Here is a 57,127-nt window from a genome sequence, read left to right as displayed (position 1 = left end):
GGCTGGTCGAGCTGCTCGGCGTCGCGAGTCACCGGGACGCCGCCTCGCTCGGCCCCGAGGGATATCCGATCGACTGGCACGGGGTGCGTGCCTTCTACCGGGTGGTCGTGGACAAGCCGACCGAGGTGACCATCCACGACGTGGGCGGATCGACCGACGACGCGAGGTGGATGCCGCTCAAGGAGGTCGCCGAACTCGCCGCCGACCGGTTGACCGAGGTCACCGCCGACGCCCTTCGAGCGGCGCGACTGATCTAGCCGGGACTAACCTGGGCGAGTGAAGATCAGGAGAAGGGCTGCGGCGTACGGCGTGTGCCGCACCGCCGACGGCCCGGTGCTGCTGACCCGGGGATCGGACGCCAGTGCCTTCCCCGGAGTCTGGTCACTTCCCGGTGGTGGTATTGATCACGGTGAGCACCCGGACGGCGCTGTCGTCCGGGAGTTCGCCGAGGAGACCGGCCTCGACGTGCGGATCAGCGGCCTGCGGGCCGTGCTGGCCGATCTCGCCCGGCTGCCCGACGGCTCGATCGAGCACACCGACCGGATCGTGTACGACGTCGAGCCCGTCGGCGGCACGCTGCGCCCCGAGGTCTCCGGCACCACTGACCTGGCCGAATGGGCCGAACCGGCACAGGTCGCGGCGCGTCCGCTGCTCCCTTTCACGGCCCGCGTCCTCGGTGTCCGGTTCGACCCGGGTGATCCGACCGCCGGTGTGCCGAGCGGCGAGATCGAGCGGCCGCCCGGGCGGGTGCAGCGCTTCGGCGCCTACGCGCTGGCCACCGACCCGACCGGCCGGGTCCTGCTGACCCGGATCTCGGACGGATACCCAGGTGGCGGGCAGTGGCACCTCCCCGGCGGGGGCACCGACTTCGGCGAGACCCCCGAGCGTGCCCTGGACCGCGAACTCTACGAGGAGACGTCCCAGCGGGGCCGAATCGTCGGACTTCTCGGCGTCGGCCACCGGTACGATCCGGCCGCGATGGGTCCCGAGGGCGTACCCCTCGACTGGCACGTGATCCGCGCGTTGTACCAGGTCAGAGTCGATCAGCCGACCGTCGCGGCGGTCACCGAGGCGGCCGGCGGGTCGACCGCTGAGGCCGTCTGGTTCCGCCCGGAGGAGCTCGTAAACCTGCCACTCACCGAGCTGTCCCGAGAAGCGTTGGGCCGTACGGGCTAAAATCGGTATCCGGAAGGCTGAGTGAGCGTCCAACGATCACGCGGTGGATGAAACCGTCGGCTCTCGTTGTTGCACTCCAGGATCGTTCGCCCTCTCGCCAAGGCCGTCCGGCTGTGCGATGGTGTAACCCGCTATTTCGCCGGAATCTTGACAGTGACCGGCGGAACACACGAACTCCATGGAGGAAGCACGTGCCGAGAACCCCTTGGCGCCGGCGTCGAACGACTGATAGTCCCCGTCCCGCCGGACGTCGTTGGGCAGGCCGGCTCCGCCGCGGCGGAACTATCGCCCGGCAAGCCCTGTTGGTTCGGGTGGGCCGCCGCTCCGCCGAGAAGACCGGACGGGCTGCGACCGCCACCCGGGCTGAAGTGCTCTACACCGGGCCGGAACCGGCGCGGACCCTGATGATCCCCGCACCGGGAATCCCCATGGAGGTCCCGGTCACCGACAGCGAGACGGTTCCGGGCCCGATCCCCCTGCTTCCCGGTGAGCACACGATGTCCCGCCGTATCAGCTTCGCCCTGGTCAACGCGTGCACGCTGGCCAGCCTCGCCCTGGGCCTGATGGCGATCTTCCTCGCCATGGACGGGCAGCCGCAGATCGCCGCCGCCTTCCTGGTCGCCTGTGTGATCTTCGACGGTCTGGACGGCGCACTGGCGCGCAAGCTCGGCGTCTCGAGCCCGTTCGGCGCCCAGATGGACTCGCTCGCCGACATGTGCTCTTTCGGTCTCGCCACGCCCGTCGTGGTCTACGCCTCACTTGTCGACTCGGTCCCGCCGGCGGCCGCCGCCATCGCCTGTGCCCTGGTGGCCGGCTGTGCCGCGATCCGGCTGGCCCGGTTCAACGTGTCACCCAAGGACGGCCGCTTCTTCTGCGGCGTGCCCACCACGATGACCGCCGCGGTGCTGGCGCTGACCGTGCTGATCGGGCTGCCGCTGCCGGGCATGGCCCTGCTCGGCGGAGTGACCCTGCTGGCCTTCGCGATGGTTTCCAGCTTCCCGTACGCGAAACTCGCCCGCCTGCTGAGGCTGCCGCCGTGGCTGTTCCTGCTGCCGGTGGTCGGCGCTCTGCTCCAGCCCGAGATGACCTTCGTGATGATCGTCGCGACCTACCTGGTCAGCGGTCCGATCCTCTGGATGCGCGCCAAGCGCGCCTGATCCGGAACAGACAACGCGAAAGGCCGCCTCCTCCGGGAGACGGCCTTTCGGCTTTTCCAAGCACGCGTTCGCCCGACCGCGTGGGGGGTGTGAAGTTCGGGTGCGGTACGCACCCGAACTTCACGGTGTTTGCCACCCGCTTCAGCCCGGCGGTCGCTTGGACGGCCGTGACCAGGCAGCGAGATCGCGGCGTAGCCAGGGAACTCTTCGTGTCTCGTACGATGAAATGATCTTGATCTTGTCTTGCGGTAATCGACGGCCGTTTAGTTCTTCCAGCGGGCGATGACCGTGGATCCGCCGACGACGCGCTCACTCACGGTGACCGCGGCTTCGGCCCTGTCGGCGGGTAGGTAGATGTCGGTGCGGGAGCCGAAGCGGATCAGGCCGAAGCGCTCGCCCTTCGCGAGGAGCGTGCCCACCGGCGTGCGCTGCACGATGCGACGCGCGATCAGGCCGGTGCGCTGTGCCACCACGACGGTGCCCTGGTCGGTGTCGAGCACGGTGTAGGCAGCCACGTTGTGCTCCGCCGCGGCCGTCATCGCGTTCGCGTAGCCGCCCTCCTCGACGAAGTAGTCGGCGACGCGGCCGGCCACCGGCGAGCGGTTGACGTGCACGTCAAAAACGGACAGGAACACGGCGATGCGCAGGAACTCGCCGGGGCCGAAGCGCTCGTCGTGCATCCGCTCGACCGACAGGACCTTGCCGTCGGCGGAGGCGACCACGGCGGACGCGTCGCTCGGCACGTCGCGCTGCGGGTCGCGGAAGAACGCGGCGACCGGAGCAGCGGCGATGGCGGGCAGCAGCCAGAGCTTGGACTTCGGCCGGGCCCGGCGGGCGAGAGCGGCCAGGCCGAGCGCGATGCCGGCCGCGGCGACGCCGTTGGAGTCGATGTGCATGGTGCGGGTGACCGGGACGCTCGACGGCCGGTACGCCGGGGCGAGGGTCGCGGCGGTCGCCACGTCGGCGGGGCTGAAGCGCAGCTTGTGCACCCGCAGCGGCGGCTGGTTGCGGACCACCAGGTCGGAGCCGACGCCGAACAGCGCGCTCTGCCGGAACAGCTCCGCCGCGGCGCCACCGGTACGGCCGGGAGCTGCCGGGACGGCGACCGAGAGCACCGCTCCGTCGGCGAGGTACTTACCGAGCCGGTCCAGGTGGGTGCGGGTCTCGTCGGCGGTCCCGGTGAGCGGCTCACCGACGATCACCACGTCGGCGGGCTGCGCCTCGTCGAGCGACTCGACGACCTTCACCCGGTCGGCGACCCAGCTGCCCAGGCCGGCGATGTGACCGCGCAGCACGTCGGTGCTGCTGTGCTCGCCGGGAACGAGGGTCAGGGTGTCGCCGGGCAGCAGCGCCTCGACGGCGGCCGCCACCACGGTGGAGGCGTGGTCGGCACCGACGAGCAGCGCGGACGTTGCCGCGTTCTGCCGGGCGAACTCGGCGGTCAGGGCGCGGGCGGCCCGGGCACCCACGCCGGGTACGGGCGTGGTGGACACGGCGGGATACGGGGTCATTCAGCGAGCATATTGCCCCGCCCACAGGTCGCCGACCTGCGGGCGGGGCTTGGCACACGTTCAGTCCCGCCGGGGGCGGTGCGATTCGCTCTCCGGGTTGTCCTTGGTGAAGCGGGTCGCCGGGTCGTCGAGCAGTTCCTGGACGATCGAGGCGTGCATCTCCGGGGGCAGGTCGCCGGGGGTCTCGATGCGGGCCTCGGCCATGACCGGGGCGGGCACCTCGCGGCGACCGGAACGGATCGCTCCGAGCAGACCGATCATCCCGAAGAAGATCAGGCCGCCCGCGACCACCCAACCCACGGCCGGCAGGTGCAGCGTGACCACCCGGGAGATCGCCCACCAGAACGTGACCGCCAGGAAGAGCAGGCCGAAGCTGAGCGAGACGGCGTCCATGCGGTGCGGCTTCATCGGGCCACCTCCAGGTTTCCGGCCTCCATCTGGAGGTCGAGCAGTAGGGTTCCGCCGCCGGCGCCGTCCGTGCCCTGGTTGGTGACCTGCAGGAGGCCGCCGGGGTCGGAGAACTGCTCATCGAAGAGCACGGCACGGCCGCCGTCGACGCGTGCCTCGGCGGTGACGTCCACCTCCGGGGGCAGCAGCACACGGAGCTGACCCAGCTTCATGGTGACCGCGGTGGTCTGCTCCTTCTGGGAGAAGTCGACCTGGCGCAGGTCCAGCGTGACGTTGCCGAAGGTGAAGTCGTACCGGTCCGGCACCTCGGCGAGGCTGGCGGGACGGTAGACGCTCGGCGTGAAGTCCTGGCCGAAGCGCTCCACACCCGTCGAGACGGCCAGGCCGAACGTGATCAGAAGGGCCAGCGCGATGAGGCCGCGGGCACGGCCGAACCAGGTGCCGACGATCAGGCCGGACGCGACGGTGACCAGGGCCGCGGCGAAGTAGACGGAGACCGCGACGTTCACACCGGCCATGTCGAGCACCGCCAGCACACCCATCACGACCACGACCGCGAAGAAGGTCAGTCGGCCCAGGACCGAGCGCTCCTTCGGCGGCTTAGGAGCCTTCGGGGGCTTGGGCGCCGGCGGCTGCGGTGCGGCGGGGCCGGCCGAACTGGCGAACGGGCCGTGCGGCGCGAACGGCGGGCGGAATCCGCTGGTCGGCGGCTCGTAACGCGGCGGAGGCGGCGGGATCAGCGGGTCCGAGGGCGGTGCGGCTGCTGAAGGTGCGGCAGCTGACGGTGCGGCTGCGCCAGCGGGGGTTGCGGCCGGCGGCGCGGTGAAGGCCATGGTCGGCTCCTCGGTGCCGGGCGTGGGAGGCGTGAAGGGCGGTGCAGGCGGCGCTGCCGCCGGGAACCCGGCGCTGTCCCGGCCGGGCACACCACCCCGCTTGATCAGCAGGAAGGCGCCGAGAATCACGGCGGCGGCGAGCATGCTGGCCCGTGCCCCGCTGTTGACGATGAAGGCGAAGGTCAGCAGCGCGGCGCCGCCGAGCAGGACCACCGAGACCGGCTGCATCCCGGACTGCCCCTTGCCGAGCAGCGACTCGATCGGCGAGGCGGTGTCACCCTCGGACGGGATGATCAGCCAGCCGATCAGGTAGAGCAGCACGCCGGTGCCGCCGAGCAGGCCGAGGACGGCCAGCAGGACCCGCCAGAGCACCGGGTCGGTGTTGGTGGCCCGGGCCAGCGCGCCGCAGACTCCTGCCACGTAGCGGCCGTTGCGGGGGCGCACCAGCCGCTGGCGGGCGAAGGCGGCGCCGGCCGAGGCGAGCCACGGCGGCGTGTTCGGGGGGTATCCACCGGGCCCGGGTGGCGGCGTGCCGGTCGGGCCGGGCGTGGGGCCCGGCGTGGGGCCCGGCGTGGGGCCCGGCATGTCTGCCGGGCCGGGCGTGGGGCCCGAGGTGCCGGTGGGGCCCGGGGTGCTGATGGGGCCCGGCGTGTCGGCGCCGGTCGCCTGCCGCGGGTCGTCGGACCCGGCAGGGGCTGGATCGGGAGACGGTGCCGGCCCGCCCTGGGGACCGGCATCCGGCGTGGAAGGCCCGCGGGATTCGGCAGCTTCGTCGTTCATGCTTCGATCGTGCTGGTCGTACCACCCGAGCCGCTTCCGGCGGCGACCCTGAGCCCACCCTGAGATCCTGGCCCCGATTCCGGGGGGAGAACCCCGTGGCCCGGCGCGGCGGGAAGTGTGACGATCGAAGGGCAGGAAAGGGGACCGCGATCACTACCACCGCTGAAACTGAGCCGCGCCGGTTGTACCGGCCGCGCGACCACCGCATCGTTGCGGGCGTCGCCGTCGGTCTGGCCCGCCATCTCGGCGTGCCGGTCCTGGCGGTGCGCATCGCTCTCGTCGTCCTGCTCGGCTTCAACGCGCTGGGCCTTCTTCTCTACGCCGGCTACTGGGCGGTGCTGCCGCAGGAGGTGAGCGGCGACGAGAAGGAGGCTCCCCGCCGCGACTTCGCCGCGCTGATGCCCTTCGCCGCCATCGGTCTCGGCGTGATCCTGTTGCAGGCTCTGGTCTTCGACGACCAGGTGGCCACCACCGCCGGCTGGATGATCGCGGTCATCGCGGTCGGCGCCGGCGTGATCTGGCACCAGTCCGACCCGAGCCGGCGTGACCAGGGCGCCGACAGCAACCTCGCCGCGGCCCCGTGGTTCGCCGCGTTCGTGTCCGAGAACGATCGGCGTTCGTTTCTCTTTCGCTTCATCGGCGGCGGCATCCTCGTCGCGGTCGGGATCATCGGTGTGGTCGCGGTCTACGCGCCGAGCGAGTCACTCTCCGCCGTCTTCAACGGTGTGATCTTCGCCTTCGTCGGGCTGCTCGGTGTCGGCGTCGTGGTGGCACCGCTGGTCTGGCGCACGTTCGGCCAGTTGCGGGCCGAGCGCGAGGGCCGGATCCGGGAGCAGGAGCGGGCCGAGCTGGCGGCGATGATCCACGACCAGGTCCTGCACACGCTCGCGCTGATCCAGCGCAACTCCACCGACATCAAGGAGGTGCAGCGACTCGCTCGCGGGCAGGAGCGCAGCCTCCGCAACTGGCTGTACCGGCCCACCGGCTCGCCGACCGAGCGTTTCGCCGCCGCGCTGGAGCAGGTCGCCGCCGAGGTGGAGGACACCTACGCGATCACCGTGGAGACCGTCGTGGTGGGCGACACGCAGAGCGACGAGCGGGTCGCCGCGCTCGTCGCCGCGGCCCGCGAGGCCCTCGTCAACGCCGCCCGGCACGCGGGGGTGCAGACGGTTTCGCTCTATGCCGAGGTGGAGGAGGATGAGTTGAGTGTCTTCGTCCGGGATCGCGGCGCGGGCTTCGAGATCGGCGGCGTGGCGGAGACCCGGCACGGCGTCCGAGGCTCGATCATCGGGCGGATGCAACGCCATGGTGGGCGTGCCGAGATCCGCAGCGCTCCCGGCGACGGCACCGAAGTTCGCCTCATGCTCCCCGTCTCGCAATGGGAGAGCGTGACCGCCGGTAAGGAGACAGCACGATGACCGAGCCCGTTCCGGATGTGGAGCCTCGACGGCTCACCGTCTTCCTGGTCGACGACCACGCGATGTTCCGCGCCGGGGTCCGCGCCGAACTCGGCGCGCACGTCGACGTCGTGGGTGAGGCGAGCAGCGTCGCGGAGGCGATCAGCCGGATCTCCTCGGTGCAGCCCGACGTGGTCCTGCTCGACGTGCACATGCCGGACGGCGGTGGCCGTGCGGTGCTGGAGTCGATCCGGCGCAGCCATCCACAGGTCCTCTTCCTGGCGCTCTCCGTCTCGGACGCCGCGGAGGACGTGATCGGCCTGATCCGGGCCGGCGCCCGTGGGTACGTGACGAAGACGATCTCCCCGGACGAGCTGGCCGCCGCCGTGCGCCGGGTGGCCGACGGCGACGCGGTGTTCAGCCCGCGGCTCGCCGGCTTCGTGCTCGACGCCTTCGCCTCCCGGCCGGACGTGCCGGTCGCCGACCCGGAGCTCGACCAGCTCACCAACCGCGAGCGCGAGGTGCTGCGGCTGCTGGCGCGGGGTTATGCGTACAAGGAGATCGCGAAGGAGCTGTTCATCTCGATCAAGACAGTCGAGACGCACGTCTCCAACGTCCTGCGCAAGCTCCAGATGAGCAACCGCTACGAGCTGTCACGGTGGGCGGCTGACCGCAGGTTGGTCTAGGGATCCGTCAAGCGACTTCCCAGGTGGTACGTTCGGCTGCAATAAGTGGCTGAAGGGGCACGCGCTGGAGTACCCGCAGCTCAGGCCGGTCAGATTGGCCGAAAGAACGATCTTTGCGTCTGCGTCGGGACGTAAACGGCTAATATCGGCTTGATAACGGCGCTCATCGGTTTCCGTGCCCCTGTGTCACAGTGGCAGCTACTCACACAACCCCTCGTGAGCGCCCCTGAAGGAGGCACTCCCATGCCTGGGAAAAGCCCATGGAAGATGGCGGTCGGTGCGACCGCCATCGCCTTGTTGGCCGCCGGTTGCGGTAGTGGCGGGTCCGATGACGCGTCCGCTACTTCAAATACTGTGTCGATCGCGATCACTGAGCCTCAGCACCTGATTCCGGCGAACACGACGGAGTCGAACGGTGCGGAGGTGCTCGCCTCGCTGTTCTACCCGCTCGTCGACTTCGACGCCGAGAACAAGCCTGTTCCGGTCGCCGCTGAGTCGATCACGCCGGACGCTACGAACACCACCTGGACCGTGAAGCTGAAGCCCGGCTTCACCTTCCACAACGGCGAGCCGGTCGTCGCTCAGAACTACGTCGACGCCTGGAACCAGGGCGCTTACGGCCCGAACGGCAATGGTGGCTCGTACTTCTTCTCGCGGATCGACGGCTTCGAGGCCCTGCAGTCCGAGGACCCGGACGGTGAGGAAGGCCCGAAGAAGGCTCCCGAGCCCAAGGCCAAGAAGCTGACGGGTCTCGCGGTTGTCGACGACAGCACGTTCACCATCAAGCTGTCGGCGCCGTTCGCGTCCTTCGCGTCGCTGCTCGGCTACACCGTCTTCTACCCGCTGCCGAAGGCCGCCTTCTCCTCCGACGGCGTGCTCGCCGAGGGATTCGAAGAGGCCATCATCGGCAACGGCCCCTTCAAGTTGAAGGGCAAGTGGGAGCACGACTCGCAGGTCGTCGTCGAGAAGGTCGCCGACTTCAAGGGTCAGGTGCCGAAGGTCGACGGCATCACCTACAAGATCTACCAGGAGCAGTCGGCGGCGTACGCCGACCTGGTCGCCGGCAACCTGGACGTGCAGACCCAGATTCCGATCGAGAGCCTCGCGAAGGCCTCGGCCGACCTGGGTGACCGCTTCCAGAAGAGCCCGAACTCGGTCTTCCAGTTCGTCGGTTTCCCGACGTTCCTGAAGGAGTTCCAGAACGTCGACGTGCGTCGCGCGATCTCGATGGCGATCAACCGCCAGGAGATCACCGACCAGGTCTTCCTGGGCTCGCAGACCCCGGCCACCTCGTTCGTCTCCCCGGTGGTCGCGGGTTACCGCGAGAACACCTGTGGCGCGAACTGTGAGTACAACCCGACCGAGGCCAAGAAGCTCTACGACGCGGCCGGTGGCCCGTCCGAGCTGAAGATCACGTACAACGCCGATGGCCCGCACAAGGCGTGGGTCGACGCGACGTGCAACCAGATCAAGGCCTCGCTGGGCGTCAACTGCACCGGCGTGGGTGAGCCCAAGTTCGCCGACCTGCTGACCAAGGTCGAGAAGAAGCAGCCGGTCGGCCTGATCCGCCTCGGCTGGATCATGGACTACCCGCTGATGGAGAACTACCTCGGCCCGCTGTACGCGACCGGTGGTTCCTCCAACTACTACGGCTACAGCAACCCGGCCTTCGACAACCTGGTCAAGGAGGGTTCGGCGGCGAAGACTCCGGAGGAGTCGATCGCGAAGTGGCAGCAGGCCGAGGACATCCTCGCCAAGGACATGCCGGTGATCCCGCTGCGCGTCGGCCAGAACGTGTTCGGTTACTCCGAGAAGGTCTCGAACGTCAAGGTCGACCTCTTCCAGAAGGTCGATCTCTACGAGATCGAAGTAGTGAGCTGATCTAACCGCTCGAACGGTGGTGGCGTCACGGAGTTTGTGAAACCGTGGCGCCACCACTGTGTTAACCCCCACCCTCCTCGTCGCCGTGCTCACGAGGCCGGCGCTCTTCCGCGGAAGAGGCTAAACCCGAATGTTCCGCTACATCGTGCGGCGCTTACTACAAATGGTCCTCACGTTCTTCGGGGCCACCTTTGTAGTCTTCGCGCTGATGTTCGCCAACCAGGACGACCCCCTCCAGGCGTTGGCGGGCGAACGGCCCATCACTGAGAGTCAGCGCATTGCGCTGACCGAGCGCTACCACCTGGATGATCCCTTCCTCACCCAGTACTGGTACTACATGAAAGGCCTGCTGACCGGAGACTTCGGCACCTCGCTCAACGGGCGAAAGATCGCCGACCTGCTCGAGGCGGCATGGCCGATCACCCTCCGGCTCGCACTCATGGCAGTCGTGATCGCTGCGATCATCGCCATCGGTGCCGGCGTCTTCTCGGCCATCCGCCGTGGCGGTGCCTTCGACAACGTCACGCTCGTCGTCACCCTGGTCCTGCTGTCGATGCCGATCGTGGTCATCGCACCGCTGGCCCAGCTGCTCTTCGGCATCCAGCTCGGCTGGTTCCCGCCGACGGCCAACGCCAAGGCGACCTTCTATCAGCTACTGCTACCGGCGATGGTGCTGGCGAGCTCGGTCCTGGCCACTCAGCTACGGGTAACCCGTACCTCGGTCGCCGAGAACCTGCGCGCCGACTACGTGCGCACCGCACGGGCCAAGGGCCTGTCGGGCCGCCGGGTCATCTCGGTGCACGTGCTCCGCAACTCGCTGATCCCCGTCGTCACGCTGATCGGTGTGGACCTGGGCAACCTGATGTCCGGAGCGATCGTGACCGAGGGTGTCTTCAACATCCCCGGCGTCGGCTTCAACCTTGCGCGCGGCATCCGTAGCGAGGACGGTCCGCTGGTGGTCGGCTTCGTGAGCGCCCTGGTGATCGTCTTCCTGGTCGTGAACCTGCTCGTCGACCTGCTGTACGCCGCCCTTGACCCCAGGATCCGCTATGAGTGACATGAGCTCCATCACCGCCGCCGAGGCGCCCGAACCGATCAACCTGCAGCCTCGGCCCGGCAGTGGAAGGTCGGACAAGCCACGCAGCCTGGCCGGCGACGCCTGGAACGACCTCCGCCGCAGCAAGATCTTCTGGGTGGCCGTCGTCCTGGTGACGATCGTTCTGGTGATGGCCATCTGGCCGACGCTGTTCACCTCGGCGGACCCGCGGTCCTGTGCGCTGTCGAACCAGCACAAGGGCGCCAACGGCACCGCCTACTTCGGATACGACTTCCAGGGCTGCGACGTCTTCGCCAAGACCATCCACGGCGCTCGGAACTCGATCATCGTCGGCGTCGTCTCGACGATGATCGCCGGCGTCATCGGCATCATCATCGGCCTCTCCTCCGGCTTCTTCGGCGGCTGGGTCGACGCGGTGCTGTCCCGGTTCGTCGACGTGATGCTCGCCATCCCGTTCCTGCTCGCCGGCATCGTGCTCTCGTCGCGGCTGTCGGCCGACCCGAACGACAACGGGCTCATCGCGGTGATCCTGACCCTGGGTCTGCTGACCTGGACGTCCGGCGCCCGTGTCATGCGCTCGGCGGTGATCGCGGCCAAGAACCAGGACTATGTCGCCGCCGGCCGGATGCTCGGTGCCGGTCCGGGACGCCTCATGCTCCGGCACATCCTGCCGAACTCGATCGCGTCCTTCATCGTCGTGCTGACGATCCTGCTGGGCATCAACATCGGCGTCGAGGCGACCCTGTCGTTCCTCGGTGTCGGTCTCAAGGGCGACGCCATCAGCTGGGGTATCGCGATCTCCGAGGCCACTCCGTCGGCACGTGTCGCCGCGGCTCCGCTGGTCTGGCCCGCGGTCTTCCTGGGCGCGACGGTGCTGGCCTTCATCATGTTGGGCGACGCCATCCGCGACGCCTTCGACCCGAAGTTGCGGTGACCCCGGTGACTGATATCAAGGCGGAAATGGACGTCATACCCGGCGTCGACCCGCGCGCCCCCCTGCTCGAGGTCAACGACCTGCACGTCGAGTTCCGCACCCAGTACGGCGTCGCCAAAGCAGTCAACGGCGCCAACTTCTGGCTCTCCCCGGGCGAGACCCTCGCCATCCTGGGCGAGTCGGGGTGCGGTAAGTCGGTGACCGCTCAGGCGATCATGGGCATCCTGGACAGCCCTCCCGGCTTCATCACCAAGGGCCAGGTCCGTTACCGCGGTGTCGACCTGCTCACCCTCCCCGAGCAGCAGCGCCGCAAGGTCCGGGCCAACCGGATCGCGATGATCTTCCAGGACGCGCTGTCCGCACTGAACCCGGTCTACTCGGTCGGGTTCCAGCTGGGCGAGGTCTTCCGGATGCACCGGGGTATGTCCCGGGGCGACGCGAAGAAGCGGTCGATCGAACTGCTCGACCAGGTCAGGATCCCGGCCGCCAAGGAGCGGGTGAACGACTACCCGCACCAGTTCTCCGGCGGTATGCGCCAGCGCGTCATGATCGCCATGGCGCTGGCGCTCGACCCCGAGGTGCTGATCGCCGACGAGCCCACCACGGCGCTCGACGTCACCGTGCAGGCGCAGATCATGGGCCTGCTCGCGGAACTGCAGAAGCAGCGCAACATGGGCCTCATCCTGATCACGCACGACATGGGCGTGGTCGCCGACGTCGCCGACCGGATCTCCGTGATGTACGCGGGCAAGGTCGTCGAAGAGGCACCCGTCTACGACATCTACACGCGGCCGGCCCACCCGTACACGCGGGCGCTGCTCGAGTCGATCCCGCGTCTGGACATGAAGGGCCAGCAGCTCAACGTCATTCGTGGCCTGCCGCCGGCGCTGACCGACATCCCGCATGGATGCGCGTTCAACCCCCGCTGCCGGTATGCGAAAGACCCGTGCCGCCAGGACCCGCCGCCGCCGGCCTACGCCGTCGCGCCGCACCGTACCGCCCGTTGCCACTTCTTCCGGGAGGTCCTCGGTGAGTGACGTAGTCCTCGAGACCAAGGGTCTCGTCAAGCACTTCCCGATCAACCAGGGCATCGTCTTCAAGACCAAGGTCGGCGCTGTCCGGGCGGTCGACGGAGTCGACATCCAGCTGCGCCGGGGTGAGACCCTCGGCGTGGTCGGCGAGTCCGGCTGTGGCAAGTCCACGCTGGCCAAGCTCCTGGTCGGCCTGGAGAAGCCGACCGAAGGCTCGATCATGGTGCGCGGTCAGGACATGGTCCGGCTCCGGGGCGGCGACCTGCGCAGGGCACGCCGCAACATCCAGATGGTGCTGCAGGACCCGTACACCTCGCTCAACCCCCGGATGACGGTCGGCGACATCATCGGCGAGCCGTTCGAGATCCACCCGGAGGTCGTGCCCCGCAAGGGTCGCGAGCGGGCGGTGCAGGACCTGCTGGACACGGTGGGCCTCAACCCCGAGCACATCAACCGCTACCCCCACCAGTTCTCCGGCGGACAGCGCCAGCGCATCGGCATCGCCCGCGCACTGGCACTCAAGCCCGAGATCATCGTGTGCGACGAGCCGGTTTCGGCGCTCGACGTGTCGATCCAGGCGCAGGTCATCAACCTGCTGGAGCGGCTGCAGGACGAGTTCGGCCTGTCGTACATCTTCATCGCCCACGACCTGTCGGTGGTCAGGCACATCTCCGACCGGGTCGCCGTGATGTACCTCGGCCGCATCGTCGAACACGGTCACGACACCGAGATCTACGACCAGCCGACCCACCCGTACACCCAGGCCCTTCTCTCGGCCGTCCCGGTCCCGGACCCGCGCCTGCGCGGCCACCGTGACCAGATCGTCCTGGAGGGTGACGTGCCGTCGCCGGCCAACCCACCGTCGGGTTGCCGTTTCCGCACGCGTTGCTGGAAGGCGCAGGACGTCTGCGCCCAGCAGGACCCGGCTCTGACGATCCGTGATCGATCGCCGCACCCGAGCGCTTGCCACTTCGCGGAGATTCGCGACGTGGTACACCGCCGCTGAGCTGGTGATCAACGAACGGCCCGGACTTTCTGTCCGGGCCGTTTCGCGTGTCGCAGGTCGCAGGTCGCTTGTCGTTTACGGCGGGCTTTGACTTCGGTCCTGGCCGTTTCGCTTTTTTGGTACGCGTATCCCACAGTCCTCTTCTGTGCGTGAAGCGATCTTGCTGCCCACTCCAGGCCGCAGCGCCACCTCCGGGCTGAACTGCATGCTGATCAGGCGGACCGCGTCGCTCGTGAAGGGAACCGACTGCGCGGATTTGGAGGGGTTGAGGGGCGGGTTTGGGGTGGGCAGGGTGGCCCGCAATGGAGGCAACGAAGGGTGGGGCGGGGGAGTCGTCGCCGAACGCGGCAAATAGATCATTTGACGGGCGAACCTGGCTGAAGATCAAGGAGAAGTTGACTAAAAGTACGACTATGAACCCTTTAAGTAACTATGTCCGTTATGACATTGTCTATCCCAACGGAGGCACCAACCGGAGGGGGAAGACAATGAACAAGATCGTGCGGACACTGACCATGGCGGGCCTGGGGCTGCTGGCCGGAGCGTCGATCGGGGCACCGGCTCTGGCATCGGACAGCGCCGGCAACTCGGCCGGGAAGTCCTCGAGCGGCCAGGTGCTGCAGCACCGCGACCGGGACCAGATCGTCGGCTTCTACCGCAGCCTCGGCACCTGCAAGAAGACCGGCGCCGTCGGCGACTGGGCGGGCAAGTGGGACGACCCGCGCTGCTACCTGGTGCGCATCGGCGCCCGCCGCGGCCTGTGGATGCTGAAGGTGGAGCGGGAGTGGCGCGGCGGTGGCCGCGGGCACTTCCAGAACGACCGCGACCGGGGTCACTTCCAGGTCGGACGGGACCGGGGCCACTTCCAGCTCGGCCACGACCGCGGCAACATCCACGTCGGCAACGGCAACGGCCACTTCGGCGGCAAGGGCCAGTTCGGTGGCAAGGGCCAGTTCGGTGGCAAGGACCACGGCCAGTTCGGTGGCAAGGGCCAGTTCGGCGGCAAGGACCACGGGCAGTTCGGCGGCAAGGACCACGGGCAGTTCGGTGGCGCGGGTAAGGGCGACTACAAGATCGAGCGCAAGCGCTGATCGTCAGGAAGACGCAGGTGGCCGGGCCCGATGGACGGGGCCCGGCCGCGGCGTTTCCGGACCGGCCGGCGTTCCGGGGAGGTCGGCGTTTCCGGGGAGGTCGGCGTTTGCGGACCGGTCAGAGGGGTCCGCGGCCGGAGCGGAGCAGCAGCAGGGCGACCTGCGTACCGTCGGGGCCGAGCGCCTCGCGGAAGTGCTCGATGATCTCGCGTTCGCGGGCCAGCACCAGTCGGGTGCCGCCGCTGGCCATGCGGGTCTTGCCGACCTCCTGGGAGAGGCTGGCGCGTTCGAGCCAGAGGTCGATGATGGCTTGATCGATCTCGTTGATCCGCTCACGCATTCCGCGGATCTTCTCGGCGGCGGGTGCCTCGCCCGCGCCGGTGGACTGGTCCATCACGTCGGCGGTCATGTGCTGCTCCTCGGGTGCTGGCGCCCCGGACGACGACCCGGCCCGGGCAGCATCAAGCCCCGGGCGGGGAAGCCCGGGGCTTGATGTAGGTCTGTCGTTCAGGAGCGACCTACGGCTGCCGGGCCTCCGGTGCCGTAGTAAAAAAATCGCGCCTGCTGGATCACGAGCCGAGTATGCCCCCGTCCCGGACCGCGTCGCAAGGAAACCGCCCGAGTGTTGAGACAGAAAGACACTAGGGAGCGGTGCCGATCCGGTTGGCCGGCCCGGGTGCGATCGGCCCGGTACCGAGGTGCGCGACGAGTGCGTCCACGTCGAAGCCCGGAGCGGTGACCCGCCCGGTGCCCAGTGTCAGGTTGCTGAAGCCGTCGCCGCCGTTGGCCAGGAAGTCGTTGGTGGTGACGACGTAGGTGGCGGCGGGGTCGATCGGCGTCCCGTTCAGTGCCAGGTTGCTGACCTTGGAGCCGGCAGCGGCCGACGCGCTCCAGGTGTAGGTCAGGCCGGCCGACACCTGCAGGATGCGCTGGGCCGTCTGCCCGCCGAAGCCGACGAACTGCTGCTCCAGCACGTCCTTGAGCTGTGCCCCGGTGAAGGTCTGTGTGACCACCAGGTTGTTGAACGGCTGCACGGTGAACGCCTCGCCGTACGTGACCACGCCGTACGCCTCGCCACCACTGGACTGGTCGGCGTCCAGGTCGGCCCGGATGCCGCCCGGGTTCATCAGAGCGATCTGCGCACCGGCACCCTGTGTATACGCCAGCTGCGCGTCGGCGATCACGTCACCGAGCGGGCTCTCCCCGGCCGGGGTGGTGGTCCGGACGATGTCCGCGCTGATGCTGCCGACCGTACGGTTGGCGATCGGTGCGACAGCGGTGCGGTACTTGTCCGCCACCTTCTTCGCCGCGGGGTCGACGGTGTCCGGGTTCTTCACGAACGCGCCGGACGCGTCCTTGACCCAGCCGCCGTTGCCGTCGGGCACGCCGTTCTCCACGATCACGTTCTTCGCGGTGATCTCGACGAACTTGCCGGTCCGCTTGTCCAGCGTGTAGTCGATGTCGGTGACCAGCTGGCCGTTGGTGCCGGCGCTGGTGACGACCGTGTCGGTGCCCTCGCTGTTCGGCAGCTTGCAGGAGTAGAACCGGTGCGTGTGGCCGGAGATCACGACGCTGATCGCCGGGTTGAGGCCGGCGACGATCGGCACCACCGCGCCGGTGAAGTTGGCGCAGTCCGACACGCCGGGCGTCGGGGTGACCGAGCCCTGCGAACCGCCCTCGTGCAGCAGCAGCACCTGTGCCTTGACCCCGAAGAGCCGCAGCACCCGGCTCCACTTGTTGGCGGTCTCGATCTCGTCGGTGAAGTGCACGTCCTTGATGCCGGCCGGGTTGACGATCCTCGGTGTCCCCTCCAGCGTCATACCGATGAAGCCGACCGGAACGCCGTTCACCAGCTTGATGTCGATCGGCGGCAGGATCGGCAGGCCGGTCTTGTTGTCGATGGTGTTCGCCGCGAGATAGGTGAATTTCGCGCCGGCGAACCCGTCGCCGTCCTGGCAGCCGTCGGCCGGGTGGCAGCCACCGCGCTGGATGCGGATCAGCTCGGCGACACCCTCGTCGAACTCGTGGTTGCCGACCGAGCTGACCTGGAGCCCGATCTCGTTCATCAGCTCGATCGTGGGCTCGTCGTGGAACGCCGCACTGACCAGCGGCGTCCCGCCGATCAGGTCGCCGGCGCCGGCGGTGACGGTCTGGCGGTGCTCGGCCTTGGCCTCGGCGCGCAGCTTCTTGAGGTAGGTGGCCAGGTATTCCACGCCGCCGGCCGGAGTGCTGGTCCCGCTGGCGTTGACCACCGCGCCGCTGCCGGTGGGTGGGTCGATGGCACCGTGGAAGTCGTTGTAGCTGAGGAACTGGCCCTTGACGGTGGCACCTGAGGGCTTGCCATACGACGCGGACACCGGGTTGAACTCCGGCGGCGGTGCGGCGGCGGCACTCTGGGCGGTCGGGATCGCCGTGACGGCGCCCGCGACGGCCACGAGAGCGGCGGTCAGGATGGCCCGGCCCCGGAGCTGGGGAAGAGTCATGTTATCGATCCCCCGATCGGAGTGAATTTTTCATCAACCCGGTCAGCCTGGTGGATCACCTGGCCCAACGCCACCACTTCGGGGTGACAAATCTATTGCCACACGCTGATGCGACGGTGGGTCGGGCAGGAATTTTGTGTCGGTGGGTCGGCATACACTGGCTCCCGCGATGCGACCTTCCTCAGAACCTTCCGAAGCCCTGTTCTCCCTGCCCGCGGTGCGGGCTCCGGAGGCATCCCGGCCGGCGCCCCGGCCCGCTGCCCGGCGGCTCGACCCCGAGGCACTGCTGACCGGCCTGAACGGCCCTCAGCGAGACGCGGTGACCCACTCCGGAGCGCCGCTGCTGATCGTGGCCGGTGCCGGCTCGGGCAAGACCCGGGTGCTGACGCATCGGATCGCCTACCTGCTGGCCGAGCGGGACGTGCACCCCGGCCAGATCATCGCGATCACCTTCACCAACAAGGCCGCCGGTGAGATGAAGGAGCGGGTCGCCCACCTGGTCGGCCCGCGCGCCCGGCTGATGTGGGTGTCGACGTTCCACTCGGCGTGCGTGCGGATCCTGCGGGCCGAGCACGAGCACGCCGGGCTGAAGAGCACGTTCTCGATCTACGACGCCGACGACTCGCGCCGGCTGATGCAGTTGGTCGCCCGTGAGCTCGACCTCGACCCGAAGCGCTACACGGCTCGCGGTCTGGCCGCCCAGGTGTCCAACCTGAAGAACGAGCTGGTCGTGCCGGACGCCTTCAAGGCCAACGCGAAGGGTCCCAACGAGCGGGCCGTCGCCGAGGCATACGAGTTGTATCAGCGGCGGCTGCGCGAGGCACACGCGCTGGATTTCGACGACATCATCATGGCCACTGTGCACCTGTTCCAGTCGCACCCGCACGTGGCCGAGGTCTACCGGCGGCGGTTCCGGCACGTGCTCGTCGACGAATACCAGGACACCAACCACGCGCAATACACGCTGATCCGCGAGCTGATCGGCACCGAGGATCCGGGCGAGCTCTGCGTGGTCGGTGACGCCGATCAGTCGATCTACGCGTTCCGTGGCGCCACCATCCGCAACATCCTGGAGTTCGAGCGGGACTACCCCGACGCGCGCACCATCCTGCTGGAGCAGAATTACCGCTCCACCCAGACGATCCTCTCCGCTGCCAACGCGGTGATCGACCGCAACGGCTCCCGCAAGCCGAAACGGCTCTGGAGCGATCAGGGCGCCGGCGAGCAGATCGTCGGTTACGTCGCCGACACCGAGCACGCCGAGGCCGACTGGGTGGCCCGGGAGATCGACCGGCTCTGTGACAACCACGAGGTGCGTCCGGGCGACGTGGCGGTCTTCTACCGTACGAATGCGCAGTCCCGTGTGTTCGAGGAGGTGTTCATCCGCGTCGGCCTGCCGTACAAGGTGGTCGGCGGGGTGCGCTTCTACGAGCGCAAGGAGGTCCGCGACGCCCTGGCCTATCTGCGGTCGGTGGTCAACGACGACGACACGGTGAGCATCCGCCGGGTGCTGAACACGCCGAGGCGTGGCATCGGCGACCGTGCCGAGGCCTGCGTCGAGGCACTGTCCGGCCGGGAGCGGATCTCGTTCGGTCAGGCGCTGCGTCACGCCAAGGACGCGCCGGGCATCTCCACCCGGGCGGCCAACAGCATCGGCGACTTCGTGCAGCTCCTCGACGACCTGCGGGAGATGTCCCTGAGCGCGCCACCGGAGGAGGTGCTGGAGGCGGTTCTCCAGCGCTCCGGCCTGCTCAGCGAGCTGGAGGAGAGCCTGGACCCGCAGGACCAGGGCCGCGTGGAAAACCTGCAGGAGCTGGTGAGCGTCGCCCGGGAGTACACGGAGCGGGTCGAGTCGCTGGCGGCAGAAGACGAGCCTTCAGTCCGTTCTGGGGTGGCGGGCGGGGCGGTCGGACGGGAGGAGCCGGTCGCGACTCTGGCGGGCTTCCTGGAGCAGGTGGCGCTGGTCGCCGACGCCGATCAGATTCCCAGCGACGATCCGGACCATCAGGGCGTCGTCACGCTGATGACCCTGCACACGGCGAAGGGCCTGGAGTTCCCGGTGGTCTTCCTGACCGGCCTGGAGGACGGCGTCTTTCCGCACATGCGGGCGCTCGGCGACAACACCGAGCTGGAGGAGGAGCGGCGCCTGGCCTACGTGGGCATCACCCGCGCCCGGCAGCGCCTCTATCTCTCCCGGGCGGTCACGCGCTCGGCGTGGGGCCAGCCGCAGTACAACCCGCCGTCGCGCTTCACCGACGAGCTGCCGACGGAGCTGGTCCGGTGGGAGCGGACCGGAGGGTCCTATACGTCCTGGTCAGGGACAGGCGGCGGGGTGGGTGGCCGCGGTGGGGGAGACCGCCAGCGCGGCGGGGGCTTTTCCGGGGGTACGCCTAAAGCTCAACGCATCGCTGACCGCCTCGGCATCGACGCCAGCAAACTCGCCACGGCAAGTGACCTGAAGTCGGCTCCGAAGGTCGCCCCCGGCGATCGGGTCAACCACCAGCGCTACGGCCTGGGCCGCGTCGTGACCGTCGAGGGCCACGGCCCGGGCACCCGCGCCCAGATCGACTTCGGCGACCAGGTGATGTGGCTGGTGCTCCGCCACGCGCCGATCGAGAAGATCTGACCGCTTCCGGCCACTTCTCGGAGGACGACTTGCTCCGGGAGGTGGCCGGCTTCCGAAGGGCGACCACCCGCGGAAAGCGGCTGAGCTGCCGGGGTTACTTCTCCAGGGAGTCCGCGGGGGCGTCGGGAGTGGCGGCGGAGCAGCCGGGGATCTGGACGCCGTGCTCGTGCATCCAGGCGGTCGGCTCGAGGGGGTTCTGGAAGAACCCCTGGTGCACCTCGAAATGCAGGTGCGGGCCGGTGGAGTGCCCGGTCGAGCCTTCGTCGCCGATGTGCTGGCCGGCGGTGACCTTCTGGCCGGGCTCGACGACGATCTTCGACATGTGGCCGTAGTTGGTGAGGTAGCCGTTGCCGTGGTCGATCAGGACCGCGTTGCCGTACCCGCCGTTGGGGCCGGCCGTGACGACCACACCGGCTCCGGCGGCCACGATCGGGCTGCCGTGAGGTGCGGCGAGGTCCACGCCCGCGTGCAGGCGGCCCCACCGCTGGCCGAAGCAGGACGTGACCTGGGCCGCGGAGAGCGGGTGCACCCACTCGGCGACCGGTACGGGACGCTCCTTCTGCCGCACCGCGGCGCCCGACGGGCCGGCCGAGTCGTCCACGACGCCGGTGCCGTGCGGGAATTCCTTGCCCGGAGCGGTGTCACCGCTCGGCGCCTCGACGGGCAGCGCGGCGGACGGGTGCGCGGCGGTCACGTGGTGGGCCGGCGAGCTTTCCGTGCCGCCGAGCGGTGCGGCGGTGGCGGAGACCCCGGCCGCACCGATGCCGGCGGCCAGGGTGGCACTCAGCGCGGTGACTGACAGGGCTGACCGGCCGCGCGTGGCGAAGAGTTCCGGGAACGCGGGGGCGCGATGACGGTGCAGCAGCTCTTGACGGTGCTTGCCGCCTCGGCCCGAGTACGAGTGCTGCCCCACGCGATGTGCCCTCCCCGACTTCCGTGACTTTCGCTGTCACGTACCTGTCGGTCCGGGGGACGGAGACGCTGAAGGGAGTGCCCGCGGTTCTACCAGAATGCAACCGAGCGACGGCCGGGGTGCGGCGCGGAATGAGAAGGCTGCGCGGGGCGCGAGAGGAGCGGGCTGCGCGGGGCGCGAGGGGAGCAGGCGGCGCAGGGCGCGAGAGGAGCGGGCGGCCAGCTGGTGCGGGTCAGAAGGCGCCCCGGGTGTGGTGCAGGGTCAGGAGGCGGCTTCGGCCGCGGCCATCCCCGCATACACCGACTCGATCTGGAGCTTGATGTCGACGCCGCGGTCCTGGAGGAAGACGATCGGGTCGACGGGGGTGCCGTCCACGTGCACTTCGAGGTGCAGGTGCGTCCCGTACGAGTAACCGGTGTTGCCGATCTCGCCGATCACCTGGCCGGCCTTGACCTGGTCGCCCTTCTTCACCAGCAGGCGCCGGGAGTGGGCGTAGATCATCTCGGTGCCGTCGGCCTGGCGGACGGTGATCGAGTAGCCGTAGCCGCCGGCGTAACCGGCGCTGGTCACCTCACCAGCGTGCACCGCCTTGTAGGGCGTGCCGTCCGGGGCGGCCAGGTCGATGCCGGCGTGCAGCTTGCCGAAGCGGACACCGTAGGGAGAGGAGAACGTGTAGTCGTCGACCGGCAGCAGGTAGATGTCTTCGGCGGAGACCTCGGCGGCGAGGTCTTTGTTCTCGCCGCGGTCGTTGCTGCGAGATGCGCGGGTGTTTTCCTCCGCCCGGTTGTCCAGGGCGTCAGATGCGGCGACTTGCGAGGTTTTCAGACTCTGCAGAACGTCGGGGCTGACGGCCTTGGCATCCGGCAGGTTGGAGGCGGCTCCGAGAGCGACAACGCCCGCACCGACGAAGGCTGACGTGACGACGACGGCGTAACGGCTGCGCGGAGGGGTAGGTACACGGCGGCGGCCGCGATAGCGATCGGGCTCAGACGACAAGCGCTGGCGCACGAACAATCCTCCGTCAGTGGCATTGCGGGCGGCGCAACCAGGGTTCGAACTGCGGTGAACGGTGGTCGGCCGGGCCCTCGTCGTTGGGGGGAACCTGTGCGAGAGCCGACGCCACGGTAACGAAACGACCGCCGGGTCACAAGTCGCAGCGCCAATTTCATGACAGTTCCTGGTCAGCATTGATCAGCGATTGTCCGAATTGGTTACCTTTCTCGTGAGTCGAAATGGCAACCCAGTGTGATCACTGGTGAAACGGAAAGTAATGTGACCGGGAGAACTATTTCTCCCGCGCGCGAGGATGGGGCACCGGCTACCCCGGCCCGGCGCCGCGGGTTACCGTTCGTTCAGGTGACCAACGCCGGGGCGGCCTGATGCCGGGTGCCCGGCACCATGGTCGGAGCCCAAAGGGGTCAGCATGCAGGCACGAATCAGGGTGATCGTCGCGAAGCCCGGGCTGGACGGGCACGACCGCGGCGCCAAGGTGGTGGCGCGGGCGCTCCGCGACGCCGGCATGGAAGTGATCTACACCGGGTTGCATCAGACCCCGGAGCAGATCGTGGAGACCGCGATCCAGGAGGACGCCGACGCGATCGGTCTGTCGGTCCTCTCCGGTGCGCACATGACGCTCTTTCGGAGAGTGCTGGAGCTGTTGGCGGAACGTGACGCAGCTGACATCAAAGTATTCGGCGGCGGCATCATTCCGGAGGACGACATCGCGGAATTGAAATCACTCGGCGTAGCCGCGGTATTCACTCCGGGTGCAACAATGGCGTCCATCGTCGAATGGGTACGCGCCAATGTGGCAACGCCGGTCGCCTGATTCCGGGCCTGGACCTGCGGATGAGCAATCCCGGTCAGGGCCGGCGCCGGTCTGGTGAGCCGGGGGATCCGATGAGCCGGCCGGGCCGGTGATCCACCCGGCGGCGGTAAGGGAGCTGGAGCCGGTACTCGCAAGGGGAGAGGCCGGACGCACCCCTCACACGTCCGGCCTCTCTATGCGCGATGCCCCGCCGCCACCCCTCGACCGACAGGGCATCGGCCGCTTTCCTTGCGGTGCGCCGTAGCGCTCCGACACCACACTCAACGACCCCCTCCCGGGCGGGTTACGCGCGCCCGTACGACTTTTTCCGGCGGTCCACGATCGATGTGTGACGGCGGGTGACCCCTGTGGCCGGTGCTGTGTCGTGTTGCGTCACAGCGGCATCACCGATATCTCCGTGTGCACACTGTGCCCAGTCGTCTCCACCGCCCCGGAGCTGCGATTTCACCACTCTGGTGTGTGGTCTTGCACACGGCGCACCCGCGCGGTCACCGAGGTCGAATCGGTCGCTAGTCTGCGGATGAGGTTCTCTTCGTGTGAATCGGGGAGGCCGGACGATCCTCACGCTGGCGGCGCTGCTGCTGCGAGTCGCCGCGCACACAGGTCGGGACGCAATGGTGCGGCATGCCGGCGCTTGGCGTCGCGAGCGAAAGGAGACACGTGGACCTGTTCGAGTATCAGGGGCGCGACCTGTTCGAACGGCACGGCCTGCCCGTGCTGGGCGGCGGCGTCGCAGAGACCCCGCAGGAGGCCCGGGCGATCGCCGAGCGGCTGGGCGGCAAGGTCGTCGTCAAGGCGCAGGTCAAGGTCGGTGGCCGCGGTAAGGCCGGCGGTGTGAAGCTGGCCGACGGCGCCGACGAGGCCGAGGCTCGTGCCGGCGACATCCTGGGCATGGACATCAAGGGGCACACGGTCAACAAGGTGATGCTGGCCGAGACGGCCGACATCCAGGAGGAGTACTACTTCTCCTACCTGCTGGACCGGGCCAACCGCACGTTCCTCTGCATCGCCAGCGTCGCCGGCGGTATGGAGATCGAGACCGTCGCCGAGGAGGACCCCGAGCGGGTCGCCAAGGTCGCGATCGACGCGAGCAAGGGTGTCGACGAGGCGAAGGCGCGGGAGATCGTGACCGCCGCCAAGTTCCCCGCCGAGGTCGCTGACCAGGTCGTCGACATCGCGGTGAAGCTGTGGCAGGCCTTCGTGGCCGAGGACGCCACGCTCGTCGAGGTCAACCCGCTGGCCAAGGTCGGCGACGGCCGGGTGCTCGCGCTGGACGCCAAGGTCACCCTGGACGAGAACGCCGGTTTCCGGCACCCCGACCACGAGGGCCTGGAGGACAAGTCCGCCGTCGACCCGCTGGAGCAGGCCGCCAAGGCGAAGAACCTCAACTACGTCAAGCTGGACGGCGAGGTCGGCATCATCGGCAACGGCGCCGGCCTGGTCATGTCGACGCTGGACGTGGTGGCGTACGCGGGTGAGAAGCACGGCGACGTGAAGCCCGCCAACTTCCTCGACATCGGCGGTGGCGCCAGCGCCCAGGTGATGGCGAACGGCCTGGAGATCGTCCTCGGCGACCCGGCCGTGAAGTCCGTCTTCGTCAACGTCTTCGGCGGCATCACCGCCTGCGACGCGGTCGCCAACGGCATCATCCAGGCCCTGGCGCTGCTCGAGGAGCGTGGCGAGCAGGTCACCAAGCCGCTCGTGGTCCGTCTCGACGGCAACAACGCCGAGGCCGGCCGTGCCATCCTGGACGGAGCGAACAACCCGCTTGTCGAGCGGGTGGACACGATGGACGGAGCGGCCGAGCGCGCCGCCGAGCTCGCGGCTGCGGGGAAGTGAACTAATGGCTATCTGGCTCACCAAGGACTCCAAGGTCATCGTCCAGGGCATCACCGGCTCGGAGGGCTCGAAGCACACCCGCCGGATGCTCGCCGCGGGCACCAACGTGGTCGGCGGTGTGAACCCGCGCAAGGCCGGTACGAAGGTGGACTTCGACGGCACCGAGCTTCCGGTCTTCGCGTCCGTCGCCGAGGCGATCAAGGAGACCGGCGCGGACGTGTCGGTCATCTTCGTACCGCCGGCGTTCACCAAGGGCGCTGTCGTGGAGGCGATCGACGCCGAGATCGCGCTCGCCGTGGTGATCACCGAGGGTGTGCCGGTGCAGGACTCGGCCGCCTTCTGGGCGTACAACGTCGCCAAGGGTGAGAAGACCCGGATCATCGGCCCGAACTGCCCGGGCATCGCCTCGCCGGGCGCCTCCAACGCCGGCATCATCCCGGCCGACATCACCCCGCAGGGCCGGATCGGCCTGGTCAGCAAGAGCGGCACGCTGACCTACCAGCTCATGTACGAGCTGCGCGACTTCGGCTTCTCCACCTGCGTGGGCATCGGCGGTGACCCGGTCATCGGCACCACACACATCGACGCGCTCAAGGCGTTCCAGGAAGACCCGGACACCGACGCGATCGTCATGATCGGTGAGATCGGCGGTGACGCCGAGGAGCGTGCGGCCGAGTTCATCAAGGCCAACGTGACCAAGCCGGTCGTCGGCTACATCGCCGGCTTCACCGCCCCGCCCGGAAAGACGATGGGCCACGCCGGCGCCATCATCTCCGGTTCCGCTGGCACCGCGGACGCGAAGAAGTCGGCCCTCGAGGCGGCCGGCGTCAAGGTCGGCAAGACGCCGAGCGAAACAGCGCGCCTGATGCGCGAGGTCATGAGCTGAAGCAGCACACGAGACGCGCCGCCGGCCGGGTCACCACGATCCGATCGGCGGCGCGCCGCTGTTTCTGCATCGCCGGAAGCGCCGCGGCGTGAAAAAGTAGTCGGCGATGCCCAGCACAACCGATCGGCCTGAGGGCTCGGAGGACCCGTTCGCGGTCGCCGAGGCGCTTCAGTCTGTGGTGCGGGACACCGAGCCGCTGATTCCGGGCGTCCGTGGCGAGCGGACTGATCCGGAGGTCACCGACCCGGCTCTGGGCGGCCCGGAGCGAACGGACCCAGGGCGAACGGATCCAGGGCGAACGGATCCCGGGCGAACGGTCCCGGAGCAGCGCGACGACCGGCGCGACACCGTCGTGGTCGACGACGCGATGCTGGGCCGCCGTGACACGGTTCTGCTGCCCGGGCCACGCCGGCCGTCCGGGTCGGGCGGCCGGGCACCCCTGCTGGTGGCGGCCGTCTTCGCCACGATGTGGGCCGCCCTGCTGACCTATCTCCCGGTCGCCGCGGTGATCGGGCTGGCCCGCACCCTGGAGGGTTCGAGCGGCATCGGCGGGGCGGCACACGCCGGTCTGGCGGGCTGGCTGCTCGGGCACGGCGTCCCGATCGGCACCTCCATCGGGCCACTCGCGATCGCGCCGCTGCTGCTGACGCTGATGGTGCTCTGGCGGCTCAATCGCGCGGGACTGCACGTCACCCGTGCGGTGGGAGCCCGGCACAGCGGGTCGATCGGAAAAGCCATCCTGGTGGCGGCGACTGTAGCTTCGGCGTACGCGATGGTTGGTGCACTTGGCGCCCACCTGGTCGACGGTCGCGGCACCGACGTCTCCACCGAGCGTGCCGCGCTGCATTTCCTGGCCCTCGGCCTGTTCGGGGCGCTGATCGGCTCGCTGCGCGGCACCGACGCGATCTCCGAACTCGCCCGGCGTGTCCCGCCGGTGTTGCGGCACGGGCTCCGCGCGGGCCTGGTCGCGGCCTTCCTGATCCTCGGCGCCGGCGCGATCGCCGGCGGCCTCTCGGTGGCGCTCGGCGGTGGTCAGGCCGCCGAGATGATCGCCGCCTACCGCACCGGCGTGGCCGGCCAGGCCGGCATAACCCTGATAAGCATTGCGTACGGGGTGAATGCCGCGATTTGGGCAGCCACCTACCTGCTCGGGCCCGGATTCGCGCTCGGGACGGACTCGGCGATCCGCCTGACCGAGGTGACTGTCGGCCCGCTGCCGACCCTGCCGCTGCTCGCCGGCCTGCCGGACGGTCCGGTGGGTGCCAGTGGTGCGGCGCTGCTGCTCCTGCCGGTGATCGCCGGTGCCGCCGCGGGCTGGCTGCTCACCCAGCGACTGCGGCACGGCCGCAGCGGTCCGCGCCGGCCGGGACGCCGCGGTGGTGCGGACGCGGTGGAGCCTCCGTGGCTGTTATTGATCGGTTCGAGCCTGATCGCCGGGCCGGTGGCTGGTGCGGTGCTCGGAGCTCTGTCGTGGATGTCCGGCGGTGGGCTCGGCGACGGCCGGCTCTCCCGGATCGGGCCCGATCCGCTACAGGTGATCCTGGTCGGCGCGATCGTCGCGGGTGTCGCGGTGGCGCTCGGCGCGGCCGCGGCCCGGATGTTCGGTGCGGGTCGGCGGGGCTGAACCCCGCCCGGAAATACTTCTCCCAGGCAGCGTCCTTCCCCAGGCAGCGTCCTTCCCCAGGCAGCGTCCTTCCCCAGGCAGCGTCCTTCTTCCGGGCGGCGTCCGGAAATGCCGATGGCCCGGTGCTTACGGCACCGGACCACCGACGAGAAAGATCAGGCGTTCTGCTGGTCCGTGATCCACTGCTGGACGTCGAAGTCCCGCAGGGCCACGGCCAGGATCGCGAACACGACAGCGAGGGCGAGCCCGACCGCGCTGGTGATGATGCCCGCGAGCGCGATGCCGCGGTTGTTCGCGAGGCCCGCGTCGACCTTCTTCTTGCCGAGGAAGCCGAAGACCAGGCCGACGATGCTGACGACACCACTGATGTACCAGCAGCACGAGATCGGGATCGAGATGATGCCCAGGATCATGCTGGTCAAGCCGAAGCCGTTCTGCGGCGCGGCGCCGTACGGCTGCTGGCCGGGCGGCGGTCCGTATGCAGGAGGCGGGTATGCCACTTTTCTCTCCTCCGAGTTCGCCGTGAGCGGCGATCAAAATCATGTTCAGTCTGCTGGCGCAGCGTAATGGATGTCAGCCGATTTCGCGTGTCCCGGATTGCCCCGTTGTCAGGGGCTCTCTCCTGCGACGATAGGGTGCACGGGTGATTGACCCCGCGCCCGCCCGCCTGGTCGTCCTCATCTCCGGTTCGGGCAGCAACCTGCAGGCTCTTCTCGACGCGGCCGCCGACCCGGCGTACGGGGCAGAGGTGGTGGCCGTCGGCGCCGACCGGGACGGCATCGCCGGCCTCGACCGGGCCGCGGAGGCCGGGATTCCCACCTTCGTGGACTCGGTGAAGGCGTACCCGAGCCGCGACGACTGGGACGTGGCGCTCACCTCGCACGTGGCCGCCCACGCGCCGGACCTGGTGATCTCGGCCGGCTTCCTGAAGCTGGTCGGCAAGCGCTTCCTGGAGGCGTTCGGCGACCGGTACATCAACACGCACAACGCTCTGCTGCCGGCGTTCCCCGGCATCCACGGGCCGCGTGACGCGCTCGCGTACGGCGTCAAGCTCGCCGGCGCGACCCTCTTCTTCGTCGACGCCGGTGTCGACACCGGCCCGATCATCGCCCAGGTCGCCGTGCCCGTGCTCGACGACGACACGGAGGACGCGCTCACCGAGCGGATCAAGGTTGCCGAGCGGGCCCAGCTGGTCGAGTACGTCGGCCGCCTGGTCCGCGAAGGCTGGACCATCGAGGACAGAAAGGTACGGATTCCGTGAGCGCCATCAACGAGGGTCGCCGGCCGATCAAGCGGGCGCTGCTGAGCGTCTGGTACAAGGACGGGATCGTCGAGCTCGCCCAGGCGCTGCACGCCGCCGGTGTGGAGATCGTGTCGACCGGTTCGACCGCGTCGACCGTGGAGAAGGCCGGCGTACCGGTGACCCGGGTCGAGGAGCTGACCGGCTTCCCCGAGGTCCTGAGCGACCGGGTCAAGACGCTGCACCCGCGGGTGCACGCCGGGCTCCTCGCCGACCTGCGGCTCGACGCCCACGTGCAGGAGCTGCGCGACCTCGACATCGAGCCGTTCGACCTGCTGATCAGCAACCTCTACCCGTTCACCGAGACGGTCGCCTCGGGAGCCGGCGAGGAGGAGTGCATCGCCAAGATCGACATCGGCGGGCCGGCGATGGTACGGGCGGCCGCCAAGAACCACGCCTCGGTTGCCGTGGTGACAGCCGTCTCGGCGTACCCCCTGGTGTTGGAGGCCCTGGCGAACGGCGGCTTCACGCTGACGCAGCGCAAGCTGCTCGCCGCCCGCGCGTTCGCGGACATCGCCGAGTACGACGTGGCCGTCGCCAACTGGTGTGCCACAGTGCTCGCGCCCTCCGAATGGCCGGAGTTCGCCGGTCTCGCGCTGCGCCGGTCGTCGGTGCTGCGCTACGGGGAGAACCCGCACCAGCAGGCCGCGCTCTACTCGGACCCCGGCGCGCCGACCGGTCTTGCCCAGGCCGAACAGCTGCACGGCAAGGAGATGTCCTACAACAACTACGTCGACGCGGACGCCGCCTGGCGCAGCGCCAACGACTTCACCGAACCGTGCGTGGCGATCATCAAGCACGCCAACCCGTGCGGCATCGCGGTCGGCGCGGACGTGGCCGAGGCGCACCGGAAGGCACACGAGTGCGACCCGGTGTCGGCGTTCGGCGGGGTCGTCGCGGTCAACCAGGAGGTGTCGCTCGCGCTCGCCCAGCAGCTGGCTGACATCTTCACCGAGGTCGTGGTGGCGCCGGCCTTCGAACCGGCGGCGCTGGAGCTCTTCCGGGAGAAGAAGAACCTGCGCGTGCTCGTGGCGCCCGCCTGGAACCCGCCGCCCGCGGAGATCAAGCAGGTCGGCGGCGGCATGCTGGTGCAGATGGCCGACCGGATCGACGCGCCGGGCGACGACCCGGCCGGATGGCAGCTGGCGTGCGGGACCCCGGCCTCCGCTGAGGACCTGGCCGACCTGGCGTTCGCGTGGCGGGCCATCCGGAGCGTGAAGAGCAACGCGATCCTGCTGGCACGCGGCGGCGCGACCGTCGGCGTGGGCATGGGCCAGGTGAACCGGGTGGACTCGGCGCGGCTCGCGGTGGAGCGGGCCGGTGCCGAGCGGGCCGCGGGGAGCGTGGCGGCTTCGGACGCGTTCTTCCCGTTCCCGGACGGGCTGGAGGTGCTGATCGCGGCTGGGGTGAAGGCGGTTGTGCAGCCCGGCGGGTCCATCCGGGACAACGTGGTGATCGAGGCAGCGGAGAAGGCCGGCCTGACCGTCTACCTGACCGGCACCCGCCACTTCTACCACTGACCCTCCGGCTCCGCCGGCCCGTCCCGGCGGGCTGGCCCACGGGCGGGCTGGCCCACGGGCGGGCTGGCCCAGGGGCGGGCTGGCCCACGGGCGGGCTGGCGTCCACGTACCGAATGGGGCCGCTATTCGGTACATGGCTGCCAGCCGAGCGGGGTGGGCTGGCGTCCATGGACCGAATGCGGGCGTCATAACGTCGATGAGCGCCAGCCGGCCTGAGCGAGCGCCCCCTGCACCGCCCGCCCGGTCTCGCCCCGCCGCCGCAGCACGTCGTCGGCCGTGAAGCGCAGCACTGTCCACCCGGCGAGCCGTAACGCGTTCAGTCGTCCCACATCGCGCCGGAACTGGCCGCGCTCCCGATGATGATCACCGTCGTACTCGACCGCGAGCCGCACTTCCGGCCACGCCAGGTCGACCCTCCCGATGAGCCTGCCGTTGGTGTCCCGGACCTCGAACTGGACGGCAGGCGGTGCGACTCCCGCATCGACGAGGAGAAGGCGCAGCCGGGTCTCCATCGGCGACTCGCTGCGCGGATCAGCCAATCGGAGCAGGTTCGCCAGGCGGTCCACCCGAGGCCAGGCGTTCCGCTCGCGAACCATGCGCCGCAACGCCTCCGGGCTGACGAGATGCTTGTGCAGCATGGCGTCGAGCACCACGAGCCCGTCTGCCCGCTCCGCGCGTCGCCCCAGGTCGAAGACGGTTCGTTCGGGAGTCGTCAGCCGCAGCCCGTCCCGTGAGGTCACGTCTGTTCCGGCGAGCGTGGTGTAGTGCACCGTGATCCGGTCAGGTGGGTGCTGCTTGCGATCACGTGGCGCCACCATGGATACCGCAGTGGAGTCGGGCAACTCCGCCACGCCCCAGAGACAGGCGGCGCTCAGTGCGCCGAACACCATCTCGGGTGGCACAGCCAGCGCCGCGGCCGAGCACCAGGCTCGGTGATCGAGTTCCAGGCCCCGGTAGGCGTACACGTCGGGGAAGAGCCGTTGCCACGCCGCGCCCCTGAGCATGCGCCAGGTGATCAGGCCGGTGGTGACGGCTTGGGAGCCGCGGAAGGGGGTGGCGGCGAGGGGAGGTGGGATGAGAGGGGTGCGGGGCACGGCGGACAGCATGGCGAAAGCGGCGGGGGCGTGCCTGAGGGGCTGTGGACAACCCCGGTCTGCCTGTGGACAACCGGGATCGGTGGGAGGATCGGGAGGCCGGATCGTCCGTGCCGAGTGGTTTACGTCCCGTTGAGCAGACCGGCTCGTAACGCGCCGTTTACCGGCTGATACGGTCGCGAAAAATGGTCCGGACACTGGGAGAGCAGAGCTATGGGCAAGAAGGTAACCGTCGTAGGCGCCGGTTTCTACGGGTCCACGACCGCGCAGCGTCTCGCCGAGTACGACATCTTCGACACGGTGGTCCTCACCGACATTCTCGAGGGTAAGCCCGCCGGTATCGCGCTCGACCTCAACCAGTCCCGTGCGATCGAGGGTTACGAGACCAAGGTCATCGGCGCCAGCACCGGCCCGAACGGTGAGGGTTACGAGGCGATCGAGGGCTCCGACGTGGTCGTCGTGACCGCCGGCCTGCCGCGTAAGCCGGGCATGAGCCGCATGGACCTGCTCGAGGTCAACGCGAAGATCGTGCGCCAGGTCGCCGAGAGCATCGCGAAGTACGCCCCGAACGCCGTCGTCATCGTGGTGTCGAACCCGGTCGACGAGATGACCGCGCTGGCTCAGCTGGCCACCCAGTTCCCGAAGAATCGCGTCTTCGGCCAGGCCGGTGTCCTCGACACCGCCCGGTTCACCAACTTCATCGCCGAGGAGCTGAACGTTCCGGTGGCCAGCGTCAAGGCGCTGACCCTCGGCTCGCACGGTGACACCATGGTGCCGGTTCCGTCGCGCTGCACCGTGGACGGCAAGCCGCTCTCCGAGCTGCTTCCGGCCGACAAGATCGAGGAGCTGGTGGTCCGGACCCGCAACGGTGGCGCCGAGGTTGTCGCGCTGCTGAAGACCGGTTCTGCCTACTACGCCCCGTCGGCCGCCGCGGCTCGCATGGCGAAGGCCGTCGCCGAGGACTCCGGCGTGGTCATGCCGGTCTGCGCCTGGGTCGAGGGCGAATACGGCATTTCTGGCGTCTACCTGGGCGTCGAGGCCGAGCTCGGCGCGCAGGGCATCAAGAAGGTCGTCGAGGACAAGCTCACCGACAGTGAGGTCGCCGGTCTGAAGGAGGCCGCCGAGGCGGTCCGCGCCAAGCAGGCGGACGTCGCCCACCTCTGATCGGCGCGAGCGAGATCTGATCGGGAGAAGGCCGGGGCAGCGCGTCCCGGCCTTCACCCTTTTCTCGTACGGTGAAAGCGCTCTGCCGTCACCCTGCCAGGACGACCGCGACTGTCAGCGTGACGATCACAAAGGCGGTGAAGCAGACGGTGAGCGCCCGCCGCAGTGCCTCCTCGCCGCCCGCGGCGGTCTGCGCCCGGTCGCTGAAGGCGGCGATCGGTGCGACGACGAGCGGCACGATTCCAGCGAGCGCACCGTTGCGCAGCCCGAGGATGAGGTCCGTGCCGCCGGGGCCGCTGACGATCTCGGCAAGCGACGTGTTCTCGCTGGTGGGCATGAAGTTCAGGACCAGCGGGACCAGCAGCACGACGGCCGTGCCGAGGACGTATCCCAGCGGTGTCTCGAGTTTCTGGTCGCGGAACACGAGGCCCCAGAGGGCGCCGAACGGTGCGAAGAAGAAGAGCCAGCCCGCGATTGCCATGCCCTGCGGCTGCCCGCCGGTGATCCCGCGGGCCAGATCGACGTAGGCCCCGTTGACAGCGTCGGCGACGAAGAACAACGCGATCATCACCAGCACCAGCGCGTACCCGTAGACGTTGCGGATCCTCTCCCGCTGCCGGACCGGGGAACGCCGCGCATCGGAGATCATCGCTCGATCGTAGGATGAGGATGCCAGGTGAGATACGCCTGATGGCGCTTATCGGCCCGCCGGATCTTCCGTGCCTGAAAGGGTAGGGGTGACCGCCCCATCGGGGCCGCCCGGCGATCTTCGAGGGGCGGGCAGTACGCTCGTACTGCTAAGCGAGTGTTTCGGGAGAGGAGCGCCGGCCGATGGCGAAAATCAAGGTCAAGAACCCGGTCGTGGAGATCGACGGCGACGAGATGACCCGGATCATCTGGAAGCAGATCCGTGAGCAGCTGATCCTGCCGTACCTCGATGTGAACCTCGAGTACTACGACCTGTCGATCCAGTACCGGGACGAGACCGACGACCAGGTGACGATCGACTCGGCCAACGCCATCAAGCGGCACGGCGTCGGCGTCAAGTGCGCGACGATCACCCCGGACGAGGCGCGGGTCGAGGAGTTCGGCCTGAAGAAGATGTGGCGGTCGCCGAACGGCACGATCCGCAACATCCTCGGCGGCGTCGTCTTCCGTGAGCCGATCATCATGTCGAACGTGCCCCGGCTCGTACCGAGCTGGACCAAGCCGATCATCATCGGCCGTCACGCCCACGGCGACCAGTACAAGGCGACCGACTTCGTCGCGCCGAAGGCGGGCAAGTTCACCGTCACCTTCACGCCGGAGGACGGCTCGGAGCCGCTGGAGTTCCACGTCGCCGACTTCCCGGCCGGTGGTGTCGGCATGGCGATGTACAACTACGACGAGTCGATCCGCGACTTCGCGCGCGCCTCGTTCCGGTACGGCCTGGCCCGCAACTACCCGGTCTACCTCTCGACCAAGAACACGATCCTCAAGGCCTACGACGGCCGGTTCAAGGACCTGTTCGCCGAGATCTTCGAGACCGAGTTCGCCGACCAGTTCAAGGCCGCCGGCCTCACCTACGAGCACCGGTTGATCGACGACATGGTCGCCGCCGCGCTCAAGTGGGAGGGCGGCTACGTCTGGGCCTGCAAGAACTACGACGGTGACGTGCAGTCCGACACCGTGGCGCAGGGCTTCGGCTCGCTCGGCCTGATGACCTCGGTGCTGATGACCCCGGACGGCCAGACCGTCGAGGCCGAGGCCGCCCACGGCACTGTCACCCGGCACTACCGGCAGTGGCAGAAGGGCGAGAAGACCTCGACCAACCCGATCGCCTCGATCTTCGCCTGGACCGGCGGCCTCAAGCACCGCGGCAAGCTGGACGGCACCCCCGAGGTGACCGAGTTCGCCCAGGCGCTGGAGCGGGTCTGCATCGAGACCGTCGAGGGCGGCCAGATGACCAAGGACCTCGCGCTGTTGATCGGCCGCGACGCTCCGTGGCTGTCCACCGACGAGTTCATGAACGCCCTGGACGAGAACCTGGCCCGCAAGGTGGGCTGAGTTTGCCGGCAAACCTGACGAGCCGCGTCACCCGAGGGGTGGCGCGGCTCGTTCGTATCCGGTGCTGTGGTCCCGGGCCTTTCAGGCGGCGTCGCGGAGCATCTGTGCTGCGTTCTCCGGGACCACGTCGTTGACGAAGGCGCCCATGGCGGACTCGGAGCCGGCCAGGTACTTCAGCTTGTCGGCGGCGCGGCGGATGCTGAAGAGCTGTAGGTGCAGGTAGCCCAGGTCGCGGCCCTCGCCGACGACCGCCTGGTGCCATGCCGAGATGTAGGGCATCGGCTTGCCGAACAGGCCGTCGAAGCGGCGCAGCACGTCGAGGTAGAGCGGGCCGAACGCGTCCCGCTCGGCGTCCGAGAGGGCGGGCAGGTCGAGGACCTGGCGATGCGGGGCCACGTGTACCTCGAAGGGCCAGCGGGCGGCCGCCGGGACGTAAGCGGTCCAGTGATCGTTGGACGCGATCACCCGTACCTTTGCCTCTTGCTCTGCGGCCAGCACGTCCGCGTAGAGATTGCGCCCACCGGTCTTCTCGGAGTGCCGCGCAGCGGCGCGCAGCATGGCAGCCGTCCGCGGCGGCACCGTGGGATAGGCGTAGATCTGGCCGTGCGGGTGGTGCAGGGTCACGCCGATCTCGACGCCCCGGTTCTCGAAGGGGAAGACCTGCGCCACTCCCGGCAGGCCGGAGAGCTCGGCGGTGCGGTCCGCAAGCGCTTCGATCACGGTCCGCACCCGCGACGGCGGCAGGGAGCCGAAGGCGGCGTTGTGGTCGCTGGTGAAACAGACCACCTCGCAGCGACCGAGGCCGGGCCGGACCGGAACCATGCCGGTCATCTCAGTGACCTCGTCCGGCACGATCCGGTCGCTGAACGACGGGAACTGGTTCTCGAAGACCACGACGTCGTAGCCGGGCGCGGGGATCTCGCTGGCGAAGCGATCGTTGGTGGGACAGAGGGGGCAGGCGTCGGTTGGCGGCAGGAAGGTACGCGTCTGCCGGTGCGCGGCGATCGCGATCCACTCGTCGACGAGCGGGTCGTGACGCAGCTGCGACGCGGGGGGAGGCGGCGGGAGTTGCCGGGTGTCCGGGTACGCCGAGCGGCCGGTGTCCGGGGATTCGTCGAAATAGATCAGCTCGCGGCCGTCCGAGAGGTGGATGGCCGAGCGGGTCGGTGTCACTGGGGGTTCACCACCACGAGTTCGGAGACGGATTCCGTGAGGACGGTCCGGGCGTCCTCGTCGAGACCGCCGTCGGTGATCAGGACGTCCGCGCGGCCGAGGGGGACGATCGAGGAGATGCCGACGGTGCCCCACTTGGTGTGGTCGGCGAGCACGACCAGGCGCTCGGCGGCCTCCACCAGGGCCCGGTTGACGTCGGCCTCCATCAGGTTGGGCGTGGTGTAACCGGCGCGCTCGCTCATCCCGTGCACCCCGAGGAACAGCACGTCCAGGTGCAGGGTGCCGATCGCGGCCACCGCGACCGGGCCGACCAGGGCGTCCGACGGCGTCCGGGTCCCGCCGGTGAGCACCACTGTCTGATCCGGCCGGCCGGCACGGTAGAAGACGTCGGCCACCGGGATCGAGTTCGTCACGACGGTCAGCGAGGGCACGTCGACCAGGCGCTGCGCGAGCTCGGCGGTGGTGGTGCCGGCCGAGAGCGCGATCGCGTCGCCGGGGGAGACCAGCGTGGCGGCCCGGATCGCGATCGCCGTCTTCTCGTCGCGCTGCCTGTCGGATTTCGCGGCGAATCCGGGCTCGTGCGCCGAACCGGGGCTCACCGTGGTGGCACCGCCGTGTACTTTCGCGAGCAGACCCCGGTCGGCCAGGGCCTCCAGGTCACGGCGAATGGTCATGTCGGAGACGCCATACTCCGAGGCGAGCTCGCTGACCCGGACACCGCCGGTGGCCCGGACTCGATCGAGGATTGCGGCCTGACGCTGCTGAGCTAGCATCCCCACATCCCCGGGTTCCGCAACCGAACTATTTCGAACACACTCGAACACTACAGCGTGATCGGCTCGGTGCGGAAGGGGTGGTTCAGATACCCCGGCCGCGCTTGTGCAGAGCGGACAGCACGTTCTCCACCTTCACCGCCCCGGTGATCGCGGCCAGGGCGATCGCGGTGCGTGGTTCCTTCCAGTTCGCCCGGACCGCTTCCTTGCTGTACTGCCAGGCCTGGCTGCGGTTCCCGGTCGCCGCCGACCAGCAGGCCAGCTGACCGTAGACCCGCGCGGCGCCCGGCGGACAGCCGCTGATTTCGGGGTGCCGCTGCATCATCCACCGCAGCGACGAGATCTTGGTGGCGTACTCGTACGCGTAGTGCGAGCTCCGGCCCCACAGCACCTGCACCAGAGCCTCGTCCAGGTGCACGATCGGAGCCCGCCGGGCGGCACGCAGCAGCAGGTCCCAGTCCTCGTTCTGGCTTCCCGGCGCGTCCTCGGCGACAAGCCCGATGCCGTCCTCGGTCAGCGCCTCCCGGCGGATCAGGAACGAGGAGGAATGCAACATCGACATTCGAGAACGAGCCAGATCCTGTACGGTCACCCGGCTCCGCCCGGCGAGCCGTGGAGTCGCCCGGCCCTCGTACTCCACCTCGATCGCGCAGGTGGCGAACTCGGCCTCCGGCTCGGCGAGCAGCGCGGCGACCTGCCGGCGAAGCTTGTCGGGCAGCCAGCGGTCGTCGTCGTCGCAGAACGCCACGAGCTCGGTGTCCAGCGCCAGCAGGCCGGTGTTGCGGGCGCCGGCGAGCCCGGGGGAGCGCCAGTTCGTCAGGACCAGGACCTGGACGTCCTCGGTGGAGGCGAGCAGGTAGTCGGGCTCGGTCTGGTCGTACACCACGACGACCTTGATCTCACCCGGATAGCGCTGCTCACGGACCGCGGCGATCGAGCGGCGGACCAGCTCGGGACGGTTCCGGGTGGGGATGACAACCCCGACGGACGGCCAGTTCATCGTGCCTCCACGTTGATCGGATAGCCGTACGCCCGCAGCATCGGCCCGCACACCGCGCCGACCAGGCGGCGCTGTGCGCTCGGCAGCGCCCGCTTCCAGGCGTCGTCGCGGCGCAGCGGCAGCCGGCCGACGGTGAAACGCATCGGGTTGCCCGCCGCGCTGTGCCCGACGCGCAGGTCGGCGTGGTTGGGCCTGAGGAAGTTCAGGTCCTCCTGGTGCAGGGTGACACCGGCGAAGTCGGCGAGGCGGATCAGACCGGCTCGCGGGTCGGCGAGGAACTCCTCGTAGCGGATCCGGCGCACCGGTACGCCGCGGCGGGCGAGCAGGCCGAACGCCGCGTTGTGGGTGTTCCAGAGCAGTGCCGAACGGCCCGGCGAGTAGCGGGTCATCTCGTCCGTGCCGTCGGACTCCGGGCGGGACACGGTCTTCGTCCACGAGTACGCGACCCCGCGGGCGTCACGAACCACGTGCACTACGCGCAGGTCCACGTCGTCGGCCCAGCGCAGGACGTGGGCCAGAGACGAATGCTTGGAAGAGTCGATCACGACGGGGCTGCCGGAGATCTCGGCGGCGGCTGCGTAGATCCGCGAGTAGTAGGTGGCGTATTCGCGTACCTCGTCGGACGCGGTCGTGGCCGAGGCGAGCCGGGGGATGTGCCGGGTCCGCTCGACCGCGTCGCGCAGGGCGTGGACCCGGTCGACGTCGACGTTGGTCCAGCCGTTGAAGGCGCGCTCACCGACCCGGCGCCAGAACGTGCAGCCGGAGAACCGAGAGCCGCAGCCGCACCGCTCGTCGTCGCGGATGTCGCGCTGCCACAGGTGAACGACCTCGCCCAGCGCGCACATCCCGGGCAGTTCGCCGAGCAGACGTTCGACGAGCGTGGTTCCGCTTCGTCCTAATCCGCCCAGAAAAAGCACCTGTGCCACTTTCGCTCACCTTCGCTCGTTTCGCTCTGGTAACGAGTGAAGCAAGCAAAAGGAGGCGTTAGGTGACTATCGAGGCTTTCGACCGTGTCCACCTGGACGGAACCGGTATTGACCGGATCACCGAGGACGAGGTCGTGGCCGTTGTGCGGGACGCCCTCGCCCACGGCCGGGGCGGTCGCATCATCACCCCGAACGTCGACATCCTGCGCCGCGCCTCCGCCGACCCACGAGTCCGCCGCCACCTCGACGACGCCGACCTCATCGTCGCCGACGGCATGCCGCTGGTGTGGGCCAGCCGGCTCGGCGGCGCCCCACTTCCCGAGCGGGTAGCCGGCAGCAGCCTGATCTGGTCCCTCTCGGCGGGCCTGGGCCGCGACAGCCGCTCAATCTTCGTGATCGGCGGCACTCCCGTCTCCAGCGGCGGCCCGGGCTCGAGCGGCGCCCCGGGCTCGAGTGGCGCCCCGGGCTCGAGTGGCGCCCCGGGCTCGAGTGGCGCCCCGGGCTCGAGCGGCGCCCCGGGTTCAAGCGGCGCCCCGGGTTCAAGCGGCGCCCCCGGCGGCGCCCCGGGGGCTGGCGGCGCTCCTGGGTCTGGCGGCACCTCCGGGTTCGGCGGCACCTCCGGGTTCGGCGGCGTATCCGCATTTGGCGGCAGCGCTGACGGGGCCGCTCGGGCTGCGGCCCGGCTGGCTGCTGCCTGTCCGGGGCTGCGTATCGCCGGCACGTTGAGCCCGGCGTTCGGCTTCGAGAAGGAGGAGACCGGGTACGCCCGGTTCTGCGCCCAGGTTGTCCAGGCCGAACCGGACCTGGTCTTCGTCGGGCTCGGGTTTCCCAAACAGGAGTTCGTCATCGAGCGACTTCGAAGTCACCTCCCGAGGGCGTGGTTCGTCGGCTGCGGCGCGGCGGTGAACTTCGTGGCGGGGGACGTGCATCGGGCGCCGCGCTGGATGCAGCGGACCGGCCTGGAGTGGGCCCATCGACTCGGCACCGAGCCCCGGCGGCTGGCTGGGCGATACCTCCGCCACGATGCGCCCTACGCATTGCGCCTCCTGGCCCGTGCGCCCCGTCGCCGCCCCTGAGCCCGGGCGTCATGCGGTCGCCCCTGAGCCCGGGCGTCACGTGGTCGCCCTTGGGCCTGGGCGTCGCGCGGTCGTGCTGAGCCCGGGCGTCGCGCCGCTGCCCCGGAGAGGGGCGGCGTTCCCGGGCTCATCGGCTTCGCTTTCGGGCTCGAGCGCCGCGGCGGCCGTTGGGGCGGGGGATGCCGCGGAAGGAGTGGCATCGGGAGGCGGTGGCGGGCTGAGGGCGGCCGATGACGGGTTGGGGGTAGAGGATCGACTCGTAGTCGTGGTGCCAGGGGAACTTGTCCCACGGATCCGGCCAGACGACCTGGTTGAGGTGGACTCGCTCGTCGCCATATCGCAGGAGGGCGGCGCCGGGGAAGACGTCGTCGGTCGGGGCGCCGGCGACGATCACCACCTCCTGGTCGACGAGGAGGTCGGTGAGCGGCTGGCCGTGGCGCAGGCGCAGGCCGTCGTCGCGGAGCCGGGTGGCCAGCTCGTTGAGGATGGTGTGGCTGAGCTCGGGTGGCAGGCCGGTGATGGTGAGCTCGGCGAAACCGAAGCCGGTCAGGCCGACCGTGTAGGCGAACGGGACCGCGTCCTCCGGGTCCTCCTCGGTGGGGACGACGTGGACGACGGCCCAGCCGAACTCGTCGATCAGCTCGCTCTGGCGGTCGAATATCTCGTCGCGGAAGGACATCGGTGACACCCCCGGAGTCGTGTTCGTAGTGACCCACTCACTATGGAACACGTGTACGACACTTTTCCGGGCCTGGATAGCGGTACGGGCGTACTGTCAATGTCGTCGCCTGGGGTTTCACGTCTTTGACCTGCACCATGTGCGGTTGTTGATCGCGGTCGGCGGTGCGGGGGTCGCCCGCGAGTTCTACAGCGGGGTCCTCGGGATGCCACTCCCGCACGCCTGACAGGTGAGGCTGACCCGCGACCTTGTGGAGTTCCGGTGAACCGTAGGTGTGGATGTCCACAAGATCGGCACTAGAGCGCCGCGGGAAGGCAGCGCCGCGGGAAGGCAGCGCCGCGGGAAGGCAGCGCCGCGGGAAGGCGGCGGCGCGGGAAGGCGGCGGCGCGGGGAGAGAGCGGCGCGGGGAGAGAGCGGCGCGGGGAGGCAGCGCGACGGCGGGGCGGCGCGCTGCCTCAGGCCGCCTACGGGTTGAAGTAGGGGTCGCGGACCAGCTTGTTCAGCGCGCGGAACGCCGCCGTATCCCCCATCAACTGGAACTGCTGATTAGGCCCGTTCCCCTCCGGATCGGACTCGAAATACGCGACCGCCTTGATCTGCCGATTGGCCTTGAACGTCCGCTCCGCGTCCTTCAACCAGGCCACCCTGCTGGCCGACCCCCAAGCCTTCGCCACCCCGAACTCCCCGATCACGATCGGCTTGGGCCGCTGCGCAGCCCAGTCCAGGAACGGCCCCATCAGCTTCCCGATCGGCTGGAATTCGAAGCCCGCGTAAACGTCGACACACGTCCAGTCCACCTGATCATCACCAGGGTAGAAGTCCGGCGCCTCACCGCGGATGAACCCTTCCGCGGTGGGACACCACACCCAGGAAACGTTGTCCGCCCGCTCCTTACGGAAGATCTCGCGAACGTACTTCCAGGCCGCGATGTAGTCAGCACCGGACCACATGGTCGCCCGCAGATTGGGCCGGTCCATCTCCCAGCGCATCCGCAGCATCACCGGCTTCTTGATCTTCCGGATCGCGCGTGCCTGAGAGCGGATGAGCTTGTCGTGCTCCCCGGCGAGGATCGACCGGTTGTCCCCGGTGGCCCAGCTGATCATCAGGTTGGCGCCCTGGTCGAGGAATTCCTGGTCGGAGGGTGTGCCCATCATCTGGTCGAAGCGGCGGTAGGTGTTGATGAAGTCGAGTTTGCGCCCGAGCGACTCCTCCAGCCCGCCGACCGCCGTGATCCGGCCGATGTGGGTGAGCTCGTCCGGCTTGATCCACGCGCCGAAGTAGGCGCCGCGGGCCGGTGGTTGGTACGGCCCCGCCGAGAACGGGCCCTCGTTGACCGCCACCGCCCGTGGCTTGCCGGTCAGGTCGGGTGACGGTTCGGGCTCGGGCGCGTCCTTCTTCTCCCTGGTGCAGCCGGCCACCAGCAGGAGCGCTGCGGCGACGACCGCGACACCCTTACGCATGGACCCGCCGGGCGGTGTAGAGGACGTTCACCGCGTACGCGTCGGTGCCGGGCAGCCGGCGTGCCGCCGCGTCGGCGAGGCGGGCCGCCCGGTTGTCGTGCAGCGACGGTGTGAGCATCGAGAAGCCGCGCCGTTCGACGATTTCGAAGCCGTGCCGGGCGAGGAGCCGCTCCACGTCGTCGTGGGAGAGCTCGGCGAACCAGCGTTCGCCGCTGTGCCGCCGGGCGCGCAGGTGGCGGACCGAGCCGGCGTTGCCGTGGTTCTCCACGACGAGCAGGCCGGAACCGCGGTGCGGTAGCGCCTTGGCGGCGAACGCCATGGCCCGGTCGCGGACGCCCTCGTTGACGTTGAGCAGCAGCCGGAAGACCGTGACGAGCGCCGGGAAGCCGGCCGCCACCGGGGTCGGCACCGGGCCGTCCATCGGGATCTGGTGCCAGTACGCCCGGGAGCCCACCTCGTCCGCCTTGGCCATCATCTCGGCGGACGTGTCGTAGCCGTGCGCCTCGCGTACCAGGCCCTGTAGTGCCCGGATCGCCCGCCCGGTGCCGCAGGCGAAGTCGTGCTGCACCGGCGGATGCTCGGGGAACTCGCGGCGCACGAGGGCGCGCAGATAGTCCCGCTGACGTTCGTTGATCTGCGACGCGTAGCTGTCCGGGGCGTAGGTCACGGTCTCGTACTTCTCGACCGCCTCGGTGTCCTGGAACACCTGGGTGTAGTCGCTGGTCAACTTTCCTCCCTAGCAGTGGTGAAGGCGCTGAGCGCCAGTTGCCGGCGCAGCAGCCAGGCACCCGCGACGTACGCGGGTACGGCCGTGGTCAGCGCCGGTACGAGGCCTTGCGGGCCGGTGCCCGCCAGCGCGGTCACGCCGGCCGGCAGCAGGCCGAAGCAGCAGATCGAGAGCAGTGCGGCGGCGCGGGTGCCCGGCCCGAACGGGTGCAGTCCGGTGCCGCGGTAGACCTGAGCCAGCGGCAGCAGGTTGTTGACGACCATCGCGCAGGCCAGCCCGGCGGCCGCGCCGAGCGCTCCCCAGCCGGGTACCAGCAGCGCGTCCACGCCGATCATCACGGCCAGCGCGATCAGGACGTTGCCGAGGTTCGCCGAGGTTCGCCCGGCCATCGCGAGGACCATGTCGACCATCCCGCACCCGGTCGCCACCAGCATCGCGCCGGCCAGCACGTGGACCACCGGGACGCCGGCGACGTACTCGGCGCCGAACAGCCGCAGGTAGTACGGCGCGCAGGCGATCACCAGCAGGTTGATCGGCCAGGTGACGAGGACGAGCCAGCCGGTGGCGGTCTGGTAGAGGTGGTTCGCGGCGTCCCGGTCGCCGGTGCTCAGCGCTTCGGCGAGCCGGGGCTGCACCGACTGGGACAGCCCCTGGTTGGCGAACTGGATCAGCACCACGAACCGGCCGGCCACCGCGTAGACCGCCGCGGGTGCGAGCCCGCCGAGCGCGGCCACCAGCAGCACGTCTACCCGTTGCAGCGCGAGCTGGGCGACGGCCGCGACCGCGCGGGGGCCGGTGAACACCCAGAACTCGCGGCGGAGCTGCCGCCGTTCAGCCCGCTCGGTCCTCAAGAAGGTAGGACGTCCGGAAACATAGGCACGCCGCGCCGCGTACCCCGCAAGAAGCGCGACCGGCAGATAGGGCGCCGCCCACGCCAGCGCGAAAACCGGCAGCGACGCGGTCAGCCAGAGTCCGGCGACGCCCGCCGCGCTGACCGCGAGCAGCTGAAGGCCGCTGCGCAGCACGCGGTCCAGCAGCACGGTCGGCCGCATGCTCCGGTAGCCGCGGGTGACCGTCAGCAGCACATCGGTGAGTGCCTGGAGCGGGAGGAAGACGGCCAGCACTCGCAGCCCGGCGGAGTGGTCGGCGATCACGCTCGGTGTCTCGCCGGCGGTGAGCCGGGCGATGGCGGGTGCGCCCGCCCACATCGCGAAGGCGAGCAGCAGCGAGAGCCCGGCCACCGGGGGGATGCCGGTGCGCAGGCAGGCGCCGAGCAGGTGGCTGCGGCCGGTCGCCCGCAGCCGGGCCGGCCAGTACACCAGCGAGGTGTTGGTGCCGAGCTTGGCCAGGCCGCCGGCCAGCACGAACGCGGCGGTGGCGGCGAAGAAGGCGCCGGCCTCCTCGGCGCCGAGGGTGCGCGCGACGACCCAGGTCACCACGACCCCGGTGCCGCCTGCCAGCGCCGATCCGGCCATGTTCGCCAGCCCGCCGCGTGCGGCTCCCCGGGTGGCCCGCCCCGGATCCGCCGGTGCCGTGGTCGCCGTCATCCGCGGCGCCAGATCGGCGTGTGCCCCAGCCAGCCGCCCAGCGCCTCGTCGTGCGACTGGTAGTAGGTGCGCAGCTCACGGCGCAGCCCGGGGTCCATGTCGCTCTCCCGGGGCCGGGCGTTGTGCCGCTCGAAGGGCGGCCGCTCCAGGTCGGCGGGCAGCCCCAGGAAGGTGCAGACCTCGTCGTAGACGGCTCCCGGATCGGTGAAGAAGCGCTCGCTCTCCACCACGTGGATGCGTTCGCGACCGACGTGCTGCGCCATCACGCTCAGGTAGCGGGCGTACTCGCCGCGGGCGCGGTAGGCGTGGTGCTGGTGGGCGAAACTGTAGAAGTCCGGGTCGGTGGCCAGGCGTTCCTCCTGGCGGTGCAGGCGGGCGGGTTCGAGCGCCAGCGCGGCGCCGAAGTCACGCTCCGACTCGAAGGCGCGAGCTACCTCGTGGTGATGCTGGGAATAGGCGCGTTCGACCGGGTCACGGACAAGGACGACAAGCTTTGCGTACGGCAGATCCCGCGCGATCCGAGCCGCCGCCTGAGGGTGGTACATGTAGTACGGACTGGATTCGAAGGTCTGCGCGGGTACGCCGTACCGCTCCGCGATCTTCTCGGCGCTCCGCAGCATCGGGAAATGCGCCCGGTACCACTCGAGACCCCGGTGATAGGACGTGTCGAAGTAGTGCACGCCCTTGTGCAGCACCGCCTTGAGCACCACCGGGTGCGCGGCGAGCGCCCGGTACAGCGAGGTGGTGCCACAGCGCTGCCCGCCGCAGATCAGGAACGACGGCAGCATCCGGTTCTCCGCCGTGAGCCGCCCGTAGGAGCGGGTGCCCAGGTGCACCACCCGTTTGACCGGTGCGGGCAGGTTGCGTACGTCCATGGTGTCTAGAGCTCCTCTACGCGGCGGATGAGCACCGGCAGCAGCCACGTGCCGAGCACGCCGAGCCGGGCGCCGGCCTCCGCCTGCCGGTCGGTCAGGTAACGGACGGCCAGGTCGACCAGGTAGAGCAGCGCGGTGATCTCCCGTGCCACCGGTGCCACCCCGAACGGAGCGAGCAGCTCGTCGGCGCGCTGCACAGTGGCCTCCACCGCGTCGCGGGCGTCGCCGGTGGACTGGATGCGCCGCTGAAGTTCGTGGTGGATCGCGTCGAAGCCCATCGGCACGCCGGTGGCGAACCGCTCCCAGTCCCAGACGAGCAGCGCGTCGGCGAGGTTCGCCATGTTCCAGGGAGCCCAGTCGCCGTGCCACGACCCGTACCGCAGGGTGGTCTCCCCGCTGTGCGCGGCGAGCACGTCGACAGCGGCCGCCAGCGCGGCACCCTCCGGCCGGTCCGCCACCGCCTCGAGCCGTACCCGCAGTTCCTGCCAGTACGCGCTGCCGGTGAGCGGCCCGGTCGTGTAACCGCAGCACCCGGCGATGTCGAGCATGGCCGCGGTGAGCCGGCGCGAGGTCAGCGGCGCCCGGGGCAGCCACACCGGCAGCGCCGACTGGACCAGCACCTGCATGTCGCGCCACCGCCCGGCGTGCAGCACCCGGGGCACTGTCAGCTTGGTCAGGTGGCTGCCGCCGAGCGTGGTCAGGGCCGCCGTCTCCGCCTTGACCAGGCTCTGCGTGAGCGGCCCGGTGCCGATCTTCCCGAAGCCGAAGGTGTCGCCGTCGGTGCTGAGCAGCTGGAGCACCGGCTTGCGGTTGGCCCGTGCCGGCCCGATGTGGATGCTCACCGCGAGATCCCGGCGCAGGGCATCGCTCAGGTAGCCGTCGATGCCCGCCGAGGCGGGTCCGGTCACCCGGATCCGGTCGCGGAAGAGCAGACCGGAGGTACGGGTGTGCACGGCCGCCACGACGGCGTCCCGCTTGAGTTTGGCGAGCCGGGACTGCGGTTCGGCGTACCGGCGGACAGCGGCGGCGGCGACGGCCGGTGAGATCGACGGGACCAGCAGGCGGGGGCGGCGGGCGTTCGGCACCACCAGGTAGTCGGCGATGACGGGTCCCGCTGCTCCGGTGGTGTCGCACGGTGGCGGGTAGAGCAGGCCGAGCACCTCGTTGAGGTACTGGGTCCGCAGGGCCGCGTCGTCGGCGGTGAGCTCCGCGGGGGCGGTCTTGACTGGGCTCATCTGTGGTCGTTCCCCTCGATCCAGTTGCGCCAGAGCAGCGCGTAAGCGAGAACCATGAAGGCCAGAGGGGTGACCAGCGAGTTGTACCAGAGCATCGCCGAGAACGAGCTGACCAGCGCGGCGCTTCCGGCCACCCCGATCGGGCTCCGGTCGCGGCGGAAACGCCACAGCCCGTACGCGAAGAAACCGAGATATCCGGCAGTGCCCGCCGCGCCGTGCGCGTAGAGCAACTGCCACAGCTGGCCGTTGCCGCCGACGGTGAAGTTGCCGCAGCGCTCGCAGCTGGCGCTCTCACCCACGGTGATCGAGTTACGGCCACCGAGGGTGTTGCGGGTGCCGCCGTAACCGATCACCGGCGACTCGGCGAAGCCGTCCAGCGCCTTCTCGATCAGGAACGAGCGGACGCCGTTGGACTTGCCGTTGTCGAGCCGGGCCTGCACGGTGCCGCCGAGGGGGGTGGCGACGATGGCGACGGACAGGGCCGCGGTGGCGGCGAGCACCACGCCGATGACCCAGATCCGGCCGGCCAGGACGTAACGGAGCGCGACGTAGAGGATGAGCACGCCGAGGCCGATCCAGAGGCCGCGGTTGAGCGACGCGACAGCGGGGACGATCGAGACGACCAGGCACAGTACGGCCAGCGTCCGCTTGCCGGCGCTGCGGCTGACCCAGGCGGCCACGACGAGCCATCCGGCCAGCAGGCAGAAGTTGTTGCCCCAGGTGTTGGTGTAACCCCACGGCGCGGCGGGACGCGGTTTCTCACCGCCGACCAGGTCCATGATCTGTGCGGCGTACGGGTGAACCAGCGACCGCACGAACCCCCTGTTGCGCACCCCGGAGGGCAGCAACCACTCCACCGGCGAGGTGAACTCGAAGTTGCCGGCCACCATGCCGAGCAGCCCGCCCAGCACGGTGATCACGAACATCCCGCCGAGCAGGCGCACCAGCCGGCGACGCGACAGTTCCGCCTCGGTCAGGTTGCCCGCGTAGAGCAGCAGAACCGTCAGCGACACGTACATCGAAAGCTTGTAGACGACGGCCGGTAGCCGTCCGCTCGCCCGCTCCACCACCGTGCCCGCCGGGTCCGCGCCCAGCGCGGCGATGCTCACCAGCACCGCAAGCAGGAAGATCGCCCACCAGGCGAAGCCGGGTGGCAGCCGCAGGGGCCGCCCGGCCGCCCGGCGCCGCACCAGCAGGAACAGCATCGGCACGGCCATCAGCGGGAAGATCAGAACGCCCAGGCCGAGCGCCCACCACACCGGATAGAGCAGCAGGACCCCCGCCACCGGCCAGGCCGGAAGCGTGCGGTTCTTGACGGTGCGGTGGGCCGGTCCGGCGGGCAGGGGCGCCGCGACCGTCGTCACTTCTCGTCGCCGTCCGCGGTGCCGGCGTTGGAGAGGTCGATGACCGCGGTGGCGTCGTTGCTGTCCGGGCCCGGCGGCCGCTGGCGGACGGCCGCGGGCTCGCGTTCGGCGAACGTGATCTGCTGGGTCGGGCCCTCGCCGACATCGGTCATCGGCGGCGGCAGGGTCACGGCCGGTGTCGTCATGGCCGCACCGGGCCGCATCGGGGCCAGCCGCGGCAGCACGACCGCGCCGAGCAGCCGGGTGCCGACCCGCTGGAGCTGTTCGGTGGCGTCGAGCAGGGCCGGGCGGCGGGCGCGGCGCAGCTCGACGGCGAGGATGGCGGCGTCGGCGAGGCTGGCCAGGCTCTGCGCGTCGGCGCTGCTGCTGGTGGAGGGCGCTTCGATCACGACGTACTGGCTCTGCCGGCGCAGCGCCTCCAGGGTGTCCCTGAGCCGCTGCGACTGCATCAGCCCGGCCGCCGTCGCGGCACCACCCGTGGTGATCACCCGCAGCGACGGGATGCGCGGCGTGCGCTGCAGCGCACGGCCGAGGCCGACCCGGCCGGCCAGCAGGTCGGAGAGACCGGGCACGGCCGAGACACCGAGCATCCGGGCCAGCGGCGCGACGTCCACCACGCTGTCCGGCAGGTGGGCACCGATCAGAACGACATCACTTCCGGTACGGGCCAAGGCCACCGCCAGATTCGCGGCGACGAGCGTGCTCGCCGAACCACGGCTGGCACCGGTCACCACGATGATCTGGTCGCCGTTCTCCAGGCTGGCCAGCACCTCGTTGCGGAGCCGGTTGAAGACCCGCCCGCCCGGCCCGTACGGCTGCACCACGTCCTCGAAGTGCGGGGTGCTGCGCTCGTCCAGCGCGGCGAGCACCGGTACGCGCCCGCGGTCCCGGACGTCCGTCGCGGTGACCAGCCGACGGTCGAACCGCTCCCGCAGATAGGCCAGGGCGAGACCGAGCAGCAGCCCGATCATGCCACCGGTACCCACGTTGAGCAGGGTGTTCGGGCTGGTCGGGCGCTCCGGCACGCGGGCGTCGCTGATGATGCTGCCGCCACCGACCATGGTGGTGGTCAGCTCGTTGAGCCGGCCGGTCAGCGAGTTGAGCTGGTTCTGCGAGTTGTTCCGCAGGCTCTGCAGGTTGCTCGCGGTCGAGCTGCCCGGAGCGGCGGCGGCCAGCTTCGTGTTGATCCCGGTCAGCGCACCGGTCAGCTGCTTCACCTTGAGGTTGAGCGACCGGATCTGGCGGTCCAGCTGCGCCCGGGCGGTCTCCTCCCGGTTGCGCAGGTACGCCTCGGCGAACGAGTGCGACCCGGACTGCGCCTCGGCCGGGCTGCCGGCCCGATAGGTGATCACCAGAACGGTGGTGTTGGCCGGTACCTGCACCGACACGGAGCGGGCCAGTTCGAGCGGCGACTGGGCGGAACGCATCAGGGCGGCGGCCTTCACGGCGACCGCGCCGGAGCCCACGAGCTGGGCCTCGGTGTCGAGGTTCACCGAGCCCTTGGTCCGTCCACCCTGCGCGTTGGTGTCCTGATCGACAGACTGCACCAGCACCGAGGTGGACGATTCGTACACCTTCGGCATCGTCTGCGACAGGACCGTGCCCGCGCTCAGGCCCGCCCCCGTCGCCACCAGGGCGATCCACCAGTGTCGGCGGAACGCGCCGAGGTATTGCGAGACGTCGGCGGACGTGGGACGAGACGCTTCCATCAGATCTCGGCGGCCCTTCCGGGAGGAGTGAGAGTGTTGCCAGCTTGGGCGATTCGCCCCGTGGGGTGCGCCAGCTTTCGGGCGTTTCGCCCCAGAGGGGGTAACGCCAACTCCCGCCGAGAGTGATGGTCTAAGTGAGTTTGGGCTCCACCCAGCCGCTCTCCACCAGGTAACCGAGGACCATTTCGACAGCGTCCGGGACGGTGATCGTGGTGGTGTCGATGGTCAGCTCGGCGTTCGGCGGCTCCTCGTACGGGTCGTCGATGCCGGTCATGCCGCGCAGCTGACCCGCACGGGCGCGTGCGTACAGGCCCTTGCGGTCGCGGGCCTCGCAGACCTCGAGCGGTGTGTTGACGTGCACCAGGACGAACCCGGCGCCGGCCTCCACCGCCATCCGCCGTGCTGCCGCACGGGCCGCCTCGTACGGCGCGATCGGGCAGGCGACGGCCATGCCCCGGTGCCGGCCGACCTCGGCGGCGACCCAGGCGATGCGGCGGACGTTGCGGTCCCGGTCGGCCTTGCTGAAGCCCAGGCCCGCCGTCAGCTCACGGCGCACCACGTCGCCGTCGAGCAGCGTGATGGTGCGCTCGCCGTTCTCCCGCATGGCGTCGGCCAGGTTGCGGGCGATCGTCGACTTGCCGGAGCCGGACAGGCCGGTGAAGAAGACCACCAGGCCGCGGTGGCGGCGCGGCGGCCGGACCCGGGCGAGCTCCTTGGCCACGGCCGGCGGGGTGTGCCACTCCGGCAGCGGGAAGCCGCGATCGAGCAGGTCGTCGATCTCGGCCGGGGTCATCGCCAGGCGGCGGTTGCGCGGCGGGATGTCGTCGCGCCAGCGCCACTGGCCGTCCCGGTTGTCGTAGGCGAGCTCGCGCGGCACCAGGACACGCAGGCCGGCGCCGGAGAGCGTGTCGCCGGTGGACAGGACGTGGGTGACGCCGTACGCCTGGGCCACGCGGGCGCGCAGCAGGGCGTCGCGCATCTCGTCGCGGCGGGTCATCAGCGGGACGGCGACGACGGTGGCCGGTGGCATCCGGTCACGGGCGGCGAAGATCGAGCGGACCAGCGACTCGGGGGGCAGGCCGTCCGGGCCGGGGCCGCTGACCGGGATGAGGATCAGCAGGTGGGCGGCGAGCGTACGCGCGGCGTGGGCGATCTGCGCCAGTTGCGGCCGGTGCAGCGGCCGGTCGGCGATCACGCCCAGGACGCGCCCGGGTGGGAGCAGGGCCGTCACCTCGGCCGGGGTACGCCGTAACCGCTGGAACGGGCCGTGCCCGCCGTCACCCATCCGGCGCACGGGGCCGGCGATCGCGTACCTCTGCTCGCCGGTCGGCCAGGCGTCGGTGACCTCGATGGCAGCGACCGGCGCGCCCTCCGGGTCGGTCAGCACCACGGTGCGGCGCCGCGGGTCGGCCAGGTCCAGCACCGACGCCAGCTCGGCCGGGACCTCGCAGGTGACCGGCACCGGCCACGGTGTGCCGTCGGCGAGCCGGCCGCGCCTGGCGAGCGACGCCAGGTCGGCACGACCGAGGAAGCCGGTCAGCGGTGCGTACGCCCCGGAGAGCAGCAGTTCGAGGTCCGCCAGTTCGTAGGGACGCGGCGTGAAGGAAGGCGCGTCCCGCAGAACGTCCTCCGGCAGTACCGAACCATTCACTTCGAATCCCCCTACACGATTTGGGGGACAGTTTCGCAGCCTCGATCGCGGCGGTCGAGACGGGCTCTCGGTCTGGTGCGGATCTTTTGGCGACCAACGCGAAAGACACGGAAGGTCTAAATGGGTTTAAATCGTGTTTAACTAGACAAGTACGGATGATCCTTTGATACTGGGCAACTGTGAGACAGACCCGTTCCCGACTCCTCCATTTCGGCGCCCTGACCACGGCATTCGTCATGTCGGTGTCCGCCACGCTCGCCTGGGCATGGACCGGCGGCGTCGACCAGATCGGCCTGCCCTACGGCACGGCAGGCGATCCGACCGTCGCAGGCACCGGCGTACAGATCCCGCTGATGAGCCCGCCGCTGCCGGGCCACGCGGTACCGGGGGTCTCACCGCAGCGGCACGGCGCGCTGCCGGACCCCTCGCTGGCCGACCCCTCCCCATCCGGGCCCGCGCTGCCCGGCCCCACGTTGCCCGACCCGACACTGTCCAGCCCGGCGCTGCGTGTTCTCGCGCCGAGCGGCATCGCGTCGGCACCCCGGTACTCCGGGCTGCCCGATCCCGTGCTGCGTACCTACCGTGCGCCGGTCCTGCGGGGCATGGCGGGACCGCTGCTCGGCGGTGTACCGGCCAGGTACGAACTGCCGCGGCATGACCGGGCGAAGCCGAGCCGCAAGTGCCGGACCGGTTCGAAGCTGGTGCCGACCTGCGGTGTCCTCTGGGGCGTGGCACCCGGTGCGCACACCGAGGAGAAGAGCGTCCGGGCGCTCGCCGAGTTCGAGCGCAAAACCGGGCGACACCAGGCGATCTTCCACGCGTACCACAGCGGCACGCGGCAGGTTTTCCCGACGCCGCAGGAGATCGCGATCGCCCGTGAGCCGGGCCGGAAGCGGATCCTGCTGCTCAACTGGAAGCCGGAGAGCACCACCTGGGCCAAGATCGCCAAGGGGGACAAGCGGACCGACGAGTTCCTCGACCGGCTCGCCGTGCACCTCAAGAAGAACTACCGCGAGCGCTTCTTCTTCGCCGTGCACCACGAGGCCGAGGATCAGGTACGCGAGAGTGCCGGCTCCGGCTTCACCGCCCGTGACTACGCCGCGATGTTCCGGCACGTCGTCAAGCGCCTCCGGGCCAAGGGCGCCACCAACGTGGTCACCGTGCTGGTGCACATGGCGTACGTCCCGCACACCACGAAGAGCTGGTTCAGCGACATGTACCCGGGTGACGACGTGGTCGACTGGATCGGCTTCGACACCTACTCCTACAGCGACCCCGGTTACGGCCACGGCGACTTCAACGAACTGCTCAACCGGCGCTCGGCCAGCAAGCCCGGCTGGCCCGGCTTCTACAACTGGGTCCGCGCCAAGCACCCGGGGAAGCCGCTGATGATCGCCGAGTGGGGTGTCTGGTTCTCCAAGCGGAACCCGAGCCACATGGCGGACTTCTACCGCGAGGTCGGCGACCAGATCAAGGACTTCCCGGGCATCAAGGCGATGGTCCATTTCGAGACGCCGGGCAACCACAAGGGGCAGGACTCCTCGGTCGACAGCACCCCGGCTGCGCTGCGCGAATACCGCCGGCTCGGCAAACTGCCGGTGTTCCAGGTGGCCGTGAGCTGAACGCGCTGTTAAACCGCGCGTCCGCACACCGTCATCTGTGCGCATCCACAGGTCCTTTCCGCCTGCATAGGTTCCTGCTCCGGACCAACGGGACGGGAACCTATGCAACGGATGGCGTGGCTGGACTCCCTGCGGGGAGTGGCCGCCATGGCGGTCGTCTGGTGGCACCTCGGGCCACGGGCGATCGCCGACCTGCAGGATCTGCACCGGCACGTCGACGTCGGCAAGTCCGGTGTCGTGCTGTTCTTCCTGGTCAGCGGCTATGTGATCCCGATGTCCCTGGAACGGCACGGTGACCTGCGCAAGTTCTGGGTGTCCCGGATCCTCCGGCTCTACCCGGCGTGGGCCGTCTCGGTGCTGCTGGTTCTGACCCTGTTCGCCACCGGCGTGCAGGCCGTGCCGGAACCGCTGAGCCGGGATCCCCTCGGCGTCGTCCTCGGGCACCTCAGCATGACCCAGGGGCTGCTCGGCATCCCCAACGTGGTCGGGGTGTACTGGACTCTCTCGTACGAGATGATCTTCTATTTGATCGTGGCCGGCCTGTTCGGTCTCGGCCTGCACCGGCGCAGCGCCTGGATCGCCTGCCTGGCCGCCGGCATCGCCCTGGTGGCCGGCCCGGACCTGCCCCGCGACCTGCTCACCGGCGGCATCGACCGGCGCTACCTGGTCGCCGTCACGGTCCTGCTCTGCCTGATCGCCGTGATCGCCGCCGCCGTCGACGGGCGCCGCCGCCTGATCCTGGCCGCCTCGGTCGTCGGCGTGTCGATGCTGCTCATCCCGCTGCTCAACGGCGGCCAGTCGACGGCTCGCGACACCTGGCAGACGCTGCTGCTGATGGCGGTGATGTTCGCCGGCACGGTGATCTACCGGATGCATCACGGCCAGATGTCCACGATCTTCGGCGGGGGAGTGCTGGTTTTCGTGACGGCCAGCTGGATGGCGGGCGGCTGGTGGTATCTGACGCCCGGCCAGAGCCGGCGGGTCTGGATCACGACGCTGCTGATCGCCGCGGCCGGCTTCGCTGTCGGATTCGCGCTACGGCACCGCGCGATGCCGCCGGTGGCGATGTGGCTCGGCCGGATCAGCTACTCGGTGTACCTGCTGCACCTACCGCTGCTCGTCGTCTTCGTGAAGGTGCTGCCGGACATCACCGAGCGATCCGTGCTGCTCCAGGCGCCGGCGCTGGCCGGATACCTCGCGGTGGTGCTCCTGAGCGCCCACCTGGTCTTCCGCTACGTGGAGATTCCGGCCCAGAATCTCGGACGGCGGCTGTCCCGGAAACCTGAGAGTCAGCTGAGACTCCTCAGGGGCATCTCGGGGTAAAACCCGATCCGGCTTGATGACAGGGCTCTTTACGCTGACGCTGTGACCATCATCGCTACGGAGGCGCTGACCAAGACGTACGGCGGCGGGGTGACTGCCCTCGCCGACCTGACCGTCGCGGTCGACGAGGGCGTCATCGGGCTCGTCGGCGCCAACGGTGCCGGTAAGAGCACCTTCATCAAGATCATGCTCGGGCTTCTGCCGCCCAGCAGCGGCAGCGTCCGCGTCTTTGATCTCGACCCGGTCGAACAGACCGATCAGGTCCGCGCACGCGTCGGCTACATGCCGGAGAACGACTGCCTTCCCCCCGACGTCTCGGCCTCCGAGTTCGTCACCCACCTCGGCCGGATGAGCGGGCTGCCGCGCACCGCCGCCCGGGAGCGCGCCTCCGAGGCGCTGCGACACGTGGGCCTCTATGAGGAGCGCTACCGCCAGATCGGCGGCTACTCGACCGGCATGAAGCAGCGGGTCAAGCTGGCACAGGCGCTCGTGCACGACCCCGACCTGCTGCTGCTCGACGAGCCGACGAACGGCCTCGACCCGGCCGGCCGGGACGCCATGCTCACCCTGATCCACCGGATCGGCAACGAGTTCGGCATCTCCGTCGTGGTCTGCTCCCACCTGCTCGGCGAGGTGGAGCGGATCTGTGACTCGCTCATCGCGATCGAGGGCGGCCGGCTGCTTCGCGCCGACCGCATCTCGAGCATGACGGCGGCCTCCGACGTGCTTGCTGTCGAGGTCAGCGAGGGTACGGACGAACTGGCCGCCGCACTGACCGGAATGGGCCTGACGGTCACCCGCGAGGGACGGCTGCTGCTCGTGCCGATGGAGTCGGACGCGTCGTACGACCGCATCCTGCGCGCGGTGAGCGACCTCGACCTCTCCCTGCACCGCCTGGACCAGCGCCGGCACCGGGTCGCCGAGCTCTTCACCGCGAAGGAGACCGCCGATGTCTGAGGCAGGCGTCATCCATGACATCGGATACCAGCGTTACACCGGGCCGCGCCTGGGTCGCCGGGCCGCGCTGACCGCGCTCTACGTGCACGGCCTGCGCTCCGCGTTCGGGCTGGGCCGCTCGGCCAAGGCGAAGATCTTCCCCTGGATGGTGGTCGGCATCCTTCTGCTGGTCGCCGTGATCCTGGCGGCGGTCCGCTCCCAGCTGGGCGAGGTGATCTTCACCTACGTGCAGTTCGACGACCAGATGAGCTGGCTGATCATCTTCTTCGTCGCGATCCTCGCGCCCCAGCTGATGTCCCGCGACTTCCGGTCCGGCACGCTTCCGCTCTACTTCAGCCGGCCGCTGCGGGCCGCCGACTACGTGCTGGCGAAGTTCGCCGCCATGGTCACCGCGGTGTGGCTGCTGCTCGGCGTACCGCAGCTGATCATGTTCCTGGGTGCGGCGTTCACCACCAAGACCGGCGCCCGCGGGGTGTGGAACGAGTTCCTCGACCTGGTGCCCGGCTGGGGCTACAGCCTGCTCTGGGCGCTGCTGTTCAGCGGCATCGGCCTGCTGATCGCCTCGCTGACCGGCAAGCAGGCCTTCGCGGCCGGCGGCATCGTCGCGGTGTTCCTGCTCACCACCCCCGTTGTCGGCGTGCTCAGCGTGCTCCCGTCGACCACCGCCAACCATCTGGCCGGCCTGGTCAGCCCGATGACAGTGATCGCCGGTGTCGGCGCCTGGCTGTCCGACAGCAACCCGGAGATGGAGTTCAACGTCGGACAGTTCGGCCCGATCTACGCCATCGAGGCGGTCTGCCTGATCGCCGTCTGCCTCCTGCTGCTGCTCGCCCGCTACCGGAAGGTGGCCTCGCTGTGACGACCCAAACCCTCGCGGCCGAGACCGGCGCCGCCACCAGCGTCGTCGACCTCGCCAACGTGACCCGCTGGTACGGCAACGTCGTCGCGGTCAACGACATCACCATGTCGCTCGGCACCGGCGTCACCGGCCTGCTCGGGCCCAACGGCGCCGGCAAGACCACGATCCTGCACATGATGGCCGGTTTCCTGGCCCCGTCGCGGGGCACGGTGACCGTCGACGGCAAGCCGACCTGGCGCAACCCGGCCGTCTACCGCGATCTCGGCCTGGTCACCGAGCGGGAGGCGGTGCACGCCTTCCTCACCGCCGAACAGTTCGTGCTCGCCTGCGCCAAGATGCAGAAGCTGCCCGACCCGGCCGGTGCCGCCCGCCGCGCGCTGGAACTGGTCGAGATGACCGACGCCGCCGACCGCCGGATCGGCACCTTCTCCAAGGGCATGCGGCAGCGCACCCGGGTCGCCGCAGCGCTCGTGCACGAGCCGCGGGTGCTGCTGCTCGACGAGCCGTTCAACGGCATGGACCCGCGCCAGCGGATGCACATGATGGAGCTGCTGCACCGGCTCGGCGACAACGGGCACACCATCCTGTTCAGCTCGCACATCCTGGAAGAGGTCGAGCAGGTCGCCGGCCTGGTCCAGGTGATCGTGGCGGGGCGGCTCGCGGCCTCCGGCGACTACCGCAAGATCCGGCGGCTGATGACGAACCGGCCGCACGTCTTCGCGCTGCGCAGCTCCGACGACCGCCGGCTCGCCGTCGCCCTGATCGGCGAGAAGTCGGTGGCCGGCATCGAGATCGAGTCCGGCGGCCTCACGGTCCGGGCGTCCGACTACGGCAGCTTCACCCGCGCGCTGCCGCGCATCGCCCTGGACCAGGGAATCCGGCTGCACAAGCTGGTCCCGTCCGACGAGTCCCTGGAGAGCGTCTTCTCCTACCTGCTGGAGGCCTGATGTCGACCGTCGCAATGATCACGGCGCGCGGCCTCTTCGGCCGGCGCCGGGCGCTGCTGCTCCTGCCGCTGCCCCTGCTTCTCGTCGGCCTGGCCGCCATCTGCCGGGCCTACGACCTGTCACCGGACCAGTGGGGCCAGGCCGTCATCGTCGGCCTCGGCTTCGCTGTCGTCCTGCCGGTGATCGCCCTGATCGTCGGCACCGGCGTCCTCGGCTCCGAAGTGGACGACGGCACGCTGGTCCACATCCTGACCAAGCCGCTGCCCCGCCGCGACATCATCATCGCGAAGTACGGCGTGGCCGCGGTCACCACCGCTGTCACCACCTCGGTCCCGCTCTTCTTCGTGGGCCTGATGGCCGGCTCCGCCTCGCTCGGCGGCGCCCTCGCGGTCGCGGCGGTGGCCGGGTCGTTCGCCTACTCCGCCCTGTTCGTCCTGCTCAGCCTCGTCACCCGGCGCCCGGTTCTGCTCGGGCTCGTGTACATCCTGGTGTGGGAGGGGCTCCTCGGCCGCTTCCTCAGCGGGACCCGGGTGCTCTCCATCGAGCAGTACGTCATCACCATCGCCGACAAGCTCTCCCCGACGACCATCCTGACCGCCCAGGTCGGCATCACCACCGCGGCCGTGATGAGCGCTGTCTTCGTGATCGTGTGCACGGTCGCCGCCATCAACCGCCTCGGCAGCTTCAGCCTCGCCGGCGAAACCAGCTGACCGACCCACCACTCAAGCCCGCCGTCCCCTCCGGACGGCGGGCTTCCTCATTCCCCGGGCCGCCGCACACGTTGAGGCGTCCGTGCGCGTCCACCCCCGTTGCAGCGCTTGTCGTAGGGCTGACCAGCGCACACATTGACGTTCCGTGCGCTTCTACCAACGTCCTGGAGCCTGTTGCTTTTTGGTTTGGCTCAGTTGTTAGGCAGCGGTTGGGGATTTGGTTGGGTGGGGTGGATGGCCCGC

The 57,127-nt window shown here is 69.6% G+C and carries 50 protein-coding genes (1 of these 50 cut by a window edge); 27 read left to right on the top strand and 23 right to left on the bottom strand.

The genetic code is table 11. From position 1 onward, the window contains the following. The 3 genes from ACFQV6_RS39780 to ACFQV6_RS39770 form a co-directional block, all read left to right on the top strand. Positions 1 to 257: the final stretch of an NUDIX hydrolase gene (locus ACFQV6_RS39780; RefSeq protein WP_378032895.1), read on the top strand. Its footprint begins 691 nt before the window's first position; 257 of the gene's 948 nt are visible here — the last part of the coding sequence; the start codon falls outside the window, past its left edge; it ends in the stop codon at positions 255 to 257. 19 nt (positions 258 to 276) lie between these two features. Continuing rightward, complete coding sequence (locus ACFQV6_RS39775; RefSeq protein WP_378032894.1) at positions 277 to 1,176, top strand: NUDIX hydrolase; 900 nt, start codon at positions 277 to 279, stop codon at positions 1,174 to 1,176. Positions 1,177 to 1,487: 311 nt separating this feature from the next. After that, positions 1,488 to 2,333 (top strand): CDP-alcohol phosphatidyltransferase family protein, encoded by an 846-nt coding sequence (locus ACFQV6_RS39770; RefSeq protein ID WP_378032893.1) that lies wholly within the window; start codon positions 1,488 to 1,490, stop codon positions 2,331 to 2,333. 263 nt (positions 2,334 to 2,596) lie between these two features. Here ACFQV6_RS39770 and ACFQV6_RS39765 read toward each other — a convergent pair whose 3' ends face one another. The 3 genes from ACFQV6_RS39765 to ACFQV6_RS39755 are packed head-to-tail and all read right to left on the bottom strand — an operon-like array spanning position 2,597 to position 5,670. Next, complete coding sequence (locus ACFQV6_RS39765; protein WP_378032892.1) at positions 2,597 to 3,844, bottom strand: phosphatidylserine decarboxylase; 1,248 nt, start codon at positions 3,842 to 3,844, stop codon at positions 2,597 to 2,599. Positions 3,845 to 3,904: 60 nt separating this feature from the next. Then, entirely contained in the window at positions 3,905 to 4,252 is a 348-nt protein-coding gene (locus ACFQV6_RS39760; RefSeq protein ID WP_378032891.1) for a hypothetical protein, read from the bottom strand. Continuing rightward, the gene (locus ACFQV6_RS39755) at positions 4,249 to 5,670 is read right to left on the bottom strand and encodes a PspC domain-containing protein (protein WP_378032903.1); all 1,422 of its coding nucleotides are present in this window, start codon (positions 5,668 to 5,670) and stop codon (positions 4,249 to 4,251) included. The genes ACFQV6_RS39760 and ACFQV6_RS39755 overlap by 4 nt, the downstream gene beginning before the upstream one ends. A gap of 377 nt (positions 5,671 to 6,047) precedes the next feature. Between ACFQV6_RS39755 and ACFQV6_RS39750 the strand changes: the two genes are divergently transcribed. The 8 genes from ACFQV6_RS39750 to ACFQV6_RS39715 all read left to right on the top strand — a co-directional run bounded on the left by ACFQV6_RS39750 (position 6,048) and on the right by ACFQV6_RS39715 (position 14,948). Beyond that, positions 6,048 to 7,283 carry a PspC domain-containing protein gene (locus ACFQV6_RS39750; RefSeq protein WP_378032890.1) on the top strand — a complete coding sequence of 412 codons (1,236 nt, stop codon included), beginning with the start codon at positions 6,048 to 6,050 and terminating at the stop codon, positions 7,281 to 7,283. Further along, a complete protein-coding gene (locus ACFQV6_RS39745) occupies positions 7,280 to 7,948 on the top strand; it encodes a response regulator (RefSeq protein ID WP_378032889.1) in 669 nt (222 codons plus the stop codon). Before ACFQV6_RS39750 ends, ACFQV6_RS39745 begins: the two co-directional genes overlap by 4 nt. A 243-nt stretch (positions 7,949 to 8,191) precedes the next feature. Next, complete coding sequence (locus ACFQV6_RS39740) at positions 8,192 to 9,829, top strand: ABC transporter substrate-binding protein (protein WP_378032888.1); 1,638 nt, start codon at positions 8,192 to 8,194, stop codon at positions 9,827 to 9,829. A 130-nt stretch (positions 9,830 to 9,959) separates the two neighbouring features. Then, positions 9,960 to 10,886: an ABC transporter permease gene (locus ACFQV6_RS39735; protein ID WP_378032887.1), complete on the top strand. Its 927-nt coding sequence runs from the start codon at positions 9,960 to 9,962 to the stop codon at positions 10,884 to 10,886. Beyond that, complete coding sequence (locus ACFQV6_RS39730; protein ID WP_378032886.1) at positions 10,879 to 11,820, top strand: ABC transporter permease; 942 nt, start codon at positions 10,879 to 10,881, stop codon at positions 11,818 to 11,820. Before ACFQV6_RS39735 ends, ACFQV6_RS39730 begins: the two co-directional genes overlap by 8 nt. 26 nt (positions 11,821 to 11,846) lie before the next feature. Then, the gene (locus tag ACFQV6_RS39725) at positions 11,847 to 12,857 is read left to right on the top strand and encodes an ABC transporter ATP-binding protein (RefSeq protein WP_378032885.1); all 1,011 of its coding nucleotides are present in this window, start codon (positions 11,847 to 11,849) and stop codon (positions 12,855 to 12,857) included. Then, positions 12,850 to 13,857 (top strand): ABC transporter ATP-binding protein, encoded by a 1,008-nt coding sequence (locus tag ACFQV6_RS39720; protein ID WP_378032884.1) that lies wholly within the window; start codon positions 12,850 to 12,852, stop codon positions 13,855 to 13,857. The genes ACFQV6_RS39725 and ACFQV6_RS39720 overlap by 8 nt, the downstream gene beginning before the upstream one ends. A gap of 488 nt (positions 13,858 to 14,345) precedes the next feature. Then, a complete protein-coding gene (locus ACFQV6_RS39715) occupies positions 14,346 to 14,948 on the top strand; it encodes a hypothetical protein (protein ID WP_378032883.1) in 603 nt (200 codons plus the stop codon). A gap of 118 nt (positions 14,949 to 15,066) precedes the next feature. Here ACFQV6_RS39715 and ACFQV6_RS39710 read toward each other — a convergent pair whose 3' ends face one another. After that, on the bottom strand, positions 15,067 to 15,357 hold the full coding sequence (locus ACFQV6_RS39710) for a chorismate mutase (protein WP_378032882.1): 291 nt from the start codon (positions 15,355 to 15,357) through the stop codon (positions 15,067 to 15,069). Positions 15,358 to 15,589: 232 nt separating this feature from the next. After that, the gene (locus tag ACFQV6_RS39705; protein WP_378032881.1) at positions 15,590 to 17,431 is read right to left on the bottom strand and encodes a bifunctional metallophosphatase/5'-nucleotidase; all 1,842 of its coding nucleotides are present in this window, start codon (positions 17,429 to 17,431) and stop codon (positions 15,590 to 15,592) included. 169 nt (positions 17,432 to 17,600) lie between these two features. On the opposite strand from ACFQV6_RS39705, the gene pcrA reads away from it, so the two are divergent. Beyond that, a complete protein-coding gene (pcrA, locus tag ACFQV6_RS39700) occupies positions 17,601 to 20,057 on the top strand; it encodes a DNA helicase PcrA (protein WP_378032880.1) in 2,457 nt (818 codons plus the stop codon). A 94-nt stretch (positions 20,058 to 20,151) separates the two neighbouring features. Here the strand turns inward: pcrA and ACFQV6_RS39695 are convergent, their stop codons facing one another. Next, the gene (locus tag ACFQV6_RS39695; protein ID WP_378032879.1) at positions 20,152 to 20,970 is read right to left on the bottom strand and encodes a M23 family metallopeptidase; all 819 of its coding nucleotides are present in this window, start codon (positions 20,968 to 20,970) and stop codon (positions 20,152 to 20,154) included. A 261-nt stretch (positions 20,971 to 21,231) separates the two neighbouring features. Further along, positions 21,232 to 21,978 (bottom strand): M23 family metallopeptidase, encoded by a 747-nt coding sequence (locus ACFQV6_RS39690; protein ID WP_378032878.1) that lies wholly within the window; start codon positions 21,976 to 21,978, stop codon positions 21,232 to 21,234. 415 nt (positions 21,979 to 22,393) lie between these two features. Here ACFQV6_RS39690 and ACFQV6_RS39685 point away from each other — a divergent pair, with 415 nt between their 5' ends. The 4 genes from ACFQV6_RS39685 (at position 22,394) to ACFQV6_RS39670 (ending at position 27,147) form a co-directional block, all read left to right on the top strand. Next, complete coding sequence (locus ACFQV6_RS39685) at positions 22,394 to 22,798, top strand: cobalamin B12-binding domain-containing protein (RefSeq protein ID WP_378032877.1); 405 nt, start codon at positions 22,394 to 22,396, stop codon at positions 22,796 to 22,798. Between the two features lie 660 nt (positions 22,799 to 23,458). Then, entirely contained in the window at positions 23,459 to 24,637 is a 1,179-nt protein-coding gene (sucC, locus tag ACFQV6_RS39680) for an ADP-forming succinate--CoA ligase subunit beta (RefSeq protein WP_378032876.1), read from the top strand. 4 nt (positions 24,638 to 24,641) lie between these two features. Continuing rightward, positions 24,642 to 25,523 (top strand): succinate--CoA ligase subunit alpha, encoded by an 882-nt coding sequence (sucD, locus tag ACFQV6_RS39675; RefSeq protein ID WP_378032875.1) that lies wholly within the window; start codon positions 24,642 to 24,644, stop codon positions 25,521 to 25,523. Positions 25,524 to 25,629: 106 nt separating this feature from the next. Continuing rightward, a complete protein-coding gene (locus tag ACFQV6_RS39670; RefSeq protein ID WP_378032874.1) occupies positions 25,630 to 27,147 on the top strand; it encodes a DUF6350 family protein in 1,518 nt (505 codons plus the stop codon). A gap of 155 nt (positions 27,148 to 27,302) precedes the next feature. On the opposite strand, the gene ACFQV6_RS39665 is transcribed toward ACFQV6_RS39670, so the two are convergent. Continuing rightward, a complete protein-coding gene (locus tag ACFQV6_RS39665; protein ID WP_378032873.1) occupies positions 27,303 to 27,647 on the bottom strand; it encodes a DUF4190 domain-containing protein in 345 nt (114 codons plus the stop codon). Positions 27,648 to 27,790: 143 nt separating this feature from the next. On the opposite strand from ACFQV6_RS39665, the gene purN reads away from it, so the two are divergent. Beyond that, positions 27,791 to 28,408 (top strand): phosphoribosylglycinamide formyltransferase, encoded by a 618-nt coding sequence (gene purN / locus ACFQV6_RS39660; protein ID WP_378032872.1) that lies wholly within the window; start codon positions 27,791 to 27,793, stop codon positions 28,406 to 28,408. Next, a complete protein-coding gene (gene purH, locus ACFQV6_RS39655; protein WP_378032871.1) occupies positions 28,405 to 29,967 on the top strand; it encodes a bifunctional phosphoribosylaminoimidazolecarboxamide formyltransferase/IMP cyclohydrolase in 1,563 nt (520 codons plus the stop codon). Before purN ends, purH begins: the two co-directional genes overlap by 4 nt. 185 nt (positions 29,968 to 30,152) lie before the next feature. On the opposite strand, the gene ACFQV6_RS39650 is transcribed toward purH, so the two are convergent. Then, the gene (locus tag ACFQV6_RS39650; RefSeq protein WP_378032870.1) at positions 30,153 to 31,061 is read right to left on the bottom strand and encodes a type IV toxin-antitoxin system AbiEi family antitoxin; all 909 of its coding nucleotides are present in this window, start codon (positions 31,059 to 31,061) and stop codon (positions 30,153 to 30,155) included. A gap of 213 nt (positions 31,062 to 31,274) precedes the next feature. On the opposite strand from ACFQV6_RS39650, the gene mdh reads away from it, so the two are divergent. Further along, complete coding sequence (mdh, locus tag ACFQV6_RS39645; protein ID WP_378032869.1) at positions 31,275 to 32,225, top strand: malate dehydrogenase; 951 nt, start codon at positions 31,275 to 31,277, stop codon at positions 32,223 to 32,225. Positions 32,226 to 32,313: 88 nt separating this feature from the next. Here the strand turns inward: mdh and ACFQV6_RS39640 are convergent, their stop codons facing one another. Beyond that, positions 32,314 to 32,874 carry a hypothetical protein gene (locus ACFQV6_RS39640; protein WP_378032868.1) on the bottom strand — a complete coding sequence of 187 codons (561 nt, stop codon included), beginning with the start codon at positions 32,872 to 32,874 and terminating at the stop codon, positions 32,314 to 32,316. A gap of 182 nt (positions 32,875 to 33,056) precedes the next feature. On the opposite strand from ACFQV6_RS39640, the gene ACFQV6_RS39635 reads away from it, so the two are divergent. Then, complete coding sequence (locus ACFQV6_RS39635) at positions 33,057 to 34,271, top strand: NADP-dependent isocitrate dehydrogenase (protein WP_378032867.1); 1,215 nt, start codon at positions 33,057 to 33,059, stop codon at positions 34,269 to 34,271. An 81-nt stretch (positions 34,272 to 34,352) separates the two neighbouring features. On the opposite strand, the gene galT is transcribed toward ACFQV6_RS39635, so the two are convergent. From galT to ACFQV6_RS39615, 4 genes are all read right to left on the bottom strand, one after another. Beyond that, the gene (galT, locus tag ACFQV6_RS39630) at positions 34,353 to 35,444 is read right to left on the bottom strand and encodes a galactose-1-phosphate uridylyltransferase (protein WP_378032866.1); all 1,092 of its coding nucleotides are present in this window, start codon (positions 35,442 to 35,444) and stop codon (positions 34,353 to 34,355) included. After that, positions 35,441 to 36,217, bottom strand: coding sequence for a DeoR/GlpR family DNA-binding transcription regulator (locus ACFQV6_RS39625; RefSeq protein WP_378032865.1), 777 nt, complete (start codon positions 36,215 to 36,217; stop codon positions 35,441 to 35,443). The genes galT and ACFQV6_RS39625 overlap by 4 nt, the downstream gene beginning before the upstream one ends. 85 nt (positions 36,218 to 36,302) lie before the next feature. Then, the gene (locus ACFQV6_RS39620) at positions 36,303 to 37,217 is read right to left on the bottom strand and encodes a glycosyltransferase family A protein (RefSeq protein ID WP_378032864.1); all 915 of its coding nucleotides are present in this window, start codon (positions 37,215 to 37,217) and stop codon (positions 36,303 to 36,305) included. Continuing rightward, positions 37,214 to 38,143, bottom strand: a complete 930-nt coding sequence (locus tag ACFQV6_RS39615; protein WP_378032863.1) for a sulfotransferase — start codon at positions 38,141 to 38,143, stop codon at positions 37,214 to 37,216. The genes ACFQV6_RS39620 and ACFQV6_RS39615 overlap by 4 nt, the downstream gene beginning before the upstream one ends. Positions 38,144 to 38,205: 62 nt before the next feature. Here ACFQV6_RS39615 and ACFQV6_RS39610 point away from each other — a divergent pair, with 62 nt between their 5' ends. After that, a complete protein-coding gene (locus ACFQV6_RS39610; protein ID WP_378032862.1) occupies positions 38,206 to 39,219 on the top strand; it encodes a WecB/TagA/CpsF family glycosyltransferase in 1,014 nt (337 codons plus the stop codon). Positions 39,220 to 39,346: 127 nt separating this feature from the next. Here the strand turns inward: ACFQV6_RS39610 and ACFQV6_RS39605 are convergent, their stop codons facing one another. From ACFQV6_RS39605 to cysC, 9 genes are all read right to left on the bottom strand, one after another. Beyond that, a complete protein-coding gene (locus tag ACFQV6_RS39605) occupies positions 39,347 to 39,898 on the bottom strand; it encodes a DUF4262 domain-containing protein (RefSeq protein ID WP_378032861.1) in 552 nt (183 codons plus the stop codon). Between the two features lie 464 nt (positions 39,899 to 40,362). Continuing rightward, positions 40,363 to 41,358, bottom strand: a complete 996-nt coding sequence (locus ACFQV6_RS39600) for a glycosyl hydrolase (protein ID WP_378032860.1) — start codon at positions 41,356 to 41,358, stop codon at positions 40,363 to 40,365. Further along, on the bottom strand, positions 41,351 to 42,085 hold the full coding sequence (locus ACFQV6_RS39595) for a methyltransferase domain-containing protein (protein WP_378032859.1): 735 nt from the start codon (positions 42,083 to 42,085) through the stop codon (positions 41,351 to 41,353). The genes ACFQV6_RS39600 and ACFQV6_RS39595 overlap by 8 nt, the downstream gene beginning before the upstream one ends. Then, positions 42,082 to 43,632 (bottom strand): lipopolysaccharide biosynthesis protein, encoded by a 1,551-nt coding sequence (locus ACFQV6_RS39590; protein WP_378032858.1) that lies wholly within the window; start codon positions 43,630 to 43,632, stop codon positions 42,082 to 42,084. Before ACFQV6_RS39590 ends, ACFQV6_RS39595 begins: the two co-directional genes overlap by 4 nt. Then, positions 43,629 to 44,507 carry a sulfotransferase domain-containing protein gene (locus ACFQV6_RS39585; protein ID WP_378032857.1) on the bottom strand — a complete coding sequence of 293 codons (879 nt, stop codon included), beginning with the start codon at positions 44,505 to 44,507 and terminating at the stop codon, positions 43,629 to 43,631. Before ACFQV6_RS39585 ends, ACFQV6_RS39590 begins: the two co-directional genes overlap by 4 nt. Before the next feature lie 5 nt (positions 44,508 to 44,512). Next, a complete protein-coding gene (locus ACFQV6_RS39580) occupies positions 44,513 to 45,742 on the bottom strand; it encodes a hypothetical protein (RefSeq protein ID WP_378032856.1) in 1,230 nt (409 codons plus the stop codon). Further along, positions 45,739 to 47,106, bottom strand: a complete 1,368-nt coding sequence (locus ACFQV6_RS39575; protein WP_378032855.1) for an O-antigen ligase family protein — start codon at positions 47,104 to 47,106, stop codon at positions 45,739 to 45,741. Before ACFQV6_RS39575 ends, ACFQV6_RS39580 begins: the two co-directional genes overlap by 4 nt. After that, positions 47,103 to 48,815, bottom strand: a complete 1,713-nt coding sequence (locus tag ACFQV6_RS39570; RefSeq protein ID WP_378032854.1) for a Wzz/FepE/Etk N-terminal domain-containing protein — start codon at positions 48,813 to 48,815, stop codon at positions 47,103 to 47,105. Before ACFQV6_RS39570 ends, ACFQV6_RS39575 begins: the two co-directional genes overlap by 4 nt. 130 nt (positions 48,816 to 48,945) lie before the next feature. Further along, positions 48,946 to 50,466 carry an adenylyl-sulfate kinase gene (gene cysC / locus ACFQV6_RS39565; protein ID WP_378032853.1) on the bottom strand — a complete coding sequence of 507 codons (1,521 nt, stop codon included), beginning with the start codon at positions 50,464 to 50,466 and terminating at the stop codon, positions 48,946 to 48,948. Between the two features lie 179 nt (positions 50,467 to 50,645). On the opposite strand from cysC, the gene ACFQV6_RS39560 reads away from it, so the two are divergent. The 6 genes from ACFQV6_RS39560 to ACFQV6_RS39535 all read left to right on the top strand — a co-directional run bounded on the left by ACFQV6_RS39560 (position 50,646) and on the right by ACFQV6_RS39535 (position 56,884). After that, positions 50,646 to 52,088 carry a glycosyl hydrolase gene (locus ACFQV6_RS39560; RefSeq protein WP_378032852.1) on the top strand — a complete coding sequence of 481 codons (1,443 nt, stop codon included), beginning with the start codon at positions 50,646 to 50,648 and terminating at the stop codon, positions 52,086 to 52,088. Between the two features lie 111 nt (positions 52,089 to 52,199). Further along, a complete protein-coding gene (locus tag ACFQV6_RS39555; RefSeq protein ID WP_378032851.1) occupies positions 52,200 to 53,411 on the top strand; it encodes an acyltransferase family protein in 1,212 nt (403 codons plus the stop codon). Between the two features lie 42 nt (positions 53,412 to 53,453). Then, the gene (locus tag ACFQV6_RS39550) at positions 53,454 to 54,368 is read left to right on the top strand and encodes an ABC transporter ATP-binding protein (protein WP_378032850.1); all 915 of its coding nucleotides are present in this window, start codon (positions 53,454 to 53,456) and stop codon (positions 54,366 to 54,368) included. Beyond that, the gene (locus ACFQV6_RS39545) at positions 54,361 to 55,227 is read left to right on the top strand and encodes an ABC transporter permease (protein ID WP_378032849.1); all 867 of its coding nucleotides are present in this window, start codon (positions 54,361 to 54,363) and stop codon (positions 55,225 to 55,227) included. The genes ACFQV6_RS39550 and ACFQV6_RS39545 overlap by 8 nt, the downstream gene beginning before the upstream one ends. Further along, entirely contained in the window at positions 55,224 to 56,174 is a 951-nt protein-coding gene (locus ACFQV6_RS39540) for an ABC transporter ATP-binding protein (protein ID WP_378032848.1), read from the top strand. Before ACFQV6_RS39545 ends, ACFQV6_RS39540 begins: the two co-directional genes overlap by 4 nt. After that, positions 56,174 to 56,884, top strand: coding sequence for an ABC transporter permease (locus ACFQV6_RS39535; protein ID WP_378032847.1), 711 nt, complete (start codon positions 56,174 to 56,176; stop codon positions 56,882 to 56,884). The genes ACFQV6_RS39540 and ACFQV6_RS39535 overlap by 1 nt, the downstream gene beginning before the upstream one ends. The last annotated feature ends 243 nt before the right edge of the window (positions 56,885 to 57,127 follow it).

The organism is Actinoplanes sp. GCM10030250 (assembly GCF_042666575.1).
GTDB lineage: Bacteria > Actinomycetota > Actinomycetes > Mycobacteriales > Micromonosporaceae > Actinoplanes.
This window is presented reverse-complemented; position numbering and strand designations above follow the sequence as displayed.

Excerpts from the sequence above, each read along its gene's own strand:
- ACFQV6_RS39765 (WP_378032892.1), bottom strand. The coding sequence starts at position 3,844 with ATGACCCCGTATCCCGCCGTGTCCACCACGCCCGTACCCGGCGTGGGT.
- ACFQV6_RS39760 (WP_378032891.1), bottom strand. The coding sequence starts at position 4,252 with ATGAAGCCGCACCGCATGGACGCCGTCTCGCTCAGCTTCGGCCTGCTC.
- ACFQV6_RS39755 (WP_378032903.1), bottom strand. The coding sequence starts at position 5,670 with ATGCCGGGCCCCACGCCGGGCCCCACGCCGGGCCCCACGCCCGGCCCG.
- ACFQV6_RS39745 (WP_378032889.1), top strand. The coding sequence starts at position 7,280 with ATGACCGAGCCCGTTCCGGATGTGGAGCCTCGACGGCTCACCGTCTTC.
- ACFQV6_RS39740 (WP_378032888.1), top strand. The coding sequence starts at position 8,192 with ATGCCTGGGAAAAGCCCATGGAAGATGGCGGTCGGTGCGACCGCCATC.
- ACFQV6_RS39735 (WP_378032887.1), top strand. The coding sequence starts at position 9,960 with ATGTTCCGCTACATCGTGCGGCGCTTACTACAAATGGTCCTCACGTTC.
- ACFQV6_RS39730 (WP_378032886.1), top strand. The coding sequence starts at position 10,879 with ATGAGTGACATGAGCTCCATCACCGCCGCCGAGGCGCCCGAACCGATC.
- ACFQV6_RS39725 (WP_378032885.1), top strand. The coding sequence starts at position 11,847 with ATGGACGTCATACCCGGCGTCGACCCGCGCGCCCCCCTGCTCGAGGTC.
- ACFQV6_RS39715 (WP_378032883.1), top strand. The coding sequence starts at position 14,346 with ATGAACAAGATCGTGCGGACACTGACCATGGCGGGCCTGGGGCTGCTG.
- ACFQV6_RS39710 (WP_378032882.1), bottom strand. The coding sequence starts at position 15,357 with ATGACCGCCGACGTGATGGACCAGTCCACCGGCGCGGGCGAGGCACCC.
- ACFQV6_RS39705 (WP_378032881.1), bottom strand. The coding sequence starts at position 17,431 with ATGACTCTTCCCCAGCTCCGGGGCCGGGCCATCCTGACCGCCGCTCTC.
- pcrA (WP_378032880.1), top strand. The coding sequence starts at position 17,601 with ATGCGACCTTCCTCAGAACCTTCCGAAGCCCTGTTCTCCCTGCCCGCG.
- ACFQV6_RS39685 (WP_378032877.1), top strand. The coding sequence starts at position 22,394 with ATGCAGGCACGAATCAGGGTGATCGTCGCGAAGCCCGGGCTGGACGGG.
- sucD (WP_378032875.1), top strand. The coding sequence starts at position 24,642 with ATGGCTATCTGGCTCACCAAGGACTCCAAGGTCATCGTCCAGGGCATC.
- ACFQV6_RS39670 (WP_378032874.1), top strand. The coding sequence starts at position 25,630 with ATGCCCAGCACAACCGATCGGCCTGAGGGCTCGGAGGACCCGTTCGCG.
- mdh (WP_378032869.1), top strand. The coding sequence starts at position 31,275 with ATGGGCAAGAAGGTAACCGTCGTAGGCGCCGGTTTCTACGGGTCCACG.
- ACFQV6_RS39640 (WP_378032868.1), bottom strand. The coding sequence starts at position 32,874 with ATGATCTCCGATGCGCGGCGTTCCCCGGTCCGGCAGCGGGAGAGGATC.
- ACFQV6_RS39635 (WP_378032867.1), top strand. The coding sequence starts at position 33,057 with ATGGCGAAAATCAAGGTCAAGAACCCGGTCGTGGAGATCGACGGCGAC.
- ACFQV6_RS39625 (WP_378032865.1), bottom strand. The coding sequence starts at position 36,217 with ATGCTAGCTCAGCAGCGTCAGGCCGCAATCCTCGATCGAGTCCGGGCC.
- ACFQV6_RS39620 (WP_378032864.1), bottom strand. The coding sequence starts at position 37,217 with ATGAACTGGCCGTCCGTCGGGGTTGTCATCCCCACCCGGAACCGTCCC.
- ACFQV6_RS39605 (WP_378032861.1), bottom strand. The coding sequence starts at position 39,898 with ATGTCCTTCCGCGACGAGATATTCGACCGCCAGAGCGAGCTGATCGAC.
- ACFQV6_RS39600 (WP_378032860.1), bottom strand. The coding sequence starts at position 41,358 with ATGCGTAAGGGTGTCGCGGTCGTCGCCGCAGCGCTCCTGCTGGTGGCC.
- ACFQV6_RS39590 (WP_378032858.1), bottom strand. The coding sequence starts at position 43,632 with ATGACGGCGACCACGGCACCGGCGGATCCGGGGCGGGCCACCCGGGGA.
- ACFQV6_RS39585 (WP_378032857.1), bottom strand. The coding sequence starts at position 44,507 with ATGGACGTACGCAACCTGCCCGCACCGGTCAAACGGGTGGTGCACCTG.
- ACFQV6_RS39580 (WP_378032856.1), bottom strand. The coding sequence starts at position 45,742 with ATGAGCCCAGTCAAGACCGCCCCCGCGGAGCTCACCGCCGACGACGCG.
- ACFQV6_RS39570 (WP_378032854.1), bottom strand. The coding sequence starts at position 48,815 with ATGGAAGCGTCTCGTCCCACGTCCGCCGACGTCTCGCAATACCTCGGC.
- ACFQV6_RS39555 (WP_378032851.1), top strand. The coding sequence starts at position 52,200 with ATGGCGTGGCTGGACTCCCTGCGGGGAGTGGCCGCCATGGCGGTCGTC.
- ACFQV6_RS39545 (WP_378032849.1), top strand. The coding sequence starts at position 54,361 with ATGTCTGAGGCAGGCGTCATCCATGACATCGGATACCAGCGTTACACC.
- ACFQV6_RS39535 (WP_378032847.1), top strand. The coding sequence starts at position 56,174 with ATGTCGACCGTCGCAATGATCACGGCGCGCGGCCTCTTCGGCCGGCGC.